53 protein-coding genes and 1 tRNA gene (2 of these 54 running past the window's edge) are annotated in these 57,671 nt (G+C 33.5%); 33 read left to right on the forward strand and 21 right to left on the reverse strand.

The annotated features are described in order from the left end of the window. Positions 1 to 382 carry the 3' portion of a DUF4197 domain-containing protein gene (locus IPN31_01465; protein MBK8680583.1) on the forward strand. Its footprint begins 341 nt before the window's first position, so only the last 382 of its 723 coding nucleotides appear in the window; its start codon lies beyond the left edge, outside the window; its stop codon occupies positions 380 to 382. 9 nt (positions 383 to 391) lie between these two features. On the opposite strand, the gene IPN31_01470 is transcribed toward IPN31_01465, so the two are convergent. After that, the gene (locus IPN31_01470; GenBank protein MBK8680584.1) at positions 392 to 1,570 is read right to left on the reverse strand and encodes a hypothetical protein; all 1,179 of its coding nucleotides are present in this window, start codon (positions 1,568 to 1,570) and stop codon (positions 392 to 394) included. Between the two features lie 37 nt (positions 1,571 to 1,607). Here IPN31_01470 and IPN31_01475 point away from each other — a divergent pair, with 37 nt between their 5' ends. Further along, positions 1,608 to 3,131 carry a hypothetical protein gene (locus IPN31_01475; GenBank protein MBK8680585.1) on the forward strand — a complete coding sequence of 508 codons (1,524 nt, stop codon included), beginning with the start codon at positions 1,608 to 1,610 and terminating at the stop codon, positions 3,129 to 3,131. A 5-nt stretch (positions 3,132 to 3,136) separates the two neighbouring features. On the opposite strand, the gene IPN31_01480 is transcribed toward IPN31_01475, so the two are convergent. After that, the gene (locus IPN31_01480; GenBank protein ID MBK8680586.1) at positions 3,137 to 4,933 is read right to left on the reverse strand and encodes a hypothetical protein; all 1,797 of its coding nucleotides are present in this window, start codon (positions 4,931 to 4,933) and stop codon (positions 3,137 to 3,139) included. 105 nt (positions 4,934 to 5,038) lie between these two features. Here IPN31_01480 and IPN31_01485 point away from each other — a divergent pair, with 105 nt between their 5' ends. Next, positions 5,039 to 5,299, forward strand: a complete 261-nt coding sequence (locus tag IPN31_01485) for a DNA-binding protein (GenBank protein ID MBK8680587.1) — start codon at positions 5,039 to 5,041, stop codon at positions 5,297 to 5,299. A gap of 69 nt (positions 5,300 to 5,368) precedes the next feature. On the opposite strand, the gene IPN31_01490 is transcribed toward IPN31_01485, so the two are convergent. From IPN31_01490 to IPN31_01535, 10 genes are all read right to left on the reverse strand, one after another. Then, positions 5,369 to 6,487 (reverse strand): ABC transporter permease, encoded by a 1,119-nt coding sequence (locus IPN31_01490; GenBank protein MBK8680588.1) that lies wholly within the window; start codon positions 6,485 to 6,487, stop codon positions 5,369 to 5,371. After that, positions 6,484 to 7,590: an ABC transporter permease gene (locus IPN31_01495; GenBank protein MBK8680589.1), complete on the reverse strand. Its 1,107-nt coding sequence runs from the start codon at positions 7,588 to 7,590 to the stop codon at positions 6,484 to 6,486. Before IPN31_01495 ends, IPN31_01490 begins: the two co-directional genes overlap by 4 nt. Next, complete coding sequence (locus tag IPN31_01500; GenBank protein MBK8680590.1) at positions 7,590 to 8,330, reverse strand: ABC transporter ATP-binding protein; 741 nt, start codon at positions 8,328 to 8,330, stop codon at positions 7,590 to 7,592. Before IPN31_01500 ends, IPN31_01495 begins: the two co-directional genes overlap by 1 nt. A 5-nt stretch (positions 8,331 to 8,335) precedes the next feature. Then, a complete protein-coding gene (locus tag IPN31_01505) occupies positions 8,336 to 9,259 on the reverse strand; it encodes an ABC transporter ATP-binding protein (GenBank protein ID MBK8680591.1) in 924 nt (307 codons plus the stop codon). 125 nt (positions 9,260 to 9,384) lie between these two features. Next, positions 9,385 to 9,744 (reverse strand): four helix bundle protein, encoded by a 360-nt coding sequence (locus IPN31_01510; protein ID MBK8680592.1) that lies wholly within the window; start codon positions 9,742 to 9,744, stop codon positions 9,385 to 9,387. Between the two features lie 10 nt (positions 9,745 to 9,754). After that, complete coding sequence (locus IPN31_01515; GenBank protein MBK8680593.1) at positions 9,755 to 10,681, reverse strand: HlyD family efflux transporter periplasmic adaptor subunit; 927 nt, start codon at positions 10,679 to 10,681, stop codon at positions 9,755 to 9,757. Between the two features lie 3 nt (positions 10,682 to 10,684). Then, complete coding sequence (locus IPN31_01520) at positions 10,685 to 11,962, reverse strand: TolC family protein (GenBank protein ID MBK8680594.1); 1,278 nt, start codon at positions 11,960 to 11,962, stop codon at positions 10,685 to 10,687. A gap of 4 nt (positions 11,963 to 11,966) precedes the next feature. Next, positions 11,967 to 12,590, reverse strand: a complete 624-nt coding sequence (locus tag IPN31_01525) for a TetR/AcrR family transcriptional regulator (protein MBK8680595.1) — start codon at positions 12,588 to 12,590, stop codon at positions 11,967 to 11,969. A 207-nt stretch (positions 12,591 to 12,797) separates the two neighbouring features. Then, entirely contained in the window at positions 12,798 to 14,288 is a 1,491-nt protein-coding gene (locus IPN31_01530; protein MBK8680596.1) for a T9SS type A sorting domain-containing protein, read from the reverse strand. Between the two features lie 244 nt (positions 14,289 to 14,532). Further along, positions 14,533 to 16,662: an elongation factor G gene (locus IPN31_01535; protein MBK8680597.1), complete on the reverse strand. Its 2,130-nt coding sequence runs from the start codon at positions 16,660 to 16,662 to the stop codon at positions 14,533 to 14,535. 190 nt (positions 16,663 to 16,852) lie between these two features. On the opposite strand from IPN31_01535, the gene IPN31_01540 reads away from it, so the two are divergent. Both IPN31_01540 and IPN31_01545 read left to right on the forward strand, forming a co-directional pair. Further along, complete coding sequence (locus IPN31_01540) at positions 16,853 to 17,776, forward strand: bile acid:sodium symporter family protein (protein ID MBK8680598.1); 924 nt, start codon at positions 16,853 to 16,855, stop codon at positions 17,774 to 17,776. Positions 17,777 to 17,802: 26 nt separating this feature from the next. After that, positions 17,803 to 19,203, forward strand: coding sequence for a 1-acyl-sn-glycerol-3-phosphate acyltransferase (locus IPN31_01545; protein MBK8680599.1), 1,401 nt, complete (start codon positions 17,803 to 17,805; stop codon positions 19,201 to 19,203). Here IPN31_01545 and IPN31_01550 read toward each other — a convergent pair. Further along, positions 19,200 to 20,621, reverse strand: coding sequence for an aminotransferase class I/II-fold pyridoxal phosphate-dependent enzyme (locus IPN31_01550; protein MBK8680600.1), 1,422 nt, complete (start codon positions 20,619 to 20,621; stop codon positions 19,200 to 19,202). The two genes, IPN31_01545 and IPN31_01550, sit on opposite strands and share 4 nt — an antisense overlap. 34 nt (positions 20,622 to 20,655) lie before the next feature. On the opposite strand from IPN31_01550, the gene IPN31_01555 reads away from it, so the two are divergent. After that, positions 20,656 to 21,588, forward strand: coding sequence for a diacylglycerol kinase family lipid kinase (locus IPN31_01555; GenBank protein ID MBK8680601.1), 933 nt, complete (start codon positions 20,656 to 20,658; stop codon positions 21,586 to 21,588). A gap of 10 nt (positions 21,589 to 21,598) precedes the next feature. Here the strand turns inward: IPN31_01555 and IPN31_01560 are convergent, their stop codons facing one another. Then, complete coding sequence (locus IPN31_01560; protein MBK8680602.1) at positions 21,599 to 22,255, reverse strand: YggS family pyridoxal phosphate-dependent enzyme; 657 nt, start codon at positions 22,253 to 22,255, stop codon at positions 21,599 to 21,601. Between the two features lie 40 nt (positions 22,256 to 22,295). On the opposite strand from IPN31_01560, the gene IPN31_01565 reads away from it, so the two are divergent. The 10 genes from IPN31_01565 to IPN31_01610 all read left to right on the forward strand — a co-directional run bounded on the left by IPN31_01565 (position 22,296) and on the right by IPN31_01610 (position 31,645). Next, the gene (locus IPN31_01565) at positions 22,296 to 22,673 is read left to right on the forward strand and encodes a DUF4296 domain-containing protein (protein ID MBK8680603.1); all 378 of its coding nucleotides are present in this window, start codon (positions 22,296 to 22,298) and stop codon (positions 22,671 to 22,673) included. Beyond that, the gene (locus IPN31_01570; GenBank protein ID MBK8680604.1) at positions 22,670 to 23,368 is read left to right on the forward strand and encodes a CoA transferase subunit A; all 699 of its coding nucleotides are present in this window, start codon (positions 22,670 to 22,672) and stop codon (positions 23,366 to 23,368) included. The genes IPN31_01565 and IPN31_01570 overlap by 4 nt, the downstream gene beginning before the upstream one ends. A 24-nt stretch (positions 23,369 to 23,392) precedes the next feature. Next, a complete protein-coding gene (locus tag IPN31_01575; GenBank protein ID MBK8680605.1) occupies positions 23,393 to 24,046 on the forward strand; it encodes a CoA transferase subunit B in 654 nt (217 codons plus the stop codon). A 36-nt stretch (positions 24,047 to 24,082) separates the two neighbouring features. After that, entirely contained in the window at positions 24,083 to 24,928 is an 846-nt protein-coding gene (locus IPN31_01580; GenBank protein MBK8680606.1) for an aminotransferase class IV, read from the forward strand. Positions 24,929 to 24,933: 5 nt separating this feature from the next. Continuing rightward, entirely contained in the window at positions 24,934 to 26,241 is a 1,308-nt protein-coding gene (locus IPN31_01585) for a deoxyribodipyrimidine photo-lyase (GenBank protein ID MBK8680607.1), read from the forward strand. Positions 26,242 to 26,288: 47 nt separating this feature from the next. After that, positions 26,289 to 27,941, forward strand: coding sequence for a DUF4139 domain-containing protein (locus IPN31_01590; GenBank protein ID MBK8680608.1), 1,653 nt, complete (start codon positions 26,289 to 26,291; stop codon positions 27,939 to 27,941). A 105-nt stretch (positions 27,942 to 28,046) separates the two neighbouring features. Continuing rightward, complete coding sequence (locus IPN31_01595) at positions 28,047 to 28,682, forward strand: hypothetical protein (GenBank protein ID MBK8680609.1); 636 nt, start codon at positions 28,047 to 28,049, stop codon at positions 28,680 to 28,682. A gap of 409 nt (positions 28,683 to 29,091) precedes the next feature. Continuing rightward, positions 29,092 to 29,868, forward strand: a complete 777-nt coding sequence (locus IPN31_01600) for a hypothetical protein (GenBank protein ID MBK8680610.1) — start codon at positions 29,092 to 29,094, stop codon at positions 29,866 to 29,868. Next, positions 29,865 to 30,614, forward strand: coding sequence for a hypothetical protein (locus IPN31_01605; GenBank protein MBK8680611.1), 750 nt, complete (start codon positions 29,865 to 29,867; stop codon positions 30,612 to 30,614). The genes IPN31_01600 and IPN31_01605 overlap by 4 nt, the downstream gene beginning before the upstream one ends. Positions 30,615 to 30,808: 194 nt before the next feature. Next, entirely contained in the window at positions 30,809 to 31,645 is an 837-nt protein-coding gene (locus IPN31_01610; GenBank protein ID MBK8680612.1) for a Bro-N domain-containing protein, read from the forward strand. A 138-nt stretch (positions 31,646 to 31,783) separates the two neighbouring features. On the opposite strand, the gene rnr is transcribed toward IPN31_01610, so the two are convergent. After that, positions 31,784 to 33,955 (reverse strand): ribonuclease R, encoded by a 2,172-nt coding sequence (rnr, locus tag IPN31_01615; GenBank protein ID MBK8680613.1) that lies wholly within the window; start codon positions 33,953 to 33,955, stop codon positions 31,784 to 31,786. 133 nt (positions 33,956 to 34,088) lie between these two features. Here rnr and IPN31_01620 point away from each other — a divergent pair, with 133 nt between their 5' ends. The 3 genes from IPN31_01620 to IPN31_01630 all read left to right on the forward strand — a co-directional run bounded on the left by IPN31_01620 (position 34,089) and on the right by IPN31_01630 (position 37,738). Next, complete coding sequence (locus IPN31_01620) at positions 34,089 to 34,583, forward strand: histidine phosphatase family protein (protein MBK8680614.1); 495 nt, start codon at positions 34,089 to 34,091, stop codon at positions 34,581 to 34,583. 65 nt (positions 34,584 to 34,648) lie between these two features. Further along, positions 34,649 to 34,945: a hypothetical protein gene (locus IPN31_01625; GenBank protein ID MBK8680615.1), complete on the forward strand. Its 297-nt coding sequence runs from the start codon at positions 34,649 to 34,651 to the stop codon at positions 34,943 to 34,945. A gap of 174 nt (positions 34,946 to 35,119) precedes the next feature. Next, positions 35,120 to 37,738, forward strand: coding sequence for a T9SS type A sorting domain-containing protein (locus IPN31_01630; protein MBK8680616.1), 2,619 nt, complete (start codon positions 35,120 to 35,122; stop codon positions 37,736 to 37,738). 11 nt (positions 37,739 to 37,749) lie between these two features. Here the strand turns inward: IPN31_01630 and IPN31_01635 are convergent, their stop codons facing one another. Continuing rightward, positions 37,750 to 39,864: a ComEC family competence protein gene (locus tag IPN31_01635; protein ID MBK8680617.1), complete on the reverse strand. Its 2,115-nt coding sequence runs from the start codon at positions 39,862 to 39,864 to the stop codon at positions 37,750 to 37,752. Positions 39,865 to 39,998: 134 nt separating this feature from the next. Between IPN31_01635 and IPN31_01640 the strand changes: the two genes are divergently transcribed. The 11 genes from IPN31_01640 (at position 39,999) to IPN31_01690 (ending at position 48,646) form a co-directional block, all read left to right on the forward strand. Further along, positions 39,999 to 41,498: a GH3 auxin-responsive promoter family protein gene (locus IPN31_01640; GenBank protein ID MBK8680618.1), complete on the forward strand. Its 1,500-nt coding sequence runs from the start codon at positions 39,999 to 40,001 to the stop codon at positions 41,496 to 41,498. A gap of 59 nt (positions 41,499 to 41,557) precedes the next feature. Next, positions 41,558 to 42,877 (forward strand): RIP metalloprotease RseP, encoded by a 1,320-nt coding sequence (gene rseP, locus IPN31_01645; protein ID MBK8680619.1) that lies wholly within the window; start codon positions 41,558 to 41,560, stop codon positions 42,875 to 42,877. Continuing rightward, positions 42,877 to 43,674, forward strand: coding sequence for a hypothetical protein (locus tag IPN31_01650; GenBank protein MBK8680620.1), 798 nt, complete (start codon positions 42,877 to 42,879; stop codon positions 43,672 to 43,674). Before rseP ends, IPN31_01650 begins: the two co-directional genes overlap by 1 nt. Beyond that, positions 43,671 to 44,198, forward strand: coding sequence for a Fe-S protein assembly co-chaperone HscB (gene hscB, locus IPN31_01655; GenBank protein ID MBK8680621.1), 528 nt, complete (start codon positions 43,671 to 43,673; stop codon positions 44,196 to 44,198). The genes IPN31_01650 and hscB overlap by 4 nt, the downstream gene beginning before the upstream one ends. Before the next feature lie 18 nt (positions 44,199 to 44,216). Continuing rightward, positions 44,217 to 44,301 (forward strand) — tRNA-Leu (locus tag IPN31_01660). Positions 44,302 to 44,391: 90 nt separating this feature from the next. Beyond that, positions 44,392 to 44,700, forward strand: coding sequence for a 50S ribosomal protein L21 (rplU, locus tag IPN31_01665; protein ID MBK8680622.1), 309 nt, complete (start codon positions 44,392 to 44,394; stop codon positions 44,698 to 44,700). A 15-nt stretch (positions 44,701 to 44,715) separates the two neighbouring features. After that, positions 44,716 to 44,988 carry a 50S ribosomal protein L27 gene (gene rpmA, locus IPN31_01670; GenBank protein ID MBK8680623.1) on the forward strand — a complete coding sequence of 91 codons (273 nt, stop codon included), beginning with the start codon at positions 44,716 to 44,718 and terminating at the stop codon, positions 44,986 to 44,988. A 99-nt stretch (positions 44,989 to 45,087) separates the two neighbouring features. Next, complete coding sequence (locus IPN31_01675; GenBank protein MBK8680624.1) at positions 45,088 to 46,782, forward strand: DNA polymerase/3'-5' exonuclease PolX; 1,695 nt, start codon at positions 45,088 to 45,090, stop codon at positions 46,780 to 46,782. An 11-nt stretch (positions 46,783 to 46,793) separates the two neighbouring features. After that, a complete protein-coding gene (locus IPN31_01680; GenBank protein MBK8680625.1) occupies positions 46,794 to 47,642 on the forward strand; it encodes a UbiA family prenyltransferase in 849 nt (282 codons plus the stop codon). Between the two features lies 1 nt (position 47,643). Beyond that, a complete protein-coding gene (gene ruvX / locus IPN31_01685; protein ID MBK8680626.1) occupies positions 47,644 to 48,054 on the forward strand; it encodes a Holliday junction resolvase RuvX in 411 nt (136 codons plus the stop codon). Position 48,055: 1 nt separating this feature from the next. Continuing rightward, positions 48,056 to 48,646: a peptide deformylase gene (locus IPN31_01690; GenBank protein ID MBK8680627.1), complete on the forward strand. Its 591-nt coding sequence runs from the start codon at positions 48,056 to 48,058 to the stop codon at positions 48,644 to 48,646. Positions 48,647 to 48,648: 2 nt separating this feature from the next. Here the strand turns inward: IPN31_01690 and IPN31_01695 are convergent, their stop codons facing one another. The 3 genes from IPN31_01695 to IPN31_01705 form a co-directional block, all read right to left on the reverse strand. Continuing rightward, entirely contained in the window at positions 48,649 to 49,275 is a 627-nt protein-coding gene (locus tag IPN31_01695) for a carboxypeptidase-like regulatory domain-containing protein (protein MBK8680628.1), read from the reverse strand. 62 nt (positions 49,276 to 49,337) lie between these two features. Next, positions 49,338 to 49,595: a hypothetical protein gene (locus tag IPN31_01700; GenBank protein MBK8680629.1), complete on the reverse strand. Its 258-nt coding sequence runs from the start codon at positions 49,593 to 49,595 to the stop codon at positions 49,338 to 49,340. A 247-nt stretch (positions 49,596 to 49,842) separates the two neighbouring features. Continuing rightward, a complete protein-coding gene (locus tag IPN31_01705) occupies positions 49,843 to 50,346 on the reverse strand; it encodes a T9SS type A sorting domain-containing protein (GenBank protein ID MBK8680630.1) in 504 nt (167 codons plus the stop codon). A 308-nt stretch (positions 50,347 to 50,654) separates the two neighbouring features. Here IPN31_01705 and IPN31_01710 point away from each other — a divergent pair, with 308 nt between their 5' ends. From IPN31_01710 to IPN31_01720, 3 genes are all read left to right on the forward strand, one after another. Next, a complete protein-coding gene (locus IPN31_01710) occupies positions 50,655 to 52,055 on the forward strand; it encodes a hypothetical protein (protein ID MBK8680631.1) in 1,401 nt (466 codons plus the stop codon). A gap of 128 nt (positions 52,056 to 52,183) precedes the next feature. Continuing rightward, positions 52,184 to 55,078 carry an aminomethyl-transferring glycine dehydrogenase gene (gene gcvP, locus IPN31_01715; protein ID MBK8680632.1) on the forward strand — a complete coding sequence of 965 codons (2,895 nt, stop codon included), beginning with the start codon at positions 52,184 to 52,186 and terminating at the stop codon, positions 55,076 to 55,078. 22 nt (positions 55,079 to 55,100) lie between these two features. Then, complete coding sequence (locus IPN31_01720) at positions 55,101 to 56,381, forward strand: acetyl-CoA hydrolase/transferase family protein (GenBank protein MBK8680633.1); 1,281 nt, start codon at positions 55,101 to 55,103, stop codon at positions 56,379 to 56,381. A 23-nt stretch (positions 56,382 to 56,404) separates the two neighbouring features. On the opposite strand, the gene IPN31_01725 is transcribed toward IPN31_01720, so the two are convergent. Both IPN31_01725 and IPN31_01730 read right to left on the reverse strand, forming a co-directional pair. Further along, entirely contained in the window at positions 56,405 to 57,004 is a 600-nt protein-coding gene (locus IPN31_01725) for a hypothetical protein (GenBank protein ID MBK8680634.1), read from the reverse strand. 485 nt (positions 57,005 to 57,489) lie between these two features. Next, on the reverse strand, positions 57,490 to 57,671 hold the end of the coding sequence (locus IPN31_01730; protein MBK8680635.1) for a T9SS type A sorting domain-containing protein. Its footprint extends 1,087 nt past the window's final position; 182 of the gene's 1,269 nt are visible here — the last part of the coding sequence; the start codon falls outside the window, past its right edge; its stop codon occupies positions 57,490 to 57,492.

Raw genomic sequence — 57,671 nt, forward strand, 5'->3', positions numbered from 1 at the left:
AAAAGCGATTTTAATAAATTCAGCAAGACAAATGACAGTGAGTGATGCAATGGGTATTTTGTTTGGAGCTAACGATGCAGCTACACAATATTTTGAACGCACTTCAACTGCTCAACTTATTGAAAAATTTACACCTGTAATTGATAAATCTCTGAAGAGTGTAAATGCAACAAAGTATTGGGCAGATGCTATTAATTATTACAATCAAATTCCTCTTGTGGAAGATTTGAATCCTGACTTAACCGCTTATGTTACAGAAAAAGCATTGGATGGTTTATTTACAACGATTGCGCAAGAAGAATTAAAAATCCGTACAAATATTAATAGTCGTGAATCACAAATTGTGAAAGAAATATTTGCCTATTACGATGCAAATAAATAACACATATTTTCAATCGAAACTGAAATATTTATATTCATTTTCTTTAATGGAATAAATAATTGCGTGATTATTTAAATCATAACTGCGGATAATATCTTTACTCACTTCGTAGCGTTGACCTTTGTAAAAAGCTATCAACCGATTATCTAAATCTGTATAACACACGATATCTCTGTCTGCCATAATATTGCCGGGTGTGTAGCTTTCCACTACATAAAATTCACCATCATAAAATACATTCAGAAAACCATTGAGATCAATAAACCATGCGACATTATCTACCACATCATAATGTTTCGGTACTGCATTGGAGGCTTCGAATACTTCGCCTTTATAAAACATTTGCAGATAATTCATTTCATCAATATACATTACCATATCATCGCCGGCAATAAATAAGGGTAAAAAATCAAAACGAGGATGTACTATCGTACCGAAACAAAATAAATCCGTATCATAATTATTGGTGATGTCAGTAGTATTATCTCCTTGTCTGCAAATCAATTCACTGATATTAAAAAGATCATACACTTTGCCTGCATAGAAAATTTTAAATTCACGATAGCTATCTATGTATGCAGCAATATTTCCACCCAACTTTAAACTCGCAGGTATAGTGTTGTCAATTTGAGTTAGTGTATTGTGATAAAATAACTGGATGAAATTACTATTATCAACAAAGGCAAGCATGTTTTTTCCGGTGGCCATAAATCTTATAGGCAATCTGCTTAATAATGTTTCTTCACCATTCCAGAACACAGAATAAAATCCATTGATATCATGATAAGCTGCTATGCTATCAGAAACACTGTAACCGTATTGACTGATATTTCCAAGCGTCCATTTCTTTTGTCCATCGTACATACCAATCATATCACCCACACCATAATATAAATAGTAATCGGTGTTTTTATAAAATGCTTTTACTACAATATCTAAACTTACCTTGCTTTCGGCATTTACAAAATTGAGTAAGCTGCTATTGTCTACATAAGCAATTCCTGCATTAGAATTTTGATAAGAGAGTATTGGCAGATTTTCAATTTGTTCCGGGTATCCATTTTTGAAAACAAAGTACCGTCCTCTCACATCCATATAACCCAACACATTTTGGGAAAGAGTTACACAGGGATAAAATAAAAATCCTGTAAAGAATATTATTAGAATACATTTGCAAATCTTTGGCATGATTATGTTAAAATTTGTATAAAAATATCCATAACAAATGAATTCTATTTTATCTGTATTTATTTTATCTGCATTCTTTAGTATTAGAGTGTTTGCGCAATCCACAGATGTTTCAACTTTGGAACCCATTAATGAACTTGGTAAAGGTGAGTATAAGGGATACACCGGTGGTTTATATCCCAATGGCAGCAATACGATGCCATCGGCTTTTTATACTGATGCAATAGCCGCAGCCTCTGCTGTTCAACCATTGGATTCAAAGGGTAATCCATCTGCAAATGGAAAGGTTGGTTTAATTTCAATTGGACCTTCCACAGTTTTTATGTTCAGTGAAGATTTGGCAACAAAGATTACCAGAGTCCCAGGCATAAATCCAAAAATAACTTTTATTAATGGTGGTGTACCGGCACAGGATCTAAATAAAATTCATGATCAACAAGCTAAATATTGGGTGAATGTAGAAAGTCGTGTGGCTCAAGCCGGATTAACAAATGCACAAATACAAGTAGCTTGGGTGCAGGAAGATGACTTGCGCAATACAACCTCTGCATTTCCTGAAAGAGCTAATATGCTGGTGGATGAATTTACTTATTTATTTCAGCAGTTGAAAATACGTTATCCCAATCTTCAAATTATATATCTTACCGGTCGTCATACAACGGAATATATGCCAAACGATGCCAAGGATAAACATCAGGAGCCACGTGCTTATTATAATGGATGGGCGATGAAATGGTTGATAGAACAGCAAATTAATGGCAGCAACGAATTGAGTTATAAAGGAAGTTCTCCAAAAGTACCTTTACTTATGTGGGGACCTTATTTCTGGACTCAAGGTTCAAAAACCCGTGATGATGGTTATGAGTTTAAACCCGATATGGTGAATGAAGATGGAGTACATCCCAACGCCAATGGAAAATCAAAAGTGGCTAATGATTTATTGAGTTTTTGGCAGCAAGATCCCATATCTCAAATATGGTTTTACGGTACTGGTGCTGTGCCACCTGCGATAACTTATTTCCAGATAAATGTCGGTAATAATCTTCTCACAAAAATTGATGAGAAAACTATTTCAGGGAATTTGAAATTGATGATTTTAAAAGATACAGTGGTTACAGTAGATCAATCCTATAGTCATAAAAATTTAGAAATAAATGTAAAAAATTTAGGAGCCGGGTCATGGAAATATATTGTAATGGATGATACCGGAATAAAATTGAATGGTGAATTTGCTACTGATGCTCAGGGAAATCTTTTAGGTGGCGCAATAGCTACTACCAATACAAATGTTATTGCTGATAATTCTTCACCTGCCTGGATAATAAATGGAAAAGATAGATTATCAAAACTTCAAAGATTTTTTGGTGATGACAGAGAAATAAAAATGGAAATATCCGACCACAACAAAAAAGTGGTGATGTCAATGGAGGATGTTTTACATCAACATGTAGATGTAAATGAATTAGTGGAGCCGGGAAAATATTGTATTAAGTTTTATGAAAAAGACGGAACATTCATTGATACAACTGAAGTGATTCCTGAATTGGTAAAAATTAAATAATTCAATCAGTCGTAAGCCTTAACTTGAATATTATCAATTAATAAAGTGTATCTGCTGCCGAGATTCATAACTGCAATTTCAATTGAATTGAAATTCTTTTTAGGAATCTCGGCATCAAAATATACTTCCACCCAATAGCCTCCATCTGCAATTCTCTGGATACGAACAAAGTTGGTTTTTACTTTTGTATCTCCGTCTTTAAACCATACTGCAATCTGATCGGCTTTCCATAAGTCCCATTCTTTTTTATCTAAGAAACACATCATTGAAATATGTAGCCATTTATATGTATCTATTTCCTGTTTTGAAATTGTGAAATTGTAAAAGGAAAATTCTGAATTAATTATCCGTGCATGATTGCCCGGGTTAAAAATATCTTCCGCAATGGCAAATGAATCTTCTTCAAATTGTATTTGACAAATTAATTCAGAGTTGCCTATTGGTTCTTTGTTTATATCTACTTTATCTAAAAGGAGTTTGTCCTGTTTAGTAATTTTTGTACTATAAAATGTTTTCCAGAAATATGCACGGTTCATATTTTCTGCTTCAAAAATTCCAATTGGTGCATGTGCCTGCCAGGTAAGAAACAGATTAAAAGAAACACTGTAAATAATAAATGCAGTTGCAATAATTTTCCAAAATAATTTTGCACGTAATAATGATTCAATTGTAGCCGCTAAAGGAAATATCAGCACCGCATAAGATTGCACCAAAGCTCGTTGACCAAGGCTACCACCATACCACCAAATTTCCCAACTGGCAACTATCCAAAGTGTAAGTATAAAATAAAGGAAACAAGACCAGAAGATATCACGATGTTTTTTCCAAAGAATCACAAAGCCGGGAATTATAAAAAGCATTAACGGAGTATATACCAACCAGCCTTTGCGAAAGGTGAATAATACTTCGTAAAAAAACGGATGTTTAAAATCAAAGCCTTGTTCGCCATAAGAATATTCAATGAAATTACCACTGGTATATTTCCAATACAATAATTGAATACTGATTATAGCAAAGGAGGATAATATTGCAAAAATTATTTTGATAATATGTTGTCTGAAAAACTGCAATCGCTGCATGAAACTTTTGTTATCAAACACTCCCCAAAAGATTGGTATAATACAAATAACTATTTCTGATGGTCGTGTAATTGTTGCTAATCCTATAAGTGCTCCAATGAAAATTGCAGTAATAATTCTTGGTGATTTATAAAATGAAATAACGAGCCAAAGCAAGATGCTGAAAAGGGTAAATAACAAGGAATGCGTCATTGCATTATCTATGGAAGCATAGTTAAGATAATTAGTGCCAATAATTAAAAGTAGTATAGTAATCGCAGTAACCTTATCATTAAATTTATGCAGCAATACTTTTCTGGCGAATAATAATCCTATTAACACATACAACAAACATCCCCAACTCAATGCTGTCTGATACGGTTTAGAAAATCCATCCGCAGGAATATCATTTGCTTTTGCATACACATGTGCCACAGTAAACCAAGGCAGATACATAATCGCTGCACCTGCAGGATATTTCATAATCTTATTTCCAGAGGTGGATTCATAATTCGGGAAACTATTTCCCAATTTATATTTTGCAAAAACTGAATCCTGAAATTGAAGTTGCAATAGATCCTTATAAATAAATATTGCAGGTAAATATTCATAATAACCCGCAACATCATAACCAATCGTGCTTTCATTACCGCTTTGTTGCCATTTAGGATAATAAAAAAGCGAGATCGCCAAAATAATTAACCAGCCGAAACATACTGTGGCAAGCGAATAGCGATTTTTCATGCCCCGAAGTTGAAAAAAAATGATTAAAAAATTTTGAGTTAATACAAATCTTCCCTAAACTTATGTGCGCTTTTTACTAATTATTAACTATTTAAATAGAATATTATGGTAATTACTTTTGATGAACTTAGACACATTAAGGATACATTGCCTCATGGCAGTATGGAACGTATTGCTCACGAGCTTAACCTTAATGTGGACACGGTGCGAAATTATTTCGGTGCTGAGCATTTTGAAGGCCCTGATAAAATTGCAGATGTACATTTTGAAAAGGGGACTAGCGGGGGAGTAGTGAGGTTAGAGGATACACAAATTTTAGAATGTGCAAAGAAAATCCTAACGGAACACAACTTACATTTTTCTTGATTTTTTCTATGATTATTAAAAGCCCTTTTATCATATTAGATAGAAGGGCTTTTTTGTTTAATATAATTACTACACTCGTTTTTGATAAGCTAATATTGCCCAGATATTAAATACAACAGCCATGATTCCTATGATTAAAAAATTATAAGAGATTTCATTAAAGTTGCTTCCTTTCATCACTATCATGCGCATTACTTTTATAAAATAAGTTACCGGATTAAAACGTGTAATTACTTGTGCCCAATACGGCATACTGTCAATGGATGTGTAAAGTCCTCCCATTAATATAAAAATCATCATAAAGAAAAAGGAAATAAACATTGCTTGCTGTTGTGATTCGGCAAATGTAGAAATGAGTAAACCAATTCCTAATAATGCAAACAGATACACGGCAGCAAATGCATAAATTAATAATAAGCTGCCTTCAGGAATTATCCCATAAATAAACCTTGAAATGATAAGTCCGATTGTGAGTACAACTATACCAATAATCCAGAATGGAATTAATTTGCCTAAAATGAATTGATATTTTTTTATGGGCGATACATTTATTTGTTCTATTGTCCCCACTTCTTTTTCCTGCACAATATTCAACGCAGTCATAATACTTGCAACAAGTGTAAGAAGCAACACAAGAATGCCTGGCACCATAAATACAATATAACTCATGTGCGGATTATACCAATTGGAATAAGTGATGTCAATCATTGGTGTTGAAGGGAATTTTGATTGCTGATAAAAATCCTCTCGTATATTGTTATTAAACTGATTAATTAGATTGCCGGCATACGCTGCACCGATATTCCCTTTAGCTCCATTCACCGCATTTACAGCAAGTAATATCTGACTATTATTATCTCGTATTAAATCACGTTCAAAATGTGCAGGAATTTCTAAAATAATATCTGCTTCATCTTTTTCCAATGTTTTCATTGCTTCAGAATATCCCGGCGCATAATCTACAAGTCTGAAATAATCGGATGCTTCTAATTTCAGAATTAATTGTTGTGAATAAGTAGAATGATCATTGTCCACCACACTCACATTTACATTTTTCACTTCATAATCCGCAGCTAAGGGAAGAATAATTAATTGCATTATCGGCATAATAAATATCATGCGGACAATAGCGGGATTGCGTCGTATCTGAGCGAATTCTTTTCTTAATATGAATAACAAAATTCTCATTCCAATCGTATTTTAAAATTGCGCCAGCTCACTATTAAAAAAAACAAAGTCATTCCTGTGAGTATCATCATTTCTTTCCAGATACTTTGAATGCCAAGTCCTTTTATCATTACATCTTTTATAATTATAAAAAACCATTTGGTGGGAATGATATTCGAAAAAATTTGCAGTGGCATCGGCATGTTTTCAATAGGAAACATAAAACCACTGAGAAGGAGTGTAGGCAACATTAAACCAACTAATGAAATAAACATCGCTACCTGCATGGAGTTGGTAATATTTGAAATCATTAATCCCAAAGAAATTGCAGTGGTAATAAATAATAAACACACACCAAACAACAGCAATAAATCACCTTTAATCGGCAACTCAAGTACTGTTACACTTAACAATAAAATGGTGAGTACATTAATGAAAGAAATAATAATATATGGAACTGCTTTGCTTAAAATTAATACCATCGGTTTCAGTGGAGAAGCAAGAATAACTTCCATTGTATTTAATTCTTTTTCACGCACAATTGCAATGGATGTCATCATCGCAGAAATAAGTAATAAGATCATTCCCATTACGCCGGGAACAAAAATAAATGCACCTTTTAATTGCGGATTATAAATCATGCGAATTTCAGGTGTAATCGTCATCGGTGCTGCAACCGCTGTATTCATGTTTTTCATGAAGTCCTGCACAATATTGCTTGCATACACAACCACGGTAGTTGCGGTATTCGGATCTGTGGCATCTGCTATTAATTGTAATTGGGTATAATTATTTTGCGACAATTGTTCGTTAAAATTTTCCGGAAAAATTACGGCAAGTGTAATGTTATCTTTTGCAAAAGCATCATTAATTTCTTGTTGTGATTTTGCTAATAAACTCACTTCAAAATATTTGCTTGCATCCAATTGTTGAATCAATGTTGCAGTCTGCACATCTTTCGATAAATCCAGTACTCCGATTTTTGTATTTTTTATTTCGTTGGTAAGTGCAAATCCGAAAATAAGTATTTGCACAATCGGCAAAGCAAATATGATGAGCAGCGACTTGCGGTCACGAAAAATGTGAAGGAATTCTTTGCGTACAAAAATTATAAATTGCTGCATCAGTCTGCTATTCTTGTTGCTTGTCTGGCAAGTTGAGTAAATATGTCATCAATAGATTTTCCACCATACGCCGCTTTCAGTTTGGTGGGTGTATCTAAAGCTGCAATGTGTCCATCCACCATAATTGAAACACGGTTGCAATATTCTGCTTCATCCATATAATGTGTGGTTACAAAAATTGTAATACCTCTGTGTGAAGCTTCATAAATCATCTCCCAAAATTTACGGCGTGTTATTGGATCAACACCACCAGTTGGTTCATCTAAAAAAACAATTTTCGGATTATGAATTATTGCAATTGAAAATGCGAGTTTTTGTTTCCAGCCAAGTGGTAATGATTTTACTAAACTTCTTTTTTCAGAATGTAATTCAAGATCATTCATCAAAGTTTCAGTGCGCTCTTTTAATTGCTTATTACTCAATCCATAAATACCGCCAAAAAATCGAATATTTTCCAGCACTGTCAGATCTTCATATAATGAAAACCGCTGACTCATATAACCGATATTTTTTTTAATTAACTCAGTTTGTTTATATACATCAAAACCTGCAACACTTGCTTTTCCCGATGTGGGTTTCCAAATACCAATCAGCATTTTCATAGCGGTAGTTTTGCCCGCACCATTCGCACCCAGAAAACCAAATATTTCACCTTTGCCCACTTCAAAAGAAATGGAATCTACTGCAGTGAATGCACCAAATTTTTTAGTAAGATTTTCTGTGATAATTACTTGTTCCATTTTTTTTATGCGTGTTGTGATGTGTGCATATATTGCATAAAGCAGTCTTCAATTCCCGGTTCTATTTCCTGAATGGTTACATCCGTATATTTTAATGCTGTTAAATATTGTTCAATATCATTTTCCGATAAAGTTTCTTTTCCACTTATATGCAATGCATCACCAAAACTAAATGCACTTGAAACCTGGTCGTAGTTTCTAAGTACGGAGAGCAAATTAAACATGTCATCAGATTTAACAGCAAATAATTTTTTAGGATAGGAGGCAATAATATTTGAAGGTGAATCTGTTTGCAAAATTTTTCCACCTTGCATCAAAGCAATTTTATCACAGAGCAATGCTTCATCCATATAAGGTGTGGAGACCAGTATGGTTATTTCTTGTTGTTGCAATCGTTTCAACATCTCCCAAAATTCTTTTCTTGAAACTGGATCTACACCAGTGGTTGGCTCATCTAAAAATAATATTTTAGGTTTATGAATTAATGCACAACACAAAGCCAATTTTTGTTTCATACCGCCTGATAATTTTCCTGCACGACGATTTTTAAATGGTTCTAATTGCACATAAATATCTTCTATCAAATTATAGTTTTTTTTTATTGAAGTATTAAATAGTGTTGCAAAGAATTGCAGATTTTCTTCCACTGTTAAATCCTGATATAATGAAAAACGTCCAGGCATATAACCAATTATTTTACGGAGATCTCTATATTGTTTTACCACATCTAAATCATGCACAATCGCATTTCCTGTATCTGCAATAATCAATGAAGTAAGAATGCGAAACAACGTAGTTTTACCCGCACCATCCGGACCTATTAATCCAAATATCTCAGCAGAATTAATTTGCAAACTCACATTATCAAGGGCAAGTACTTTCCCTTTGTTGTAAGTCTTTACTAAGTTATTTGCTTCTATTATTGGCATCTTTATTAAATTGACAGTTGACAGTGGACAGTTGACAATGAAAAAATCTTTACTGATTCATTGGCTATTGCCCAGTTGATAGTTGACAATGGATAATAGACAATGAAAGAAATTAGGTTCATCATTTATTTTTTATTTAATGCAGTTTTTGTTGATTTAACAATTGCGATTAATAATCTTAATATTTCTTTGCAATCATTAATCAGGTGCAAATAATCTTCTTGAGTTAAGAAATCAGTATCTCTTAATAACATTAACCAATATTCAACTTCATTGGCTTCCTTTAATGCAATATTCATCTTATTTAAAAAGTCTGCTTTTGATTGCGTATGTTCAGCCTCTTTTACTAATGCGCCTATAGCAGTGCCGCTTCGTAACAGTTGCTTGGAAAGAACAAATTCTTTTTTATTCTGCGATAGCTCTTTATAAAGATTAATTATTTTAATCGCAAAAGCATAAGACTTATTTGCTATTACATTTTCCATTTTCTAATATTTAATTTTTCATTGTCAACTGTCCACTGTCAACTGTCAATTTGATTTCGCCGTACATTCCTATTTTAATATTGCCATCGTTGGGTACACTTATTTTTATTGCATACACCAGGTTTGCTCTTTCCTCTTTTGTCTGAATTGTTTTAGGAGTGAATTCTGCTTTATCAGAAATCCATGTTATCGTACCATCATAATTTTTAAAAGCGCCATTGCCATCATCAATGGATACTGTTGTTTTTTGATTTAATTGAATCTTTGATAATTGATCACCGGTTACATAAGCTCTTAAAATCATATTCGACAAATCCGCAATTTTATACAATGGTTTTGCAGGTGTTACATATTCTCCCAGCTCCACATATTTAGTAAGTACAGTTCCTGAAATTGGATTTAAAATATAGGATTGCCTTAATTGATCATTTACTTGATCTACCTGATATAACACAGGATCAATTTCACTGTGAATTCCTTTTGTTGTAATTTCTAAATTGGATTGTTGTGCTATTAATTGTTTATGCAATACATCCAACTGCGCATTAATATCATCCAATTGTTTTTGTGTAGCTGCACCTGCATCTAACAAGTTTTGTGTTCTTACTTTTTCTGTATTTGTTGAACGAATTTGTTCTTGAATTGCTGCCAACTGTTTGCTAATATCCGGTTGCTTGCTCAGTATTGCATCTGCCTGTGCCTGTAGTTGTAATTTCTTAAGATGTAATTGCACAGTATCTACAATTCCCACAATACTGTTTTGTTCTAAATGCATTCCTTCTTCCACATTAAATTGAAGAAGTAAACCACTGGCACCTGTTGCTATTATAATTTCTGTTGCTTCAAATTTTCCTGTTGCATCAAAATCATTTCCCGACTTATTACAAGCAGTAAGAAGGAGTGTAGAAATAGTGAGTATGAATAGTATTTTTTTCATGAATTATAATTTGCCGAGAGTAATTAAATAGTTTGTTTTTGCTATAAGTAATTGTGTTTCATGCAAAGCCTGATTTTGTTGCACTTGCAGCAATCCATTTAATTCTACCACATAATCTGTGGATGTGATTACACCATTTTTTAATTGTACATCTGTTGCATTCATTATTTCTTTTTTCAAAACAATAATTTGTTTATCCAACTCTATAAGCTGATTATACTTTGTGATATCCGCCATTTTTTGTTCTGAATCAATGCGTGTATTCAGTTCAAATGTTTTTTGTTGATTGGCAATAGTTTCATTTTGTATAGTATAAATAGCAGCATCTGTTTTTTTAATATTGCCTTGCCATAGCGGATAATTAAATTTAATACCAGCCATATAGTATGCATCGAATTGCGTTAAGAAAAAATTGGGACCGGGAAGGCCATAACCACCAGTTGCAAACAGAGATACTTGCGGGAGATTAATTCCTGATGCAAATTCCTTTTGTTGAGTGGTAAATTCAGATTGTGTTTTAAATAAATCAATCTCAGGCCGTGTAATAGAATTATCTTCCTCTACAATAGTTATCTCCGGTTTTTGAAAATTGGTATTTGATGAAAGAGATTCACCGGTATAACCCGCAAGCATTTTCATTGCTGCTTGTTTCGTATTTATTGTTTCAGTTTGTTGCTGCCGGGTTTTTATTATTTCTGCTTCAAGCACATTTATGGATAATTGTGTTACAACTCCATTAGCCTGACCATTTAATAAATCCTGTTTACGGTCATTAAGTGTTTTTAAAGTATTGGCAATTAATTCTAAATTATCGGTAGCTAATAAAATGTTTGCATACAATTGAATTACTTGTTGTTTTACTTTATACAAATCTGTTTCAAGCTGATATTTTTGCGTAGCATTATCAATGGCTTGTAATGATTTTGCCTGACTAATATTACCGCCATCATAAATTAATTGTGTAACACCAAGTTCTACTTTGTATTGATCTTTTCTCAATATAGGAAAAGCAAAATAAGGAGATTCTCCCGGGATAAAAGGCACATCGCTTTGGTAGCTTGCTTGTCCGTTTAATGCAACTTGGGGTTGCCACGCTGCATTTATTTTTTCTATGCTTACCTCTGAAGTTTTATCTATCACTTCACGCTGTGCTGCAAGTGGATAATTAATCATTGCTTGTTCAATGCAAACAGTAAGAGAAGTAGTGGTAACTACATCTTGTGCTGTAACTACAATTGTTAGAAATATATATACGGATAAAAGAATATATCGTAGTTGCATAATGCTATTTTTTTATAGAGAGTAATATCGAATCTGCAATTATTTCTTTGCGCTGAATCATCATTTTTTCAAATGTTTTCTGATCTAAATCCATAATTGCCATGAGCAATGGTTTAGCAATAAAAGGCCATACACTCATTGCCAGTAAATTCATCATAAGCTGCCGTGGGTCCACTTTTTTTATATTGCCTTTGCGAATTTCTGCCTTCACCAATTTTTCGAACTCTTTGCGAAAATCACCGATATGTGAATGCTGCATATTGCCAATTAATTTTTCAGGATTATGTGCAATTTCATTTACGATAAATAGTGGCAAGTCCTGATTTTGAATGAGTGTATCTAATTCCCCTGAAATCAATCGTTTGATTTTTTCTTCAAAGGATTCTTTACCCTGAAGTGCAGTAATAAATCCCTGGAAAAATTTCCCCATGTTTTCTTTAAACACCATATCAAACATCTTGTCTTTACTTCGAAAGTAGTAATGTAGTAAAGCTCTGTTGATACCTGCCTCCTGCGCAATGTCTTCCATTCTTGCGGCAGCAAATCCTTTGCGAGTAAATACTCTGCGGGCAGCATTCAGAATTTGCTCTTCTGTTCCCGGCTGTAGTTGTTTTGTAGTTTTACCCAATGATTTAACAATTTAGTTAAACAAGGATGCAAATATAGAATAATTATGAAGAAAGCAAATAATTTTAAAATTATTTTCGAAAAGCCGGATGATTGCTATATCGGTTATTTTGAATTTTTAGGAACAAAAAAGCCGGCGATGAACCAGCTTTTTAATATTCAATTATTACACAAATTATGCTATTGTAAATTTCGCTTCAATAAATAATTAATGTAGAATAGTGAGTTTGGTATTAAATAGATTATTACCCTGTTGTTTTATTATCAGGTTATATAATCCTGAAGACAATTTATCTGTGTTTATTTTTTGAGAAGGAGAGGTGATATATATCTCTTTAACTTTTATTCCATTCATGTTTATTATCTCTAAAGAAATTCCGGAATATTCTGTAAAATGAGAATCTATTATTATAAAATTATTTGCAGGATTTGGGTAAATATTAACCGCAACCTTTTGTATTTCTATATTATCTATTGCCACCTCTATTATTGTATCACAATCGCTGCCTGCCAAAGCACCGAGATTATAGTTAGGCAAATTTGGGAGGCCATAAAGTGTTCTTCTACCTCCAAGGTAAATATTATTAGTATCTAAATTGCATGCTAAACCTTCTATGTTAGGGTTATTTATTACACTAAGATTCATAGTGTATTCTGAGAAATCATCAGTAGGCATTAAAAAATGGCTAGTGGCAATATAAATTTTATTGTCTGGTCCAATTTGAAGTTGACCTAATGTATATTTAGGTAAAAACAAATAATTATCTACGACAAGATCATATATCAATTTTTGTGTTTCTGGAAATGGATCATTACAATTAAAACAATATTGATACAATTTAGAGAATTCGTTTAAGCTAAGTGTTGAAATATAGAGTTTATTGCCATCTTGACTAAATTCACACCCATAGAGATAATCATCTGAATCAATAATATTAGAAATTGGTAAATAGAATAAGGAAACTAATTGAGCTGTGCATCTATCGAAACTAAAAATCTCAAGACCATTATTGTCAGCTAAGGCTAATCTATTACCTGCTTGTGTAAAAGTCATCTCACCAACATTATTTCCGCTTCTCAATTTTCCAACAAGTTGTGTATTAATAAAAATTGTATCTGTAGTTATCAGTAATTTATAGAATACATTAGATGAATCTTCGTCAATTCCTTTTTTATGAATTATGAGCCACCAATCTAAACCATTCCCATGTAAAACAGCATTCATTTGCTGAGTTAACTTGTCAAAAATAATAGGCATATTTTTATTATCTATTATATCGCCCAATCCACCGTCAAGAGACATATCAACAATAGAATATTTTAGATTTGAATCAGCGATTGTAAAAATATAATATTGATTATCGTTCTCAGGAAATGGTACAATTATTACTCCCTGTGTTATGGACGAACCGTATTCAACAATTTGATCAATGTCAAGACTGTCTCCATTGCTCATCATAGCATTTAGTCTATTCCAAACAGAAACTCCGTTGGTATAAAATAATAAATTGCCACTATTATCTGAGATGGAGGCAGACGCTTCATGAGCAATACCTGCGGCTGGAATTGCTTCTAATGTGAATTCATTAAACTTAAGAAGAACTGAATCACCAAAATACCAATTATCCGACTTTGATTGGGCAAATAAATTGAGTACATGAAAAATAAATAAAATGATAATTAGCATTTTAGAATTCATAAATTATAATTTTATGATCTTACCATGTTTTATTTCGCCACTGGTACTTGTTATTGTATATAAATAGATACCGGGTTTATAATTTTTTTCTAAATTCATTATCAAATTTAAACTTTTGAATCTGAAATAAAACAATAAATAATATATAGAAAGTAAATATTTATCGAATATGACTTTTAATTTGAAAACAATAACTAAAAAGCCGGCAATAAACCGGCTTTTTATTATTCAATTATTACACAAATTATGCTTCAGCAAGTTCTTCTATATGTGCATGCATTAATTGTTGTTGTAATTCAAATGGAACAGCAGCAAACTCAGAAAATGTTCTCTTGAATTTTCCTCTGCCTTGTGTGAGTGAGCGCAAAGCGGAAGAATATCCATACAATTCTGCTAGTGGAACTCGTGCAATTATTTTTTGATAATGACCATCTGTATCCATACCCATTACAATACCTCTGCGGGTTTGTAAATCGCCAATTACTTCACCCATCATATCAGGCGGAACCATCACTTCTAAATCATAAATAGGTTCAAGTAATTTCGGATCTGCTTCACGGAACGCATTTTTAAATGCCATAGTTCCTGCAAGTTTAAATGCCATATCATTACTGTCAACAGCATGCATTTTTCCATCATATACACTCACTCTTACATCACGCACATAACTTCCTGTCAACGGACCATTTTGCATTTTATCCATCACACCTTTTAATATAGAAGGCAGAAAACGAATATCAATAGCGCCACCAACAATGCAATTTAAATACACCAATTTTCCGCCCCATTTTAATTCATGTTCTTCACGTCCACGTACATTCAAATCTTTTGGATCGGGCATGCCTTCATAAAATGGTTCAACCAACATGTGCACTTCTGCAAATTGTCCTGCACCGCCACTTTGTTTTTTATGTTTGTAGTCGGATTTTACACCTTTTTGAATTGTTTCTCTATAAGGAATACGAGGTTTAATAAAATCAAATTGAATTCCATACAAATGTTCTATTTTCCATTTCAACATTGCAAGATGTAATTCGCCTTGAGCACTTACAATCGTTTGTTTTAATTCCATGTTATGATCAACAGAAATAGTGGGATCTTCCTCATGAATATGATGTAGTGCTGTACCCATTTTTTCTTCATCACCTTTATTATGTACTTCAATTGCAGCTTCCACTTTTGGCAAAGGAAATTTAATTGGAGTAACAGTAACATTCTCACCTTTTGCAGCCAAAGTATTATTGGTATGCGTCTTTTTTAATTTCACTGTTGCAGCTATATCACCCGCCATCACTTCATTAATATTATCACGTTTTTTTCCCTCTACAGTATAAATATTACTGATACGTTCAGCAGCATCCGTATTTGTATTTATTAAATCCATTCCTGTAGTTACTTTACCACTGCATACTTTAAAATAACTCATATCACCAAGATGCGGCTCACTTACAGTTTTAAAAATAAATGCAACAGTAGGATTATTCGAATTGCATGGTAAATCTGCACCGTTGGTTAATTTTTCAGGCATCATGTGGGCAGCACTCGGACAACAATAATCTATAAAACCCATAATGCGTCCGCTACCCATATTATGTTTTGAACATACACAAAACACAGGAAAAAAATCATGATTGCGAATCGAAAGTAATAATCCTTTTTGCATATCGGTTTCATCCAAAGTGCCTTTATCAAAAAACTTTTCCATCAATGTTTCATCGTTCACTGCAATGGCTTCAATTAATTCATCGTGGAGTTGTTTTGCTTTTTCTTTTTCGTTTGCAGGAATTTCTTGTTTATCCGGTTTGCCACCGTCTGTTGGAAAAACATACATCACCATATTTAATACATCAATAATTGCATTAAAATCTACACCTTGATTAATTGGATATTGTACAACAGTTACTTTCGATCCGAACCGTTCTTTTGCTTGAGTAATAGTATTATCAAAATCTGATTTTTCTTCATCTAAATGATTTACAACAAGCAACATTGGTTTGCGCATTTCATCTGCCATTTCCCAAATTAATTCTGTTCCCACTTCCACACCATTAGCACCGTTTATTACAAGAATTCCTGTATCGGCAACTTTAAAAGCACTCACCACTTCACCCACAAAATCATCCATACCGGGTGTGTCTATAATATTAATTTTGGTTTCTTTCCATTCCACATTTAATAGCGTAGAAAAAATACTATTACCCCGTTCATGTTCCAGATCTGTATAATCCGATACGGTGTTTTTTTCTGCAATGGATCCTCTGCGGTTGATTGCTCCGGCTTCGAATAACATACACTCGGCAAGAGTTGTCTTGCCACTGCCCGAGTGGCCAACCAAAACCACATTTTTGATGTGTTCACTATCATACGATTTCATATAGTAGGTATTTATGGTTAAAAAATAAATGGAAACGCAATTTATACAAGTTCATCAGGAAATCAAAGAATATTGATTAATAATATTTTTTGAATGTATTGAAAGGTATAAATTTTTGGAAATCAACAGTGGTTTTGAGGAAACACATTTCAAAAACTTATTTTTATCCTGAACAAGATTAAACCGGTATATGGCCATTGATGAGATCAGGCTTCACATGAGTGAAGGAAATTTATTGTTACTCAATTTTTTGTTGGCATTTTTGATGTTCGGTATTGCATTGAATTTGCGCACAAGTGATTTCAAGCGATTGTTTATGTATCCTCGAAAAGCAGTAGCAGGTATTTTATCTCAATGGATAGTATTGCCATTTTTAACATACTTATTAATACTTATTTTTCAACCATCGGGATCTGTTGCATTGGGATTAATATTAGTAGCCGCTTGCCCGGGAGGAAACATGTCAAATTTTTTATCGAGTTATGCAAAAGCAAATGTTGCTTTATCGGTAACACTTACTGCATTCAGCACTGTGATATGTGTATTTATGACTCCATTCAATTTTGCATTATATGGAAATCTTTATGCACCGGCAAGAGAATTATTAATCGAAATAAGTATTGAACCATGGAAAATGTATTCCACTGTTTTTACAATTTTAGGAGTGCCATTAACTATAGGGATGTTGTTTGCACATTTTCTTCCCCGCATTACGGCATTCATTATAAAACCTGTACGCATTATTTCATTAATCATTTTTATTGCATTTATTGTATTTGCTTTTTTAGCTAACTATTCTATTTTTTTAGAAGTGATTCAAGTGATTTTTTTATTGGTGTTTTTACATAATATTATGGCGCTTTTTTCCGGCTATGGAATCGCTGCATTATTTCGATTAGATTTTATAGATAAGAAATGTATTGCGATTGAAACAGGAATTCAAAATGCTGCTTTAGGTTTAATTTTAATATTTACTTTTTTCAATGGATTGGGCGGTATGGCTGTAACTGCCGGCTGGTGGGGCATCTGGGATTTGATTACAGGATTGGCAATTGCTTATTACTGGAATCGCTTGGATGCAAGATCTTCACAAAGAACAGTATTGCCATTGTAAATCATTTTCTAAGTTTGCGGTGCTAAATGAAAATCCAAAGATTTTTTAAAAGAAATGTAGGTCATCTTGAATTTCAAGGTCATAAAATTGTATTGTGGGATCGCTGGTATTGGCTTGTACAATTCCTGCTTGTAAAGATTCCATTTAAATTTTACTACTCTAAATTTTCAATTCATCAGTGGGAAAATGTTCCTACTGGTAAGCCAATCATTTTTGCAATTACACATCGCAATGCATTTATGGATTCGTTGGCATTTGTAAATACAAAAGATATTCAGGTGTTTCAGTTGGCGAGAGGTGATGCTTTCAGTTCGAAGTGGATGAAGAAATTATTTTACTTCTTTCACATGTTGCCTATCTGGAGGGAGAGAGACAGAGCGGGTAATAGAAATATTTCTAACGATCCCACTTTTGCTGCTTGCTATGAATTACTTTTTAAAAATCAAATGCTGGGAATTTATCCCGAAGGTGATTGCATAAATGAAAATAGTGTAAGACCATTAAAAAAAGGAATTTGCAAAATTGCATTTGGTGCAATGGAGGCATATAATTGGGAGCCGGATATTCAGATAGTGCCCGTTGGTGTAAATTATTCTGATGCAGAAAAATTTAGAAAATGGCAGATGATAAATTTTGGTAAACCGATTTCTGTTGCAGACTTTAAAGAAAAGTATTTTCAAAATGCGGTGAGTGCTACCTCTGAATTAAAAGATGCAATTGAACAGGGAATGCAGGAAGTGGCTTTACATATTCCACATTCACATTATATGGCAGACATTGAAAAGATAAGTGATATGATTTCCCGCTATAATATTTTAGAAAGAAAACAATTGCTTGAACCCATATCAAAATTTAATGAACAACAGCCTTTGATAAAAAAAATAGAAAATATTCGTAATGAATCTCATGAAATGTTTTCTGATTTAATATTGCAATTGCATAAATATCAAAAATTGTTACAACACTTTCGATTCAGAGAAAATACGTTTGATCCCAGCCGACACAATTGGATTGTAATAATAATGATGATGTTATATTTTATTGTGATGTTGCCTGTATATGTGTTTGGTATTGCAGTAAATTATTTACCCTACAAACTCATTGAAAAAGTAATTGAGAATAATGTGAAGCAAGCAATTTTTTATAGCTCATTAAAATATGCAATGGGAATTATACTTTTTCCTGTGTGGTATATTCTGCTGTTTTTTATTACAAAATTGTTTACTGGGAGTCTTATTTCTGCGGTCCTATTTCTAATAGCTTTTCCTATTACCGGAATCATCGCATTTCACTATTGGCAGGATATTAATAAATGGTGGAGTGTACTACGCTTTAAAAAGTGGAAAAATAGCAGTGATAGTATGTTTCAGCAATTATTGGAATTAAGGGATTCAATCATTACATCGGTAAATAATTATTCAAATTAATTGATAAGCTGAACAGCCGCAGCATTTAATTCTGCAAATAATTTATCTGTATGCTGCCGTGTTACATGTTCCTGGCCTGGAACAATCCGCAATACATATTGGCCATTTAATTTTGTTCCTGTTAAATAAAAATTTCCTGATTGATTGATTTGTTTTAATAGTTGCTCATTAAAAATATCTACGTGATTTTCAATTAATAAATCAGTATTGTTATAGCGCACACAAATTACATTCATTGCAAACGGCGCCATAATTTCCCAATTTGGATGGTTTACAAATTGACTGTATAATGTATCAGCAATAGCAATATGGTTTCGCAAAATAGTTTGTAATCCATGAAGTCCATAATTGCGCAACACAAACCATAATTTCAATGCACGAAATCTTCTTCCCAAAGGCAATCCCCAATCTTTATAATTGCGCACAGCATTATCACTTGTTGCATTTATATAATCCGGATTATTGCTGAAAGTATTAATTAGTAATGTATCATCCTGCACATAAAAACAAGAACAATCAAAATTTGTCATCAGCCATTTATGCGCATTCATCACATAGCTGTCTGCATTTTCAATTCCTTTTAATAAGTATTGATATTCGGGCAAAATAAATGCACTACCTGAATAAGCAGCATCCACATGTAACCATAAATTATATTTTTTACAAATGTTTCCTATTTCAAATAATGGATCAAACGCCAGAGAATTTGTAGTGCCTAAAGTGGCAACTACCATCATGGGTTTTTTACCATTTTGAATATCACTTAAAATTGTTTGTTCAAGTGCATTTACATCCATTGCAAAATTTCTATCCGTAACAATTTTTCTCACATTATTTTTTCCGATGCCTGCAGCTTTCGCACCTTTTTCTACAGAGTAATGTGCTTGATTGCTGCAATAGATTGTACATGAAGTAAAATCTTTAAATCCATTTTCATTTATGTTATAATTAGATATTTTTTCTCTAGAACAAATAATTGCAGTGAATGTAGATGAAGAAGCAGTGTCGTGAATTACACCTTTAAAAGTATTGGGTAATCCCGTTGCATCTCGTAACCAATTCAATACTTGTTCTTCCAATTCTGCAGCAGCGGGAGATGTATCCCAAAACATTGCATTGATGCCAAGACCTGCTGCAAATAATTCACCGAGTATAGAAGGGAAACTTGCATTCGATGGAAACATTGCCATAAATCCCGGGTGTTGCCAATGTGTAATGCCAGGCATAATGATAGAATCAATATCTTTCGCAATGGTTTCAAAATGTTCTCCGTTTGTGGGCATGGATTGCGGCAGTTTATTTTTAATGCTTCCCGGTTCTGTTTGTGCAAGTACTTTGTATTGTTCTATTTGTTGATAATAAAAAGCAATACGATCAATCATTGCATAACCTTGTTTACGAAAATCTTTTGAATCCATAGTTTTTGTTTCTTTTGTATAAAATAATTTTCATTTGGAACTCTCAGAATTAAAATGGTTTACTATAATTAATCCTCTTTCCGGCGGTGGTAAAGCAACGAAATTATGGAAGAAATTGAAGCCACTCATAGAATCGTCGGGCGTAAATATAGAATTTGCAGAAACCAAATTTCATAAGCATGCAGTTGAACTTGTGCAGGCTGCTTTACAAGCCGGTGGAAGACACATACTAATAATTGGTGGCGATGGCTCTGCTAATGAAGTAGTGAATGGAATAATGCAATATGCTGATCGTCCGGAGGAAATAACTGTGGCAATGATTTCTGTCGGCACCGGAAATGATTGGGTGCGCAGCATCGGCACCCCACATAATTTAGAAGCAGTGGCACGTAGTTTAAAAGCGGATCAAAGTTTTTTACATGATGTAGGGATTATTGAATATTATAAAAATAAAATTTCTGAAAAACGCTATTTTATTAATATCGCCGGGATAGGTTTTGATGGACTTGTTACCTACAAAGTTTCAAAAGGAATGGGTGCATTTAATAAATCTAAATTTCGCTACTGGATTGGAATTTTACAAACACTGTTCAGCTATAAACATACAATGGCAACTTATACTATTGATGGTAAGATTTGCAAGATTCAAACGCTTTCTGTTGCAGCAGGTATTTGTAATTATAATGGCGGAGGTATGAAACAATTGCCGTTTGCAAAATATAATGATGGCTTGTTGGATATGTCTGTTATTGGTGATATGAGTAAATTGAAAATGATTTTTAGTTTACCAAAATTGAGAAATGGCAGCTTCGTAAATATGGCTGCTGTTAAAACATTTCAGGCAAAAGAAATTGTAATTCATACTGCAAAACCTATTCATGTGGAAGCAGATGGTGAATACTTAGGATTTACTCCGGTTAATATCCGTATAATTCCAGATTGTATTAGCATTCTTGTGTGGAAATAATTACTCAAATCTAATTTCTATCACCAAAAATTAAACTGCCAATGCGCACCATAGTTGCGCCTTCTTCAATGGCAAGAATATAATCAGAAGACATACCCATTGAAATTGTATTAAAATCATTATTGAAAAATTCTTTCTTAATGGAATCAAATAATTTTTTCAAATGTCGAAATTCATTTTTTATTAAATCGCTATCATCACTAAAAGTTGCCATTCCCATCAATCCCGTAATTTTTATATTACTCAACTCCTTAAACTCCGATGAGTTTAATAATGCATAAAGCTCTTTTTCATTCAGACCGAATTTTGTTTCTTCTTTTGCAATATAAATCTGTAACAGGCAAGAAATAATACGATTGTGTTTTTGTGCTTGTTTATTAATCTCAATCAATAATTCTAAACTGTCAACAGAGTGAATTAAATAAATAAATGGTGCAATATATTTTATTTTATTTTTTTGCAAATGTCCAATCTGATGCCAGCGAATGTCCTTTGGCAATTGCTCTGCTTTTTCTGTTAACTCCTGCACTCTGTTCTCACCAAAATCTCTTTGTCCTGAATTATATATCTCTAAAATTTCAGACACAGGTTTTGTTTTTGAAACAGCTACTAATGTAGCGTTGTGCGCATCTAAAAATTGCTTTATTTCCTTATATTTACTATGCATTTTGTATCTTAGCTTCTGTGCGCAAAATTACTTTATACAGTTGAGAACAGCCTTGAGTTTTATCCTGATTTTTTCGTTGATGCAATGTAAACCAAAAAGCGATTTGGTTTTCAATAAAGGTATGTTGAATGATGTGCCCGATACTATTATACAAATTGGACCGATGGTAAAAATCCTTGCAGATATTCATTTAGCTGAAGCTACTATGCAGGAATTGAAAACAGATTCAATGCGGGAACATAAAAATGAAATTATTGCGTCCGACTATTTAAAAATTATGGCTATGCATCATGTGGAATATGAACAGTTTAAAAGCAGCTATGATTATTATTCCGAGCATCCATTAATTATGAATTATATTTATAAAGAAGTAACACAACGATTAAGTTTATTAGAAAGTAAAAAACAAATAGAATGAGTATTCAAAAAGTAGTTGAAAATGCAGAAGCTGCAATTTTTGATATTTCAAATAATAGCATTTTAATGTTAGGAGGATTTGGATTATGCGGCATTCCGGAAAATTGTATTCATGCACTTGTGAAAAAAGGAGTTACAAATCTTACATGCATTTCTAACAATGCAGGAGTAGATGATTTTGGAATTGGATTGTTATTGCAGAAAAAGCAATTAAAAAAAATGATTGCAAGTTATGTGGGTGAGAATTCAGAATTTGAACGCCAATTATTAAGTGGAGAATTAGAAGTGGAATTAATTCCGCAAGGTACTCTCGCTACAAGATGTATGGCTTCCGGTTATGGAATGCCTGCAATTTATACTCCTGCCGGTGTGGGAACTGAAGTAGCGGAAGGAAAAGAAATGCGTGAATTTAATGGCAAACAATATTTGATGGAATATGCTTTTGATGCGGATTTTGCAATTGTGAAAGCATGGAAAGGCGACACTGCGGGAAATTTAATTTATAAAGGCACTGCAAGAAATTTTAATCCACTGATGGCAATGGCAGGAAAAATTACAATTGCAGAAGTGGAAGAATTAGTACCTGCTGGTGAATTAGATCCGAATGCAATTCATACACCCGGCATTTATGTGCATCGCATTTTTCAGGGAAGCAATTATGAAAAACGCATTGAACAACGAACAGTAAGAAAATAATTTTTATTTTAAATTGAATAAGATATGTTAGATAAAAATCAAATTGCACAACGTATTGCACGTGAACTACAAGATGGATATTATGTGAATCTTGGAATTGGTATTCCTACATTGGTTGCCAATTATATTCCCGAAGGAATTTCTGTAACTCTGCAAAGTGAAAATGGATTGTTGGGAATGGGGCCATTTCCGGAGGAGAAAGATGTGGATGCGGATTTAATTAATGCAGGTAAACAAACTATTACAACTTTGCCAGGCTCTGCTTTTTTCGATAGCGCAATGAGCTTTGGAATGATACGGGCGGGTAAAGTTGATCTTACTGTTTTGGGTGCAATGGAAGTTGCAGACAATGGTGATATTGCCAACTGGAAAATTCCCGGTAAAATGGTAAAAGGAATGGGTGGTGCAATGGATTTAGTTGCCAGTGCAAAAAATATTATTGTAGCTATGCAACACACTAGCAGAGATGGTGCAAGTAAATTATTAAAACAATGTTCGCTGCCTATTACAGGTTTAGGCTGCGTGAAAAAAGTAGTTTCTGATCTTGGTGTATTTGATATTACCCCCAATGGATTTAAATTATTGGAACGTGCCCCCGGAGTGAGTGTAGATGAAATTAAATCTAAAACTGAAGGTCGTTTAATTGTTGAAGGGGATATTCCTGAAATACAATTTTAATGTATTCAATCACTTCAGATTTTATTACTTACTACCATGCTGATAAATTATAACGGTCAATTCATTGACGAGATTTTGTTTTCAATTCCTGCTCACAACAGATCTTTTTTATTTGGTGATGGTTTGTTTGAAACCATAAAAGTATTTCGTGGAAAAGCCATGTTTTTTAATCAACATTATGTGCGATTTATTGAAGGATTAGATACTTTGAAAATGGAACTACCCGATTTCTGGACAGTTCCTTATTTTAAAAATCAAGTGGAAGAATTGGTTGAAAAAAATGAATCTACAAATGCGAGAGTGCGTCTTACTTTTTGGAGAGCGGGTAAAGGAAAATACACGCCCGAAAATTTTAGTGCAGAATATATCATTGAAATTTCACCTTTGGAAAATGAATTTTATATAATCAATAAAACAGGTTTGCAAATTGGGGTGTTCGATGAAATAAAAAAAATGCAGAATAAATTTTCAGAGTTTAAATCTGCCAATGCAATGATTTATACAATGGCAGGAATATATGCAAAGGAAAATCAATTAGATGATGTGCTCATAAAAAATACGGAAGGCAGACCAATAGAAATGTTGTTTTCAAATTTTTTCATTCGCAAAGACAATGTCTTAATTACTCCCGCTACAACAGAAGGATGTGTAAATGGAGTGATGCGCAGAGTGCTTATTAAACTATGTCGTAAAATAGGAATTGAAGTGATTGAAAAGGAATTACAAATAGAAGAAATATTGCAGGCAGATGAATTTTTTATAACCAATACAATCCATGGTATTCAATGGGTGGAAACATTCGAAGGCATTACTTACAAGCAGGAAATGGCTGATATATTGTTGGCAAAACTCAATGAACATATACTGGATTCAATGGTTTAGATTGGATGCAAAAAAATCAGCCGGTTGTAATACATTGGTTTCGCAGAGATTTGAGATTACAAGATAACACTGCATTATTTCATGCATTGCAAAGTGACTTTCCGGTATTACCTCTTTTTATTTTCGACAAAAATATTTTATCTGATCTCTCGGATAAATCTGATGCCCGTGTAAATTTTATTTATAACACACTGCTGGAAATAAATGATACGCTGAAAGAAAATAATGCTTCGCTGTTAATACAATATGGAAATCCATTTGATGTATGGAAAATTCTTGTAACTCAATTTGAAATAAAAGCAGTTTATACAAATAAAGATTATGAACCGTATGGAATCAAGAGAGATAAATTAATAGCAGATTTTTTACAATCTCAAAATATTTCTTTTTATACTTTTAAAGATCAGGTATTATTTGAAGAACATGAAGTAGTAAAAGAGGATGGCAAACCGTATTCTATTTTTACACCGTATGCAAATAAGTACCGATTAAAAATTACTTCCAATACATTACAAGAGTTTCCTTCCGAAAAATTAAAAGCAAATTATTTAAATACTCAAGATTTTGAAATACCTTCTTTGGAATCATTGGGATTTACTAAATCAACAATCTCAATTCCTTCTTCTATAATTGATATAAATGTTATTGAACATTATCATAACACCAGAAATTTTCCTGCGTTGTCAGGTACAACTCGTTTAAGTGTGCATTTGCGTTTTGGAACTTGCAGTATCCGGCAACTCGCAAAAATTGCGATACAATACAATGCTGTATTTATGAATGAACTTATCTGGAGGGATTTTTATCAAATGATTTTATTTCATTTTCCTCACGTAGTTAGTCATGCATTTAAACCTGCTTATGATAACATACAATGGAGAAATAATAAATCAGAATTTAATGCTTGGTGCAATGGTGAAACCGGATATCCGATGGTGGATGCAGGTATGCGTGAATTAAATACAACTGGCTTTATGCATAATCGGGTGCGCATGGTAACAGCAAGTTTTCTTACCAAACATCTATTAATTGATTGGCGATGGGGCGAAGCATATTTTGCAGCAAAACTTTTGGATTATGATTTAGCATCAAACAATGGTGGTTGGCAATGGGCAGCAGGTAGTGGTTGTGATGCGGCTCCTTATTTCAGAATTTTTAATCCTGCAGAACAATTAAAAAAATTTGATATGGATCAGGAATATATACGCAAATGGATTCCTGAAATAGATACTGCGCAATATCCAAATCCAATAGTAAATCATAAAGAAGCAAGAGAGAGAGTTTTGAAAGTGTATAAGCAGGCATTACAATGATTTATGGAATACAACCTTGAGAGCATCTCAGTTGTAAATTTTTAATTATGAAATCTGCTATTGCAATTCTGTTGATGCTACAATCAACATTTTTATTTTCTCAAAAAGAAACAATTATTGAAGCACCTATAGAAAAAGCAACTGTCTTTTTAAGCGGAGTACAATTATATCATTCCCAATCTCTACAACTCAGCAAAGGTTCTACAGATATAATCATTCGTGGAATCGCATCGGCAATTGATGCGAATAGTGTGCAGGCTAGTGGCTTTGGAGATTTTACAATTTTAGATGTGCAGTATCGCATGTTTTATCCTGAGCCAAATGAAAGCGGGAAATTGCCGGATGATATTCAAAGAAAAATAAATAAAGTAAATGATTCCATAACCGAATTGAATTTCGTGGCGATGGATTTGAATTTTAAAAAAGAGAATCTGAGCTATCAAAAGCAAATGATGCTTAGTAATAAATTATTGAAAGGTGAAGGAAAGAGCGATTCATTAATCGTATTAAAACAAGCAATGGAATATTATGATATTAAACTGAATGAGATTTCAGATGAATTGGTAAAGCTTCAAAGGAAAGAGTTGGCGAATACATTATTGTTAAATAGCCTGCAAAACCGGCTTTCGGAATTAAACAACTATTGGAATCAGCAAAATATCGCAATAGAAAATATTCCTGTTCCGGAGATAGTAATTTCAGTGGTGGCAGAACAATCTGTATCTGCAAAAGTGGAAGTAAATTATCTTACCTACAATGCAGGATGGTATGCCACTTATGATTTGAAGGCTATTGATGTGAGCAAACCTATTGAGCTTACATATAAGGCAAATATCTGGCAGAACACAGGAATTAATTGGAAAGATGTTTTGATTACTTGCAGTACAGGAAATCCTTCTCTTGGAAATAATCCTCCTGCAATCGGTACTTGGTATATCGGCTATTATCAGAGTTATTATGAAAGAGATTATCAGGATGACAAAGTAAAATCTTCTGAAATGGCAGAAACAACTTCCGCAGGTGCAGTAGATACTTATCTGAATCAAAAACCTGCTGATATCAGTTCAAATTATACGGCCCAAAATCAAACAATTGCCAACACAGAATTTGCCGTTAGTCTCAAATATTCAATTCCATCTGATGGTAAAGGACATATTGTGGCTTTGAAAACAGCCACCTTAAAATCCGATTACAATTATTTGGCAATCCCTAAAATTGATCAGTCTGCTTATTTGATTGCCAGAATTACAGGCTGGGAGGAACTAAGTCTGATTCCGGGTAATGCAAATATTTACTTTAACAGTACTTATGTAGGTAAAACGATGCTTAACGCCGGAGGCCTGAGCGATACAATGGAGGTTTCTTTGGGACGAGACAAATCAATAGAAGTGAAGAGAATTGTATTGAAGGATAAAACCAATGAGAAATTCTTAAACTCAAATGTTACCCTTAACCGTGCGTTCGAAATTTCTATCCGTAACTCCAAAGCATATAATATAGATGTGGTAATAAAAGATCATATTCCGGTAAGTCAGGTCAATGAGATTAAGGTAGAGATACTGAATAAAGGTGGATCTGATATAGATTTAGCCAGCGGAATTCTTACATGGAAAGAGAAAGTTAAGGCAAAAGAGACTAAGAAATTACAGTTTGAATTCAGCGTGACTTATCCAAAAGATACTCCTATAACCGCTTTATAAAAATGCAGATATCCGTCAATATGTGAATGACAGTCACTTTTGGGTCACTTTGGTAAGCTAACATTTATGGAGAAGGCAAAGTAATGGATCACCTTTGCTTTGCTTATGAAACAAACCAATTTGGAAATGACACACAACCATCTTAAATCTATAGTTATGGCGATAGCCATGATTATCTGCATCCAGAATGCAAATGCGCAATTCGCCAACTCTTTCGGTAAACAAAAAAGTGGAAAGCAACACCCGGTTAGAGTTTACTTTATGGCTTATGATATGCAATATCCCGGAATCGCTATCGGTCCGGAATATGATTTTCTCTATGCGACACATCAAAAAATACAATGTAATAAAGGAACTCGCTATACAGATAAGCATTTGTATTTCGTCCCTCAATTTGGTATAGTTAAAACTGATGTACAGTCAGTTGCAGCATTTGTCAATATTGAACTTGATTTTAAAACGATTTATCAATCCGGCTTTATAGTAGATTTATTTGCTTCTGCAGGTTATGCCCAAATATTTGAAAACCAACCGGCAGATCTTGGTGCTTCATCTTTTGAAAATTCATTATTTGCAAGCCACGGTGCATTCCTCCCGCAGTTTGGTATTGGAACAGGTTATGATTTCAGGAAGGAATTTAATACTCCAATTCAGGTTAATTTCAGAGTACTCAGTGCTTCTGTTGATATGAAGGAGTTTATTAAACCCGGCTTAAACCTCGGTATTACTTACAATCTCTAATATTTCCGAAGCGAAGGGATGAGGTTTTTAAGGTAGCCGGAATTCAGGCTTGCCAATAATTTAACTTTTACAGCTCCCCCGGCTTTTGGAATCCTGCGAAAACCTGACTCTACTTCTCCCAAAGTATATGTCTGTAAAGGCTTAGGCACAGGATTGCTGACAGGATGGCAATTTATATTGTCATTTTCATAATATGTCGCCTATTTGTTAAAATTAGAAGTTGGAAATAAGTAATGTATTGAAATGCAATACCTTATAGAATGTTCAAAAAAAATTTTCAGCGTTTAATTTGAGGGCATTTCCAAACGAATTATATTTGCCTCAGAGATTGTTCTTCCAATGACATGATTACATAAAAGATAAAGGTTTCCATAAACAATTTACTTTTGCCATTGGAAACCTGTTTTGGTTGAAAACCCCGGATTTATTCCGGGGTTTTTTATTTTCAGAAATATTTATTCATTTTCGTTTTTGTATGTCGTTTATTCCTTATCAAACCGAGTTGTGTAATAATGAAACTAACATCTATATATATAATGTGTTAGTTCAGGAACCGGTTACTGCCATCACCGATATTTTAATTACAATAATTGCCTGGAGAATTTTTTTCAAATCAAAAAAAGAATTAACTCCAACGCTTTCAAATCAACTATACAGATATTTCTTTTTTATGATTGGTTTGGCAACATTGCTTGGTGGTGTTTTCGGTCATGCACTTTGTTACAGATTGGGAATTGGTTGGAAACTTCCCGGATGGATTACAAGTATGTTTGCCATTATGTTAATTGAGCGGGCAGCTATTATGCATGTATTACCTCAAATGCCAAAATCACTTCACAAGATTTTACCCATATTAAATTTTGTTGAATTAGCAATTATGATTACAACTGCTGTGGTTACCTTAAATTTCTTTTGGGTAGAATTTCATGCATTCTATGGATTAGGAATTGTTGTCGGTTCATTTGAATTAATCAATTATAAAAAAACGGGTAATCAGGCGAGCAAATGGATTTTAATTGCAGTGGGAATTTCTTTAATAGCAGCATTTGTTCAGATTGCAAAAATTCATATTAATGATCCGTGGTTTAGAGCCGTAGATTTTGCACATGTTATTATGTGTGTTACTTCGGTGATATTATATAAAGGTGTACGATTGATAAAAAATCAAACAGTAAATGAATTATGAAACTATTAATTAAGAATACATTCTTGTGGTTGTTTGTTTTACTATTGTTTAATGGAGAACTTAAATCTCAGCAAGCACTTACTCAAGCCAAAGCCTTAGCAAATGAAACGGTGAACATGATGGGCGGCATGGATAATTATAATGCAACAAGATATATTGGCTGGAATTTTTTTGGAAAAAGACAATTGCTTTGGGATAAACAGAACAATAGAGTGAGAGTTGATATACTGAATAAATCAATTTCCATTATTGCTTCTCTCACCGATGAAACTTGTTTGTTATATATGGATGGAAAACAAATGACGCAACCGGATTCATTAACCAAATATTTAGAGAAGGCAAGATTGTATTGGATGAATGATTCCTATTGGTTGCTGATGCCATTTAAATTATTTGATGATGGTGTATTCATTTCTTATGTAGAGAGGGGTGAAACTGCGGATGGCAGAAAAGCGGAAATATTAGAACTCTCTTATGATAATGTGGGAGCAACTCCTGAAAATAAATATCTTATTTATATTGATTTTGAAACACGTTTGATATCGCAGTGGGATTACTTTGCAAATGCAGATGATAACAAACCTGCAATTACAAATCCATGGACAGATTATAACTGGTATGGTAAAATTCTTTTAGCATCTGGCAGAGGCAAAGTGGGTTCAATAACAAATATTCATGTTTGGGAAAGTGTACCGAAAAAAATATTTGAACAAGTGGAAATGTTGGATTTTGATTCTATAAAGTAGTTTTGGGGAATTGTAGAATTGAATTTGTGTAACTGGCGAATTGTGTAATTGTGTAATCGGAAAATCGTTGAATTGGGGAATCGTTGAATCCGGAAAATGCGAAGGCTAAAGGCGAAGGCAATGGCTTAAATTTTAGAATAGTAGAATTGTAAAATTGAATTGTGTAACTATCGAATTGTGTAATCGTGTATTATATGGAACAAAAACAAACCATAAAATTATTTGAGCAAAAGCAAGTGCGTTCTATTTGGAATGAAGAAGAAGAAAAATGGTATTTTTCGATAGTAGATGTTGTGGGGATATTATCAGAAAGCACAAATCCAAATAACTACTGGAAAGTGCTCAAACACAGGCTAACAAAGGAAGGAAGCCAGTTGGTTACAAACTGTAACCAACTGAAACTACAATCTACTGATGGTAAATTTTATAAAACCGATGTAGCCGATACAGAACAATTATTTCGCTTAATACAATCAATTCCCTCACCCAAAGCTGAGCCTTTTAAATTGTGGATAGCAAAAGTAGCGAGAGAAAGAATAGACGAGATAGAAGACCCCGAAATAGGTATTGATAGATTAATGGAAACCTATCTGAAAAAAGGCTATAGCAAAGAATGGATTAATCAACGCTTAAAAAGCATAGAAGTGCGCAAAGAGCTCACCGATGAATGGGATGAAAGAGGCGTAAAAAAAGGACAGGAATACGCCATCCTCACCGATGAAATCACTAAAGCGTGGAGTGGATTATCGGTAAAAGAATATAAAAAACACAAAGACCTAAAAAAAGAAAATTTAAGAGACAATATGACCAATCTTGAGTTGGTACTTAATATGCTTGCCGAAGCCACCACAACAGAAATAAGCAAAGAGAAAAAACCAAAAACATTTGCTCAAAATAAAACCATTGCCAAACAAGGCGGTACTATTGCAGGAAATACCCGAAAAGAAATAGAAGAAAAATCAGGCAAAAAAGTAGTAAGTAAAATTTCGGCTAAAAAACTTTTAGACATTAAAAACAAAAAATTGAAGTAAATCGAATTTTCATTCGATAAAATACTGGAAGAATTTGTTAAAAGAGCCATTTAGTTCTCACAAATTTACCCGCATCTCTAAACCAAATATTTTATGAAATTTTTAGAAGGGAATCTCTGTATGGATTAGATTTTGATTTTATACAAACACAAAATCCAACCTTCGTGCATCCAAATCTGCTTTCACCACTTTTACTTTTACCACATCACCCATTTCAAAAGGTTTATTTCCTGTTAGGCTAACAAGTCTTCTGCGTTTATCATCAAACGTCATTTCATCACGAATTGAATTTACCGCAACCATACCTTCGCATTTATTTTCACGCAGCTCAACAAAAATTCCGAAATGAGTTACACCGGAAATTATTCCTTCGAATACTTCACCAATATGTTTCGATAAATATTCCACTTGTTTGTATTTCACACTTTCTCTTTCTGCTTGCATTGCTGTGCGTTCCTGCGCAGAAGCATAGCGACATTTTTCTTCTAAATCATTTTTTGAAATCGGTTTATTGCTATGATGCAAAGCAGCAAATAAAATGCGATGCACCAATAAATCAGGATAGCGCCGGATGGGTGAAGTAAAGTGTGTGTAATAGTTAAATGCAAGTCCGTAATGTCCAATATTATTTGAGGTATAAACTGCTTTTGCCATACATCGTATTGCCATTTGTTCCAATACATTTTGTTCGGGTTTTCCCTGCACTTCTTTCATCAATTTATTTAATTCAGATGAAATATTTTGTGGTGAATCCAATTTTAATTTATAACCAAAACGTTTTGCTGTTAATCCAAATTCTTCTAATCGCTGAATATCCGGAACATCATGCACCCGATATACAAAAGGATAATTTGTGTTGTCTTGTTTCCCTTCGGGTGCTTTTCCTTTAGAGGTCTTACCCATAAATTCTGCAACCTTTCTATTGGCGAGCAACATTAAATCTTCGATAAGCATGTGCGCTTCTTTTCTATCTTTTACATATAAACCGATAGGCACTTTATTTTCATCCAAAATAAATTTTACTTCCTGAGTTTCAAAAGCGATAGCACCATTTTTAAATTTTTCATCACGCAGTTTATGTGCAATAACATTTAATTGCAAAATTTCTTCGGCAAACTCACCGGTTTTATTTTCAATTATTTCTTGTGCTTCTTCATAACTGAAACGACGATCGGAATGAATAACAGTTTTGCCAAACCAAGTATCCACTATTTCGTGCTTATCATTAAATTCAAAAATTGCAGAAAATGTAAGTCTGTCTTTATGCGGAACTAATGAGCAAACATTGTTGGATAATTTTTCAGGCAACATCGGAATAACTCTGTCAACCAAATAAACAGAAGTAGCTCGTTGATATGCTTCTTTATCTAACTGACTTCCAACGGTAACAAAGTGCGAAACATCCGCTATATGTACACCCACTTCTGTATTGCCATTTTCCAATTTGCGCAAACTGATTGCATCATCAAAATCTTTTGCATCATGTGGATCGATTGTTATTGTCCATGTATTTCGAATATCTCTGCGCTTTGCAATTACTTCTTCTGAAATAGTTTCTGATATAGCAGCAGCTTCTTTTTCTACATCTTCCGGAAAATTATAATTGATTCCTGTTTCAACCATTATCACCCGCATATCACTTTCATGATCGCCTGCAGGTTTTAATTTATCTACAATTTGACCAATAGGATTTTTCATGTTAGGCGGCCAATCTTTCAATCGCACAATTACTCTTTCTCCATCCGAAACTTTTGATCGTTTTACTTCATCAGGTGTAATATAAAAATCGTAATTATTAAATTCCTTATCAGTAACTACAAAAGCAAAATCATTATTGATTTGTATATGCCCGATAAAAGTTTCTTTCTGTCTTTTAATTACTTCTACAATCTCACCTTCTTGTTTTTGTGATTTGGATTTCCGGGTAAGTCTCACACGAACAACATCACCATTAAATGCTCTGTTTGTGCTTCGTGATGGAATAAAAATATCATTCAATTTTCCATCAATAATTACATACGCATTTCCCGAACGGGTAATATCTACAATACCAATTAGTGTATCCTCAGGAGAGAATGTAGGCTTTATTCGAAATTTATCTTGCTCAACTTCTTCGATGCGCTTTTGATCAACCATTTTTTCTATTGAATCAAATAGTCCGGCACCATCATTTTGTTTTAATGACCATTTTACAATTTGTTTTAATGCAACTCCACGTTCCGGTTTGGTCGCAATAAAATTATACAAGTCTGTTTCGAAGTCTTCAGATTTAATGCTCCGTGTTTTATTTATTTTCTTTTTCTTCGACATATATTTATTCTATCGTAAAATTAGTTATTGCTATCGGTTAATATATTATTCTAATCAGAATTGTATTGACATGTGTATAACTGAATACTTGCATTCTACATATCTGTTTAATTTTTCCATCAGAATACAGAGTATGAAAACACTTTATATCATACGACATGCAAAGTCAAGTTGGGAACACGAAGACTTGCATGATTTGGAAAGACCATTGACCGAACGTGGTAAAAAAAATGCGTTGTTAATGGGAGAGGTGTTGAGAAAATATGAAGCATTTCCTGATGAAGTAATTTCAAGTCCTGCGTTGAGAGCAGTTTCTACCACTAGAATTTTATGTGAAGAGTTAGGATTTGATTCTAATAAAATGCTGATAGAACCCGATTTATATTTTCGTGAAGTAGAAGATATTATTCAGGTATTGCACAAACGACAATCACGTCCAGATAAGATTTTTATAGCAGGACATAATCCCGCTTTTACAAATTTGGCAAATGCATTAATTCCGGGATTCACGGAAATGATTCCAACATGTGGAGTGGTTGCAGTGCATTTTAATATTGAATCTTGGGGGCTGTTGCAAATAGGAGGTGGCCAACTTGCATTTTTTGAATATCCTAAGAAATTCCGTTAAATAAAAAATAGCCATACAACCATATTTAATATAGTATCGTTTTATAAATACAAAAAACAAGCACGATGTCAGAATTTCTACTTAACTCGGAATTACTGGATGCAAAAGGAAAAGATTTTATGCAACTGGTTTCAAATCAAAGAACTTACATTGATGAAATGATTATGGATGGTAAGGTTACCAGCTATGCAATTTCTATTGACAGAACAAAACTGTGGGCAGTTATAGTTGCACAATCTGAATCTGATGCAGTAAATATCATTGCAAATTTTCCTATTATTGATTATATGCAATTTGAATTACATGAATTACTTTTTCATAACTCAGCGCAGGATTTGGTTTCGCATATTTCTTTAAACTGATTCCTTTTTATTGTAATTACTCTTGCCGTAAACAAATAAGATTTTATTTACGATTTAGATTACCTTATTTATTATTACTTATTCTACATTTCACAACCATATAGTTGTAAGTAATTACCTAACAATTATCTTTAGAATTATTTTCTATTAATTTTCAGCTAATTAATTAACTATATGCATCGTATTTTTTTTATTTCCCTTTTTCTGATATTAACTGCTTCTTTTTTAACGAAGTATTTTTCTGAATCCACCTATTCAATTATAAATGAAGAAGGTGAAGAAGAAAAACTTGCAGAAATGGAAGGCTATGGAGAATTTTTATTTCTAAAATTAGCAGACCCAAATACGGGCGCTATTCCGCAAAATGCTTTGATGCATGCTTACAATACTTTAAAAGATCGGGGGTATTATAAAAAAACTGTAACAGGGAATTTCAGAAGTGGTGGATGGCAACCGGTGAATGATTTTTTTAATACACTCGCTATTACAAAAATTGCATATGATCCCAACAATACGCAATTGTTTTATTTCTGTACCGGAGAAGGATGGTTTAATGCTGATGGTGTAAAAGGTGCAGGTGTTTGGAAATCAGAAAATGGTGGTGCAACATGGAATCAATTAAGTTCTACAGCAATTCCAATTTTTGATTATTGTCAGGATATTGATGTGCATCCAATTACCGGTGATATTTATGTTGCAACTCGCAGTGGAGGTTTGCAACGTTCAACAGATGGAGGAACATCATGGCAAAAAGTGTTGGGTTCCACTGCAGGTTCTACACGCAATTCAATTTGTGATGTTGAAATTACCTCTGATGGTGGTGTATTTGTCGCTATTGGAATTTTTGAAACTGATGGTGTTTATTATTCTGATAATGGCGACTCTTCTACTTATGCAAAACAAACTACAGGTTTACCGGGCAGCGGTTATTATAGAATTGAATTAGCAGTTTCTAAATCTAATCCCAACATTGCGTATGCTATTCCATGTTCTTTAGATTATAGAATTCAAGGAGTGTATCGAACAGAAGATCGTGGGGCTAACTGGCAATTAACTTCTTTGCCGGGTGATAATCGTGAACTTGCAGCTAAGCAAGCTTGGTATGATTTAACTATGGAAGTGGATCCGAATGATCCGAATATTGTAGTTGCAGGTGGATTACATATTTGGCGCACTCAGGATGGTGGTGGAACATGGAAACAACTCACTTCCGGCGGTATTGATTCTAATTTATTGCGATATGTGCATGTGGATCAACATGCGGTTGTTTTTCGAAATTCTGATGAAGTATATTTTGGTAATGATGGAGGCATTTATAAAACAGATAATTTTTCTGCAAGTCAACCATTTATTTATCATCGCAATGATGGTTATAATGTAACTCAATTTTATAGTGCAGATATAAATCCTGTTTCCGGCAATCATAAATTAATTGGTGGTACACAGGATAATGGATCGTTGATGGCAGTTAATCCTGATGTATCTTTTTTTAAAACTGTTTCGGGAGCAGATGGTGCTTTTTCTGAATACAATAATTTTAATGCAGATATATTTTATACAGCAACGCAATTCAGAAGATTTTATCGCTTTACAAATGGTGGATATGAATTACCTGATACATTAACGATAGATACACTCACAGATAACAATGTATTTTTTATTAATCCTTGGGCATTAGATCCCAATGATCCCGAAAAATGTTTTTATGCAAGTAACATTGGTTTATGGCGTATAGATTCATTAACTACAGCAACAAGAAATGATTGGGAAAAGGCATGTGTTTTTGGTGGAAAAATTTCGGCAGTTAGTGTTTCAAATAATCCACCCGGCATTGCATTTTTTGGTCGCAGTGCATCAGAAGCACAAATCTATGCACTATATAATGCAGCCACTGTTGATCCGGGTTCCGCACCAATGCCTTTAGATCCCAATGATGAAATTCCGGATAGCGGTGTTTTTTTTAGCATGTATTGTTCTTCAATTGGAGTGGATCCAAATGATGCAAATCATTTAGTAGTTACTTATTCCAATTATGGAATTCAATCTGTTTGGGAAACAAAAAATGCATTATCGGGAAGTCCAAACTGGAGTTCTTGTGAAGGAGATTTACCGGATATTCCTGTGTATTGGTCATTGATTCATCCCAACAATCCTAAAGTATGTTATATCGCAACGGAGATGGGTGTGTTCTATACGGATTTATTAAATGGTACTGAAACAGTATGGATTCCTTGTTCAAATTTTCCAATTGTTAGAACGGATATGTTGCGCATAAGACTGGATGATTTATCTGTAGTTGCTGCTACACATGGAAGAGGTTTATGGACTGCAACATTAGATGCAAGTGCCACCGCAAATGATATAGTATGGCAGGAGCGTGGACCCAATAATATTGGTGGAAGAACTCGTGCAATTATGATAGATCCAAATGATGCTACAGGAAATACGGTGTGGGCAGGTTCTGTTGCCGGTGGCTTATGGAGAATTACAGATATTAATTATACTGCCATTACACAACCACAAATTTCAGAATCAAAATTTGTTGTGTATCCTAATCCTGCACTTACTGAAAATGTGTATGTTGATCTTTCTAAATTTTCCGGAAAAATTATTTCACTAAAAATATTTAATGCGCAAGGAAGTTTAGTGCTAGAAGTTTTAAATGATTATAATGTGCCGAATGCATTACAATATAAATTAGAATTGCCAAAAAATATTTTTTCGGGAATTAATTATATTGCAATAACTACTTCTGAAAATACTTGGGTTGAAAAATTAATGATTGTTAGATAAAATGTATTCTCCTATAATCGAATATTAAGTGCACCCTCAGATTTTAAGTTGTGAAATCTGATATTGTTATCAAGACAAAATTTTTCCCAATACTTTATGCTCTTATATGAATTGGTATTATCAAATATCCATATTGATTTTTTAAATTTCTCTGCTAATTGTTCTAGATTTAAAAAGGGATTATTGCAAATAAGTAAATAATCAGAAGCCGGTAATGTTGCAATAGCTGTACTATTATTTGTTATCGTATTAATTATTTTATTTCCAATAATAATTGTGCTTCCTGAAATTACAATTGAATTAGATTTAAAATTTGAGTCTAAACAAATTGTCTGGTACGAATCAATTCCATATTGTTGCAAAGCAGGTTTAATGATATAATTGAAATTGGTAGAATTATTATCTATTTTTTCTTCTGTTAGCAGATACAGAGTATTCTCATAAATTACACTGAGAAGTGTGTTGTTTTTAATTTGAATAAAACTTAATTCCTTTGTGCTTTTCCGTTGTATAACAGTTTGTAATGTGAATACCATAAAAAGTAAAAGCGTAATTATAAAAGCATATATATAATCTTTGTTTTTTGATGTCAATATTATTGCAGCAATAAAGATTAAAAGGCACATCACAATTGTCTGCAACAAACTCCAATGAATATATTCAACAGTTGCACCCGGCAGTGTATTTGCAAATGCCATACTTTCATTCATGATTTTTATTGGAATATAAACCAGCCAACCTGCTATAGATGCAAGAGGTGAAATCCAGCTTATTGTAAATAAAAAAACGCCAGAAACTAAAGTGAGAAATGCCATTGGTATTGCAACCATATTGGTCAATAAAAAATAATTTGGAAATTGATGAAAGTAAAAAATGGTGATTGGTATAGTTCCTATTTGTGCACCAATACTTACAGATGCCAACGACCAAATATATTTTGGAATGAGATGTTTTACTTTTATTAATTTATATAAATAGGGTTGAAATGCAACAATGCCTAATACCGCTAAAAAAGAAAGCTGAAATCCAACTTCCATCACCATAAATGGATTGATGAAGAACAATAAAATTGCAGAGGCAGAAAGGATATTATAACTGTTAATATGCTGACCATCTAAGCGGCCAAATGCAAGCATTGTAAACATAACTGCCGATCTGAATATGCTGGGTGAAAGCCCTGTGATGCATCCATAAATCCAAATGCATGTTACTATAATTATGGGTTTTATATATCTGTAAGAATTTGTTTTATTTTTTTTGAAGAAGGGAATTAGATTTAAAAGTATTTCGAGTATTGCATAAAATATTCCGACATGTAAACCTGAAACAGCAAGCACATGCATGGTTCCTGTTTTTGCAAAATGATCTCTGGTTTCATTATCTAATAAAGTCCTGTTGCCTAGAATTAAAGCAAGTGCAATACCCTGTACTTCTTGATCGTGAATATTCTCAGTTATCTGTCTGCTAAAATATTGTCTGCAATTAAAAATGAAATTCCAAAAGGGTTTAGGGGAAAAATTATCCGACAATAAAAATTCTCCATTTTTTAAGTAAGCAGTGTAAAATATTTTATGTGCCTTTAAATATTTTGCATAATCGAAGGCTCCCGGATTATTGGTGGAGGCGGGTGCAGAAAAATTGTTTTTAATTATTACTTCGTTTCCATATTTGGGAATAACATTCAAATCATTTTTTGCGAGATAGATAATTGCATTTCCTACAGTGGATGTGTTAAAGGACTGCCGATACATCTCCTGTACTTCCACAGTTAATTTAATACTATTCTCTTTTATTTCAGGAGGTTCGGTTATCCTACAGCGAAAAGTTTCAGCATCAGATAAATATTTTCCAAAATACGAAGATTGATTTCTTGGATCATCTAACTCAACCAATAAACTACCGCAGAACATACACGCCAGAATAAATATTGAGCCTTGAAATTTAATAAGCTTAATACTGCGGTTACCCATTCTGGTTAAAAAGAGAACACAAAAAATTGTAGTTAATCCGATAAAACATATCCAGATAAATTCAGAAGAAAAAACATGTTGTAATTGCAACACTATTCCTACGAGCAAAAAGTTTGCAATCCGAAATGCAGGAATATAGGGGAACCCGGATTTCATTTCAAAAAGGATACACTAAAAGTACATTATCCTAAAATGCATAGCAAATGTTTTTTATTAAGTATACAAATACTTGCTATTGGAACAAAAAATTGCCGTGATGTAAAGAAGCAATTGGTTGTATATTTGCCGGCGTGTCAATTAAGTCCTCATTAGCCCGTCCATTTGCATCTTATGTCGCATCTAAAATAAAATCGGCACATACTAAACCTATTGAGCATCAGAAAAAAATTATGTTGCAATTAATTGCCCAGGCAAAAGACACTGCATTTGGCAACGCAAATAATTTTGAAAGCGTAAAAACCTATTCTGATTTTAAACAAGCTGTTCCGATAGCAGATTATGAAGCATTGAAACCTTGGATAGAAAAAATTAAGCAAGGAGAACAAAATATATTGTGGCCGGGTAAGCCATTATATTTTGCAAAAACAAGCGGCACTACCAGCGGGGTAAAATATATTCCAATTACAAAGGCGAGTATGCCCAATCATATTAATAGTGCTCGTAATGCATTGCTGATGTATATCAATAATTCCGGTAATACAGATTTTGTAAATGGCAAAATGATTTTTTTGCAAGGCAGTCCGGAAGTGGAAGAATTACATGGCATTAAAATCGGCAGGCTTAGCGGATTGGTATATCATCATGTTCCGGGATATTTATTAAAGAACAGACTACCTTCTTATCAAACAAATTGTATTGAAGATTGGGAAGAAAAAGTAGAAAAAATTTGCAGAGAAACTATAAAGGAAAACATGACTTTGATTAGTGGAATTCCTCCTTGGGTAATTATGTATTTTGAAAAGCTGCTCGAAATTTCCGGTAAGAAAACTGTAAAAGAAATTTTTCCAAATTTTAGTTTATTCGTTTATGGTGGCGTGAATTACGAACCTTACCGTATGCGCATGGAAGAATTAATCGGCGGTAAAATAGATAGTATAGAAACCTATCCGGCAAGCGAAGGATTTATTGCTTATCAGGATTCATTAACCGAACCGGGATTATTATTAAATGTGGACTCAGGGATTTTTTTTGAATTTATTCCTGTAGAAGAAGTGCATTTAGAAAATCCAACTAGAATAAGTTTGGAAAGTGTAGAATTGGATAAAAATTATGCTTTAGTAATAAATTCGAATGCAGGCCTTTGGGGATATTTTATTGGCGACACAGTGAAATTTGTAAGTCTGAATCCACATCGCATTATAGTGAGTGGAAGAGTGAAGCATTTTATTTCTGCCTTTGGTGAACATGTAATTGGAGAAGAAGTGGAGTTTGCTATTTTGGAAGCGGCAAAAAAAATGCAGATAACTATTCGTGAATTTACTGTTGCCCCACAAGTGAATCCCACAGAAGGATTACCTTATCATGAATGGTTTGTTGAGTTTGAAAAAAATCCGGAGGACATAGATGCATTTACCGTATTAGTTGATGAAAATTTGCAGAAAAAAAATATTTATTATCGGGACTTAATAGAAGGAAAAATACTGCGGCCACTTATTATTACGTTAATGCAGCCAAATGCATTTCGAGACTTCATGAAAAGTAAAGGAAAATTAGGTGGACAAAATAAAGTTGCCCGACTTAGTAACGACCGTATTATCGCAAATGAACTTGATTCATGGAAGGCATGTTAACAAATCTTAATCATTTTACACCCTTATACTTATTTGAATTATAGAATTTTACAGCAATTATGGTAATAGTACAAGTAGCACAATTAGTCTTATCTCTCACGATATTGGTTTTTATTCATGAACTAGGGCATTTTCTTGCAGCAAGAATGTTTGGTATTCGAGTAGAGAAATTTTATATATTTTTTGATGCCTGGGGAAAGAAAATAGTTTCCTGGAAAAGAGGCGATACAGAATATGGAATTGGCTGGCTGCCCTTGGGTGGTTATGTAAAAATCGTCGGCATGATTGACGAAAGCATGGATAAAAAACAAATGGCAGAAGAGCCGCAACCCTACGAATTTCGTTCAAAACCTAACTGGCAAAAATTCATTGTTATGATTGCCGGCATAGTGATGAATATTATTTTAGGGATTGTAATTTACACTGCATATCATTTCCATTTTGATAAATATTATACACCTGTTTCCGAAATTAATAAGGATGGTATTTATGCCTGGGAAAGTGCCCGCAATATGGGTTTTGAAACCGGCGACAGATTAAAAGCAGTGAATGGAAAAGAGTATAAGCGATACGATGACTACATTTCCATGAAAGTAATTTTTGGTGCAGAAGTTACTGTGGAGCGCAATGGTAAAAAAGAAGTGATAGATGTGCCTAACGATTTTTTTCAAACAATACGCAGTGGTGGTGGATTCATAGAATCAAAAAGCCTTGTGAAAGTAGATAGTCTAACTTCTCCGGAAACCAATGCTGCAAAAGCCGGATTATTGCCCGGGGATCAGATTGTAGCTGTGGATGGCAATGATTTATTTTCTTATGGAGAATTTAAAGAGCTATTGCAAAATAATAAAAATGGTACAGCAGATATTGAAGTATTGCGCAATGATGCAAAAGATACTTTTAAAGTAGATGTAGATTCTGCAGGCTTAATTGGGTTTGTTGCTCAAATACAAATGCCTAAAGATTACGACTCTACAAAATACACTGTGGGTTCATCAATTACTTATGGATCACGGGATGCATTTGAAGTATTTTACTATCAGGCGGTTGGATTATGGAAATTAGTTTCCGGTCAAATTAAAGCAACGGAGTCCATTCAAAGTCCAATTGGTATCACATCTTATTTCCCTAAAGTTTGGGACTGGCGTGCATTCTGGAGATTAACTGCATTGCTTTCCATGGTTCTTGCATTTATGAATTTACTTCCTATTCCTGCTTTAGATGGTGGGCATATTATGTTTATTGGTATAGAGTCTATCATGGGTCGCAAATTATCTGATAAATTTATGGAGCGGGCACAAATTGCTGGAATGGTGTTGCTGTTATCGCTAATGGTATTCGCTGTAGGTAATGACTTATTTAAAATCTTTTCGAATTAATGCGATCGTTTTCAACTGTATTACTTGTTTGCGTTTTTCTTCAATTAGGAGCACAAGAAGATAATGGACAACTGTTGCAGATAACTCATCACCGAGTAATGGTAATTCCATTTAATGAATTTTATTATTTAAGTGATGCTGATCCTGAATTAGCAAAAGCAAATAATAAAAATCCGGAAGATGTTTCTGTATTATTTCGATATGGCATTACAAATAATGTGGCCACAAAAGTAATCAGCAGCTACGATACCTATAATATATTAACTGATACAACAGTGCAATCCCAAGTTGATTTGAATCGCATTTATGGTTCTATACTATATAAATATCAAAAACCAATTAATTCTACAGATTCAGATTCATCCAGCAGAGAGATTTTTAAGCAAGATGTTTTTGGATTAAAGCACGAAGTAGAGCAACCTAAAGCATCCAAAAAGAATTCTACTGACCCAGATAAAAAATTTATGAATGCAGTGGTGAAGGATGAAACGTTATTCCCTTATTTGCAAGAAAAATATGGAGTTGACATGTTTGTTTTTATAAATCAATTTGAAGTAAAAACCAATTGGGAAAATTGTCTCGACCTTGCAACACATAATTTTGAACGAGAAATCATAGTACACTTTTCTATTTATAATGCAATGGGGAAAGAATTAAAAGGCGATGCCGTTTCTGTTATTTTCCCTTCCACCGAAAGAAGTTTCGATCAGATAATCAGTAGCCAGTTTCCATTAATTGCAGATCAATTAGGTATGGCAGTGCAGGAGTCTGCTTACTCAGAATCATTAAAAAAATGAACTATTTTACTTTTTATGAATTGCCGGTTTCTTTCTTGTTAGATGAAAAACAATTGAGAACAAAATTTCTTGAATTAGGAAAAAGATATCATCCGGATTTTTATACAAAAGCCAGCCCTGAAAAACAATCTAAAATTCTGGAGCTTTCCACTTTAAATAATAAAGCGTATAAAATACTAGGGAGCTTCGACAGAAGAATGCAATACATATTAAAGGAAGCGGGTGTGTTGGAAGAAGAAGAAAAATATCAATTGCCTCAGATATTTCTGATGGAAATGATGGATATGAATGAGATACTGATGGAGTTACAATTTGATCCGGATCCTTTGAAAAAAGAGGAAGTTTTAAACCATCTGGAACAGATTGATAAAAACATGTATAGCGAAATTGAAAATGTGCTGAAAGAATACAAAATCGAAAATGCTACAAAAGCACAATACAAGCAGATAAAAGAATATTATTATAAAAGCCGTTATTTGTTGCGTATTCGTGAGCAGTTGGATAAATTTGCGCTCCCTGATTAAGGCTGGCGCCTAAGAAATGCCGTGGTGGTGGAATTGGTAGACACGCTGGACTCAAAATCCAGTGCCCTCAAAAAGCGTGTGGGTTCGATTCCCACCCACGGTACTTAGAATTTAAATTTTTCTTCTGCATTTTAACTTGCTATTTGTCTCTTCCTGATTTACCTTTGCACCTTTGTTTTAAATAAGAATTTTTATGTACGCAATTGTAAGTATCGCCGGTCAGCAGTTTAAAGTAGAAGAAAATCAGGAAATCTATGTTCATCATCAGAATGGTAATGAAGGTGATAGTCTGACTTTTAATGAAGTGTTGTTAATGGATAATGATGGAAAAGTTGTTGTAGGAACTCCTACACTTCCGGATGCCAGCGTTTCTGCAACAATTGTTTCGCATGTAAAAGGCGACAAGGTGATTATCTTTAAAAAGAAGCGGCGCAAAGGATATCAAGTAATGAATGGCCACAGGCAATCATTTACTAAACTGAAAATTGACAAAATCAAATAATTAAAAGAAACAGTTATGGCTCATAAGAAAGGTGTCGGTAGTTCAAGAAACGGACGTGAATCACATAGTAAAAGATTAGGTGTGAAGATTTGGGGTGGCCAGGAAGTTATTTCCGGAAACATCATTATCCGCCAAAGAGGAACAAAATATCATCCCGGTAAAAATGTGGGTTTGGGTAAAGACCATACAATTTATGCACTTGTGGACGGAACAGTAAATTTTACTCGTGGCCGCAAAGACAGATCAATTGTGCATGTGTTGCCTCTTGAAGTTGCTGCAGTAGCGTAACAAATAATTAAAGAGTTTAAATACTTCATTTAAAACCACGATACGAATAAACGTATCGTGGTTTTTCAATTTATTTATATTCGCTTCAATATCTAAAACATGGAATCGGTACAATTATCTAATAAAGAAGTTTCAGTACTTTTTAAAACCCTGTCTGGGTTAATGGAATTGCATAACGAAAATCCATTTAAGACAAAAAGTTACGCCAATGCTGCATTTAATATTGGCAGAGTATCAGAGTCTGTTATGAAAATGAATGAGATGGAATTGGAAGCCTTATCGGGAATTGGAAAATCTGTAGCTTCTAAAATTATTGAGTTACAACAAACAAATACAATTCAAGTACTAGAACAATTGTTGGCCAAAACTCCGGAGGGTGTTTTAGAAATGATGCGCATTAAAGGAATTGGTGGTAAAAAAGCAGCGGTAATTTGGAATGAGTTAGGTATTGAAACAGTTGGAGAATTATTATATGCCTGTTATGAAAACAGATTGACTAAGTTGAAAGGTTTTGGAGAAAAAACACAAGATGCTATTATTAAAGTAATTGAATATTACCAGAATAATATCGGAAAATTTCACTTTGCCACTTTGGATAATCTGAGTAAACAAATTGTTGAAGAAATATCTACCAAAACAAAATCAAGATGCGAACTTGTAGGAGAAATTCGGCGCAAGTGTAATACATTGGAAAAAATAGAATTATTACTTGCTATGGATTCTGATAAAATAAAAAATTTACCTGCTTTAATTATTACACTCACAGATTGGGAATTGAATGAAAATGTTTGGCGAGCAAAAACAACATCAAATATTCCGGTGATTATACATTGTGTTCCTTCATCAGAATTTCCAATTGCAGAATTTGAAAATACAGGATCGCAAGCACATGTAAAGGCAGTTAAAGAAAAATTAAATGCATGGCCTCCATCAATTAATTCCGAAAAGGAAATTTATGCTTTGGCTGGTTTGCCATTTATTCCTGCAGAAATGCGGGATATAGATTTAAATGAAATTGATTTATCAAATTTTTCATCAGAAAATTTAATTGATGCTGCGGATATTAAAGGTGTAATTCATAATCACAGCACCTGGAGTGATGGAAAACATTCGCTGGAAGAAATGGCAAATGCTTGTATTAAAAATGGGTTTGAATATTTGGTAATTAGCGACCACAGTAAAACTGCGGTATATGCGGGTGGTTTAGCTATAGATCAGGTGTTTGCTCAGCATGAACAAATTGATGCATTAAATAAAAAGTTGTCGCCATTTAAAATTTTTAAAAGTATAGAATCTGATATTTTAAATGATGGAAATTTGGATTATCCGGATGAAATATTAAAAAAGTTTGATTTGATTATTGCCTCAGTGCATCAAAATCTTAGGATGGATATTGAAAAAGCAACAACACGATTATTATCGGCAATCGAAAATCCTTATACCACAATTCTTGGTCATATTACCGGCAGATTATTATTATCAAGACCGGGTTATCCTGTAGATCATAAAAAAATTATAGATGCTTGTGCAGCTAATCAAGTGGTGATAGAAATAAATGCAAACCCTTATCGTCTGGATATTGATTATACATGGATACCTTATGCAATGCGACAGGGAGTAAAAATTTCTATAAACCCGGATGCACACAGCACTGAAGGTATTGGTGATATTTATTATGGTGTTTGTTCTGCACGAAAAGGCGGACTTACAAAATCAATGACTTTAAATACATTATCACTTCAGGAATTTTCTGCTTTTATTGAAAACAGAAAACAAATAAAGGGTATCTCTTAAATTAGATTGTATTGAAAAATTATCTTTCACTTATAAAATTCAGTCATACCATTTTCGCATTACCATTTGCAATGATTGGTTTTGTGTTAGGTATTGTCTGGGGCAAAGGCGATTTTTATTGGACGGATTTAATTTTAGTTTTAGGATGTATGGTATTTGGCAGAAGTGCGGCAATGGCTTTTAACCGATATATTGATCGTGATATTGATAAATTAAATATGCGCACACTAAGCAGAGAAATTCCTGCCGGTATTCTTTCAGGTTCTCGGGTATTGCTTTTTGTAATTCTTAATTGTATAGCATTTATTGTTTGTGCGGGATTTCTGAATACTCTTTGTCTGTGGTTGTCACCAGTTGCTTTATTAATTATTCTGGGATACAGTTATACAAAAAGATTTACCTGGTTATGCCATTTTGTTTTAGGGTTGGGATTATCGCTTGCACCAATCGGAGCTTATATAGCAGTAACAGAACATTTCAATCTATTACCTATTTTATATTCAATGGCAGTGTTAACTTGGGTGAGTGGATTTGATATTATTTATGCATTGCAAGATGAAGAATTTGACAACACACATAAATTGTTTTCTATACCTGCAGCAATAGGTAAAAAAAATGCGCTTATGCTTTCAAACATAGTGCATGGAATTACTGCAATACTTTTAATTATAGCAGGAGTAATCGGTCCTTTTAGTTTTTTATATTTCATTGGTGCAGCTATTTTTATTAGTATGTTAATTTATCAGCACATCATTGTAAAACCCAATGATCTTTCAAAAGTGAATTTAGCTTTTTTTACAACCAATGGAATTGCAAGTGTGATTTTTGGAATATTTACAATAACTGATTTGCTTATTTAATATGGCTAGAATAATGGCAATTGATTATGGAGCCCGTCGTGTAGGTATCGCAGTTACAGATCCCTTGCAAATTATTGCAACTGCTTTAACAACTGTGCCCACAGAAAAAATTTTTGAATATCTTGCAGCATACTTTAAAAATGAACAAGTTGAAAAAATAGTGGTTGGTTACCCCACAGGACTTGACAGAAAGCCAACGCATGCTACACCCTTGGTCGAAATATTTATAACCGGATTAAAAAAAAGATGGCCGGATATTGAGTTAACTACTTGGGACGAAACTTTTACATCTAAAATGGCTGTTAGGTCAATGATAGAAAGTGGGATGAAAAAAAAACAGCGTAGAGATAAATCCATTATTGATAAAGTGAGCGCCGTTATAATTTTACAAGAATATTTGCAACACCAATAATATGATATTACCAATAGTAGGTTACGGAAACCCGGTTTTGAAAAAAGTTTCTGATGAAATTGCACCTGACTATCCTGAACTTAAAACGTTTATTCAGGATATGTGGGAAACCATGTATAATGGGAAAGGAGTGGGACTTGCGGCTCCGCAAGTAGGAATTGATATCCGCATATTTGTAATGGACAGTGAACAGTTAGTGAAAGAAAATGAGGACATGGAAGAGGATGATGAAAAATATAAAATTACCCGGGGTATTAAACGTGTATTTATAAATCCTACTATTTTAAATGAAACAGGAGATGCATGGGTGTATGAAGAAGGTTGTTTAAGTATACCTGATATCAGAGTTAAAATTTCCAGAACTGAGTTTGTTGAAATAAGTTATTTCAATGAAAATTTTGAAGAACAAACAGAACGGTTTGATGGAATGAATGCCCGCATTATTCAACATGAATACGATCATCTGCAAGGGATTTTAATAACGGATAGAGTTTCGCCATTAAAAAAGAGTCTGTTAAAAGGAAAACTTGAAAATATCCGTAAAGGCAAAGTGGATGTAAAATATAGGATGCGTTTTGCCGCTTCTAAATAATATTATTTATTGCTTTTGAAATCGCCACGTTTCCAGGCTTCAAAAAATTCAATCCAGTTAAATACGTTGAAAATTGTTAACGGAGGATTTTGTCCCGCATAGTATAATTCTTTACCGATTTGCTTTGTGTAATAATCCTGATTTGCATCTGCATCATAACCCATTGCAAGCCCCATTTCTTTCATTTGTTCACGCTCCAGATTTTTTCTTGCTATATCATAATAATTATCAGGTACATCGTAAGCAAGAAAAGCTTCTTTAAAATCTTTAGGTGTCGGCCATGGATAAATAATGGTTTCGGCAAGAAAAACAGTATCGCTGGTGAGTAATTGTATAACCGAATACCTATTCTCTTTAAGGCCGGTGGGAATTACATAACTATCTTCTTTAAAGCCTACTGCTGAAAACATTATGGTGTCGCCTTCTTGTGCTACAAAGGAGAAAAAGCCTTTAATATTTGTAGAGGTACCACGCAGTGTTGCTTTCTCATAAATATTTACAAAAGGAATTCCGATAAGGCTATCGCTCGTCATTACAATACCGGTAAATTGAATTAATTTCTCTGAATTTACCTGTGCTGTTACACGAATACCAATCATTAATATAAATAAAAACAGAAACTTGTGCATTCTGCAAATCTAATTATAGAAACGTGGAATTCAATATGTTTAAAGTAATTGTGAAATACCTTTTATGGATTCCATTGCGATGAAAACGCATCAGTAGGTAAAATACTAAATGAATTTCTATGATTGATGGAAGAAGAAACACTAAACTCTGTCAATAATGTATTCGAGTTTATATTCATACTTGATGTTGGAGTTTCTGTTTGCATAATATTAATGTAATCAGCAGCAGAAAAAGTATATGCATCTTGCATTATAATGCGAGCAACAAAATGACCGGCAATTACAATAACTATGGCGAGTGAACTATAATATTTTTTCATAACAGCGGCTTTTTATTAATTGATTCCACTAAATTAAAGTGAATCCATAGCGCTGCAAAAGACAATTGAGTAATGCTATCAGCTACATTTTTTAAAAGATTTGTGGAACTAAAGAAGCATATCCTTATATACTGTTGGTTTAACAAGATGTTAATTGAATTTTTAATGACAAATAATTCAGTTTATCGGTAACTAGGCATAAAAAAAAACCGGCAATTGTAGCCGGTTTCTATAAAATTTACTATCGTTATTTCTGGATCTTAATCTTTTTCACAACACGATCTGTATCTGTTTGTATATCTAGGAAATATATTCCCTCAGGTAATCCTGTAAGATCAATACGAATATTTAAAGAGTTGATCTCCATATTTACAATAACATTACCTACAAGATTTAGAATTGAAATATTACCAATGCATTTCTGATCTAATTCAATCAGGATATAATCAGATGCGGGATTTGGATAAATATTGACAATTAGGTTTGTCAGTTCAATTGATCCTGACTCAAAATTTCCCCGGGCATCACCTGAATTATTTTCAATTTGGAGAGGCTCACTCACTGTATTTTCAGTGTTATTCAAGGCGCCTCCTACGTTTCCATTATCAGGAGTAAAAGTGGTAATGTCAGGTTTAAAACCACCAAGATTTTCAATTTCAGGATTTGTGGTGCTTCCGGATCTTACATTAGCTTGTGCAAAAATAATTGCGGTTGAAAGCAGAAATATTACGATTGATAAAAATCTTTTCATACGCTTTTTGGCTATTGGTTGTTAAATATTATGACTAAATTAAGACGTAAGATAACTAAAATAAAATACAAATTAAGGTTGGTATCGGTTCGTGATGATTGTGAATACAATGTTGGAAACTTTGCAAAACACACATAATCAATCAAATATTGGATTAATATTTTGTAAAAATGGAGTAAATTATCCCGATATATGTTATAAAATCCACTAATCAGATGCTACATTTAATCTATGAGTAAATTTATCGGGTAATTATTATGCACCAAAACAAGTCGATTTCCATACTTAAAACTTTCTCCTCAGGAGAAATGAGACAATTTGAAGATTTTGTAAATTCTCCTTATTACAATAAAAATTATCAAGTGAGCCGAGCCTTTGAAATTATTAAGGAGTCTTATCCCAAGTTCGAAGCTTCACAATTAGATCGTAATATTTTATTTGCAAAAATATTCCCAGAAGAAACTTACAACGAACAAAAACTGCGATATCTGTTAACTGATTTAACTAAGATGATTGAAGAGTTTTTATGTGTGAGGGCAATTGCAGATGAAGAACTATTTAAGCTGCATCTTTTGCTTTACACATATCGCATACGCAAATTGGAAAAACCTTTTTTAAATATTTATAAAACAGCACAAAAACTTTTGGAGGACTGGCCTCGCCGTGATGTTTCTCATAGTTTTTATGAATATCTGATTGAGGAAGATATGTATCGGTTTTCGAGTGATAAACAAGAACACATGCAAAAATCGAATTTGCAAAAAGTGGTGGATAGTCTTGACAAATATTTTATTCTAAATAAAATGCGATACAGTGCAGAAATACTTAATAATAGAAATGTGGTTGCTATTAATTATAAACTGTTTTTGTATGAGGAAATAATGAATCATCTCCGCAATAATCCTTTGGAAGATGTGCCCGCAGCAAAGGTTTATTACACTGTAATTCAAACATTGACTGAGCCGGATAATAAGTTGCACTTACTGTCTTTACTACAATTATTAAAAGATTATCGTGATATCTTTTCCAAAGATGAGTTGTTTGATATGTATGTGTATGCAAAAAACTTTTGCATCAGACGAATTAATAATGGCGCTACGGAATATATACGGGAGCTTTTTGATTTATATAAAATAATATTGGATAACAGAATTATTTTCAGAGATAATTATATGTCACAATGGGATTATAAGAATATTGTCTATCTCGGATTGCGGCTTGAAGAATATAGCTGGGTGAAAAATTTTATTATTAAATACAATGAAGAACTGGATCCCAAAACACGGAAGAATGCAATGAGTTATAACATGGCTTATTATCACTTCTTTCTAAATAATTATGATGAAACATTAACCTTGCTGAGATCTGTTGAATTTTCTGATGTGTATTATCATCTCGATTCAAAATCTCTTTTGATGAAAACGTATTACGAGTTGGAAGAAACTGAACCGTTTTTTTCATTAATTGATGCATTCAAAGTGTATATTAAACGCAACAAACAGATCCCGCATTCTCAAAAAAATAATTACAACAATCTTATTAAACTTATCAGCAAACTGTATAAGTGGAAAATAAATCCTAAAAAGGATATTAAGAAATTAGCAGATGAAATAGAACACACCAAACCGGTTGCCGATATTATCTGGTTGAAAAAAAAGCTGGCACAAGCTGAAGAAAGAGCAATTAAGCTTAGTGAAAGTTGGCGATAATCTGCATTCTATTCCTGAATTTTTCAGTGATTTATATCATTAATTAACTATCCGTTTCACAGAAGATTGTAGAAGCGGTTATTTACCTTTGCAACAGAAATTAAATCATTAAAATAATATTATTTATTATGCTAAAACTGAGGTTTACTTCAAAAGATACTTTCGAGTCCAGACATATCGGACCAAGAGGAAATGATATTCCAGAAATGCTGAAAAAGATTGGCAATGACAGCATTGATCAACTGATAGATCAAACTATTCCTGAACATATTCGTCTTAACCGAAATCTGGAATTGGATGCTCCATTAACTGAATATGAATATCTCGCTAACCTGCGCAAAATCGCTGCGAAGAATAAAGTGTTCAGGAGTTATATCGGCATGGGATATTACAATACAATTGTACCTTCAGTTATCAGAAGAAATATTTTGGAAAATCCGGGTTGGTACACACAGTACACTCCTTATCAGGCAGAGATTGCGCAAGGAAGGTTAGAGGCATTATTAAATTTTCAAACTGTGGTTGCAGGGCTTACAGGTTTGGAAATTGCAAATGCTTCTTTGTTGGATGAAGGAACGGCGGCAGCAGAAGCAATGGATATGTTTTTTTATCACAAAAACAATAAGGATTTTGCTTCACCAAAATTCTTTGTTGATAATAAGTGCTTTCCGCAAACGATTGATGTGCTGAAAACAAAAGCTGCACCACTTGGAATTGAACTTGTATTTGGTGATTTTAAATCAATACAATTAGACAATACTTTCTTTGGTGTTTTATTGCAATATCCAAATGCAGAAGGTGCAGTATATGATTATTCTGATTTTATTAAAACAGCACATACCCATGAAATTTATGTAACAATGGCTGCGGATATTTTAGCACTTGCATTATTAAAATCTCCCGGAACTTTAGGTGCTGATTGTGCTGTAGGAAATACACAACGCTTGGGTGTACCTATGGGATTTGGTGGTCCGCATGCCGCATATTTTGCAACTAAAGATGAATTTAAAAGAGATATTCCCGGAAGAATAATTGGTGTTTCCATTGACAAGTACGGTAACAATGCGTTGCGTATGGCATTGCAAACTCGTGAGCAACATATTCGCAGAGAAAAAGCAACTTCAAACATTTGTACTGCACAAGCATTGCTTGCAATTATGGCGGGAATGTATGCCGTATATCATGGTGAAGAAGGTATTAAAAATATTGCAACCCAAGTGCATGGCTTAACTTGTTTATTGAAAAATGGATTGGAAAAATTAGGCTATAAAATTTTGAATGAATCCTTTTTTGATACAATCACTATTGAAGCATCAGGAAAAATAGATGCGATTAAAAAACAAGCACTTGATGCAGAAATGAATTTCTTTTATGGAGAAAATAATATTTCAATAGCGCTTGATGAAACTTCAAATTTGCAGGACGTAACAGATATTATTAATGTATTTGCAAATGCATCAGGCAAAAGCAATGGTCAATCTCCTGATACAAAAAATGTAACCTCATCACTGCAAAATAATCTGCTCAGAGAAGATGATTTTTTATCACATCCTATCTTTAATTTATATCACAGCGAAAGTGAAATGATGCGGTATATTAAACGATTGGAAAATAAAGATCTTTCATTAACTACATCCATGATTCCATTGGGATCCTGTACAATGAAATTAAATGCTGCTACGGAATTGTTTCCGATTACATGGCCGGAGTTCAGTGCTATGCATCCGTTTGTTCCAAAAGATCAGGTGAAAGGCTACTATGAAATATTAACTGAGCTTGAAAAAGATTTATGTGAGATCACAAGATTTGATGCATGTTCATTACAACCGAATTCAGGTGCGCAAGGCGAGTTTGCAGGCTTAATGGTAATTCGTGCTTATCATATTGATAAAGGTGATTCGCACCGCAAAGTAGTTTTAATTCCGGCTTCTGCTCATGGAACAAATCCGGCGAGCGCAGTAATGGCAGGAATGAAAGTAGTTGTTATTAAAAATGATGCTTTAGGAATTATTGATATTGAAGATTTAAAAAATAAAGCACAGCTACATAAAAATGATCTTTCCTGTTTAATGGTTACTTATCCTTCTACTTATGGAGTGTATGAAGAAGCTATCACCGAGATATGTAATATTATTCATGAGAATGGCGGATTAGTTTATATGGATGGTGCAAATATGAATGCACAAGTGGGTTTGACCAGTCCTGCAAAAATTGGTGCCGATGTTTGTCATTTGAATTTGCATAAAACATTTGCAATTCCTCATGGCGGCGGCGGTCCGGGCATGGGACCTATTTGTGTAAACGAAAAATTAAAACCGTTTTTACCCAAACATTCATTTGTGGAAACCGGTGGTGAAAAAGGAATTAATTCGGTGAATAGTGCACCATTTGGAAGTGCAAGTATTTTATTGATTTCTTATGCATATATAAAAATGTTGGGAGCTGATGGTTGTACAAATGCAACGAAGTTTGCAATCCTAAATGCGAATTATTTAAAAGCATGTTTAGAAAAACAATATGATGTGTTGTATTCCGGTGAATATGGTAAAGTAGCACATGAATTTATTATTGATTTCAGAAAATGGAAAAACAGTATTCATCTTGAAGTAGAAGATATTGCAAAGCGATTAATGGATTATGCATTTCATGCACCCACTGTTTCTTTTCCGGTTGCAGGCACATTAATGATTGAACCAACAGAGAGTGAAAGCAAAGAAGAGTTAGACAGATTTGTGGAAGCAATGCTTTCTATCCGTGCGGAAATTGAAGAGATTGAAAATGGAAAAGCAGATCAAGTGAATAATGTTTTGAAAAATGCACCGCATATTTTAAATGATATTACAAGTGATTCCTGGAGTCATCCTTACACAAGAGATAAAGCTGCATTTCCTGCACCGTATGTGCGTGATAGAAAATTCTGGCCCAGTGTTGCAAGAATAAATAATACACATGGTGATCGCAATTTAATTTGTGTGTGTCCACCAATGGAAGATTATATAGTGGCAGAAGAAGTAAATGTGTAAATAAAAATATTTTATGAATCCAATTCCTAATTATGTAAGTGCTGAAGAAGCATTGCAATGTATTCATTCAGGTGATACTGTGTTTATTCAAGGCAGTGCGCAAACACCAATTGTTATGCTACATAAGCTTGCGGAACGGAAAGATGAACTTCGTCATGTGCAACTTGTCTTCATAAGTTTATACGGCGATATCATGTTGGATAAACCGGAATTTGAAGAAGCATTCGATTTAAATTCCATGTTTGTTTCAGGAACGCTCCGCAATGCAGTGAATGAAGGAAGAGCAGATTATATTCCTGTTTTTTTAAGTGAAATTCCGGAGTTGTTTAAACAAAAAATTCTGGATTTGGATGTTGCAATAGTGCAGGTTTCTCCGCCCGATAAACACGGCTATTGTTCGTTGGGTGTATCAGTAGATATTGCACGCACTGCAGTAAATACAGCTAAGCTTGTAATTGCACAAGTAAATCCGAATGTTCCTCGCACACATGGTGATAGTTTAATTCATTCTACACGCTTTCATAAAATGGTTTGGATAGAATCACCTTTACTTGAAATAACATTTGGAGAAGAGATTTTGGAGAGTGATGCATTGATAGGAAAATATATTGCAGAATTAATTGATGATGGCAGCACTTTACAAATGGGAATCGGATCGATACCGGAAGCTGTATTGCGATGTCTTACCAATCATAAAAATTTGGGTGTACATACTGAAATGTTTTCGGATGGATTAATACCCTTATTTGAAAGTGATGTTGTGAATAATAAATTTAAAGTGATAGAGCCAAACAGAACTGTAACCGGTTTTGCTCTTGGTACAAAAAAGTTATATGATTACGTGCATGATAATCCGGGGTTTGCATTTATGGATATTGATTATGTGAATGAACCTGCAGTGATAAAATTAAATCCAAAAGTATGTGCAATTAATAGTTGTATAGAGGTAGATCTTACCGGACAAGTAGTTTCTGATTCAATTGGTACATATCAATATTCAGGTGTGGGCGGACAAATGGATTTTATTCGTGGTGCTGCATTAAGTGTAGGAGGTAAACCTATTATCGCACTTTCATCAAGAACGAAAAAAGGTATTTCACGTATTGTGCCGATACTTAAACCCGGTGCCGGTGTAGTTACCACTCGTGCGCATGTGCGCTATATAGTTACGGAGTATGGTGTTGCATTTTTATTCGGGAAAAATTTACGACAGCGGGCAAAAGCATTAATCGAAATTGCACATCCGGAGGATAGAGAGTTGTTACATAAATCTTGTTATGAGCGATTCAAAATTTTTGTATAAATAGAATTGGGTTCAATTAAAAGTTAGTAAAGTAATTCGTAATAAGTTGTGTCAAATGCTGGGCAATAAATAGTATCTGTATTTACCGCAACACCATTTAATCCCCAGTAAATTACAATATTAGTATTTCCATTAATTTGAAAGGTCATTAGAGAATCTATTTCATTCCCATAAAAATGAGCAGTAAATGGACCATTAATTCCTAATTGATCCCAAGGTTCTGAAGGTAAAATATTTTGAACATGCAATTTTATATATCCTTCAGGACTTAATAGCACATCTTTAATTTCACCATATTGTATAAAGGTAAGTCCAGTGCTTTCTATATAATGTTCCTTATTTGCTAGCAGGGCATAACCATATCCAATTATTTTTTCGAATTCAAACTCAAAATTTCCATACACATCAGTTACTAAGGAATCCTTATAATAATATCCAGCACCTGGGGAGTCACCGCTTTCTAATAAATAAATTGTGGCATTTGGAATACATTCGCCTGTTGTTTTATCTCTCACAATCCCGCTTACTCCGGTATAAGGTTCAGGTGTATAATTCAAATCACAAGCAGCTAAAATGAAAACTATGCTGCAAATAAATAAAAATATAGAGTATTTAAATTGCATGCATCTTTTTTTGGATTATCTAAGTTAATGCAGGAAAAAATAAAAAGCGAATTTATTTTAAGGTAAAGAAAAGAGTGAATAGGTTTTATTTTAATATTTGCGATTATAATGTGTGATTTAATAAAAAGAAAAATAAAATTTTATTAAGGATAGTCAGGTTCTCAAAGGCTAACGCACAAGGCTATGTTTTGAGGAATCTGCTGGCACGTTGGGGGAACATGGCGGGAAGGAAAAAGAGCGAATGAAGTTTATTCTCCACGGTTGTCGGCCAATCCGATTTATTAATTAAAAATTCTAATCGCTATTTTTTTACTACTGGATTTAATAATTAACCCAGCATTTAAATTTTCAAAATTTAATCTGTTACATACCTATTTAATCCGGAAAATCTTTTACGGATTGGACGCCAACCGTGGAGAATAAAAAATTTAATTACTCTTCGGTAAATCCGTGTAAGGAAAATGTTGTACTTGTATTTAAACTATTTATTTTCCGCAAAATAATTTTCCGGATATAAAATTTGTAGGTGATTGCATTGTGATTGTGTAAATACCTGTCGGAATATTTATATCAATTAATTCATCCTTTTGAGTAATTGTTTTTGTAAATACTTTCTTACCGGCAATATCATAAATTGAAAGATTTGTATCTCTAAATAAGTCGTAAG

The sequence above is a fragment of the Bacteroidota bacterium genome (assembly GCA_016715425.1).
Lineage (GTDB): Bacteria > Bacteroidota > Bacteroidia > Chitinophagales > BACL12 > JADKAC01.

What these genes read in the sequence shown, in the direction of transcription:
- IPN31_01470 (MBK8680584.1), bottom strand. Translation starts at nt 1,570, where the DNA reads ATGCCAAAGATTTGCAAATGTATTCTAATAATATTCTTTACAGGATTT.
- IPN31_01475 (MBK8680585.1), top strand. Translation starts at nt 1,608, where the DNA reads ATGAATTCTATTTTATCTGTATTTATTTTATCTGCATTCTTTAGTATT.
- IPN31_01480 (MBK8680586.1), bottom strand. Translation starts at nt 4,933, where the DNA reads ATGAAAAATCGCTATTCGCTTGCCACAGTATGTTTCGGCTGGTTAATT.
- IPN31_01485 (MBK8680587.1), top strand. Translation starts at nt 5,039, where the DNA reads ATGGTAATTACTTTTGATGAACTTAGACACATTAAGGATACATTGCCT.
- IPN31_01490 (MBK8680588.1), bottom strand. Translation starts at nt 6,487, where the DNA reads ATGAGAATTTTGTTATTCATATTAAGAAAAGAATTCGCTCAGATACGA.
- IPN31_01495 (MBK8680589.1), bottom strand. Translation starts at nt 7,590, where the DNA reads ATGCAGCAATTTATAATTTTTGTACGCAAAGAATTCCTTCACATTTTT.
- IPN31_01500 (MBK8680590.1), bottom strand. Translation starts at nt 8,330, where the DNA reads ATGGAACAAGTAATTATCACAGAAAATCTTACTAAAAAATTTGGTGCA.
- IPN31_01505 (MBK8680591.1), bottom strand. Translation starts at nt 9,259, where the DNA reads ATGCCAATAATAGAAGCAAATAACTTAGTAAAGACTTACAACAAAGGG.
- IPN31_01510 (MBK8680592.1), bottom strand. Translation starts at nt 9,744, where the DNA reads ATGGAAAATGTAATAGCAAATAAGTCTTATGCTTTTGCGATTAAAATA.
- IPN31_01515 (MBK8680593.1), bottom strand. Translation starts at nt 10,681, where the DNA reads ATGAAAAAAATACTATTCATACTCACTATTTCTACACTCCTTCTTACT.
- IPN31_01520 (MBK8680594.1), bottom strand. Translation starts at nt 11,962, where the DNA reads ATGCAACTACGATATATTCTTTTATCCGTATATATATTTCTAACAATT.
- IPN31_01530 (MBK8680596.1), bottom strand. Translation starts at nt 14,288, where the DNA reads ATGAATTCTAAAATGCTAATTATCATTTTATTTATTTTTCATGTACTC.
- IPN31_01535 (MBK8680597.1), bottom strand. Translation starts at nt 16,662, where the DNA reads ATGAAATCGTATGATAGTGAACACATCAAAAATGTGGTTTTGGTTGGC.
- IPN31_01540 (MBK8680598.1), top strand. Translation starts at nt 16,853, where the DNA reads ATGGCCATTGATGAGATCAGGCTTCACATGAGTGAAGGAAATTTATTG.
- IPN31_01545 (MBK8680599.1), top strand. Translation starts at nt 17,803, where the DNA reads ATGAAAATCCAAAGATTTTTTAAAAGAAATGTAGGTCATCTTGAATTT.
- IPN31_01550 (MBK8680600.1), bottom strand. Translation starts at nt 20,621, where the DNA reads ATGGATTCAAAAGATTTTCGTAAACAAGGTTATGCAATGATTGATCGT.
- IPN31_01560 (MBK8680602.1), bottom strand. Translation starts at nt 22,255, where the DNA reads ATGCATAGTAAATATAAGGAAATAAAGCAATTTTTAGATGCGCACAAC.
- IPN31_01570 (MBK8680604.1), top strand. Translation starts at nt 22,670, where the DNA reads ATGAGTATTCAAAAAGTAGTTGAAAATGCAGAAGCTGCAATTTTTGAT.
- IPN31_01575 (MBK8680605.1), top strand. Translation starts at nt 23,393, where the DNA reads ATGTTAGATAAAAATCAAATTGCACAACGTATTGCACGTGAACTACAA.
- IPN31_01580 (MBK8680606.1), top strand. Translation starts at nt 24,083, where the DNA reads ATGCTGATAAATTATAACGGTCAATTCATTGACGAGATTTTGTTTTCA.
- IPN31_01585 (MBK8680607.1), top strand. Translation starts at nt 24,934, where the DNA reads ATGCAAAAAAATCAGCCGGTTGTAATACATTGGTTTCGCAGAGATTTG.
- IPN31_01590 (MBK8680608.1), top strand. Translation starts at nt 26,289, where the DNA reads ATGAAATCTGCTATTGCAATTCTGTTGATGCTACAATCAACATTTTTA.
- IPN31_01595 (MBK8680609.1), top strand. Translation starts at nt 28,047, where the DNA reads ATGAAACAAACCAATTTGGAAATGACACACAACCATCTTAAATCTATA.
- IPN31_01605 (MBK8680611.1), top strand. Translation starts at nt 29,865, where the DNA reads ATGAAACTATTAATTAAGAATACATTCTTGTGGTTGTTTGTTTTACTA.
- IPN31_01610 (MBK8680612.1), top strand. Translation starts at nt 30,809, where the DNA reads ATGGAACAAAAACAAACCATAAAATTATTTGAGCAAAAGCAAGTGCGT.
- rnr (MBK8680613.1), bottom strand. Translation starts at nt 33,955, where the DNA reads ATGTCGAAGAAAAAGAAAATAAATAAAACACGGAGCATTAAATCTGAA.
- IPN31_01620 (MBK8680614.1), top strand. Translation starts at nt 34,089, where the DNA reads ATGAAAACACTTTATATCATACGACATGCAAAGTCAAGTTGGGAACAC.
- IPN31_01625 (MBK8680615.1), top strand. Translation starts at nt 34,649, where the DNA reads ATGTCAGAATTTCTACTTAACTCGGAATTACTGGATGCAAAAGGAAAA.
- IPN31_01630 (MBK8680616.1), top strand. Translation starts at nt 35,120, where the DNA reads ATGCATCGTATTTTTTTTATTTCCCTTTTTCTGATATTAACTGCTTCT.
- IPN31_01635 (MBK8680617.1), bottom strand. Translation starts at nt 39,864, where the DNA reads ATGAAATCCGGGTTCCCCTATATTCCTGCATTTCGGATTGCAAACTTT.
- rseP (MBK8680619.1), top strand. Translation starts at nt 41,558, where the DNA reads ATGGTAATAGTACAAGTAGCACAATTAGTCTTATCTCTCACGATATTG.
- IPN31_01650 (MBK8680620.1), top strand. Translation starts at nt 42,877, where the DNA reads ATGCGATCGTTTTCAACTGTATTACTTGTTTGCGTTTTTCTTCAATTA.
- hscB (MBK8680621.1), top strand. Translation starts at nt 43,671, where the DNA reads ATGAACTATTTTACTTTTTATGAATTGCCGGTTTCTTTCTTGTTAGAT.
- rplU (MBK8680622.1), top strand. Translation starts at nt 44,392, where the DNA reads ATGTACGCAATTGTAAGTATCGCCGGTCAGCAGTTTAAAGTAGAAGAA.
- rpmA (MBK8680623.1), top strand. Translation starts at nt 44,716, where the DNA reads ATGGCTCATAAGAAAGGTGTCGGTAGTTCAAGAAACGGACGTGAATCA.
- IPN31_01675 (MBK8680624.1), top strand. Translation starts at nt 45,088, where the DNA reads ATGGAATCGGTACAATTATCTAATAAAGAAGTTTCAGTACTTTTTAAA.
- ruvX (MBK8680626.1), top strand. Translation starts at nt 47,644, where the DNA reads ATGGCTAGAATAATGGCAATTGATTATGGAGCCCGTCGTGTAGGTATC.
- IPN31_01690 (MBK8680627.1), top strand. Translation starts at nt 48,056, where the DNA reads ATGATATTACCAATAGTAGGTTACGGAAACCCGGTTTTGAAAAAAGTT.
- IPN31_01695 (MBK8680628.1), bottom strand. Translation starts at nt 49,275, where the DNA reads ATGCACAAGTTTCTGTTTTTATTTATATTAATGATTGGTATTCGTGTA.
- IPN31_01700 (MBK8680629.1), bottom strand. Translation starts at nt 49,595, where the DNA reads ATGAAAAAATATTATAGTTCACTCGCCATAGTTATTGTAATTGCCGGT.
- IPN31_01705 (MBK8680630.1), bottom strand. Translation starts at nt 50,346, where the DNA reads ATGAAAAGATTTTTATCAATCGTAATATTTCTGCTTTCAACCGCAATT.
- IPN31_01710 (MBK8680631.1), top strand. Translation starts at nt 50,655, where the DNA reads ATGAGACAATTTGAAGATTTTGTAAATTCTCCTTATTACAATAAAAAT.
- gcvP (MBK8680632.1), top strand. Translation starts at nt 52,184, where the DNA reads ATGCTAAAACTGAGGTTTACTTCAAAAGATACTTTCGAGTCCAGACAT.
- IPN31_01725 (MBK8680634.1), bottom strand. Translation starts at nt 57,004, where the DNA reads ATGCAATTTAAATACTCTATATTTTTATTTATTTGCAGCATAGTTTTC.